This window comes from Lysobacter sp. M15, from assembly GCF_022662515.1.
Lineage (GTDB): Bacteria > Pseudomonadota > Gammaproteobacteria > Xanthomonadales > Xanthomonadaceae > JAKPBU01.
Window position 1 is genome coordinate 283825 of the sequence record NZ_JAKPBV010000014.1, and the last position, 56885, is coordinate 340709.

Annotated in this window: 54 protein-coding genes and 1 riboswitch (2 of these 55 only partly in view); of the genes, 14 read left to right on the forward strand and 40 right to left on the reverse strand. The window is 68.6% G+C overall.

The annotated features are described in order from the left end of the window. The 3 genes from MC380_RS15410 to rsmI all read right to left on the reverse strand — a co-directional run. Positions 1-48: the 5' portion of a xanthine dehydrogenase family protein subunit M gene (locus MC380_RS15410; RefSeq protein WP_242165787.1), read on the reverse strand. It extends 903 nt beyond the left edge of the window; 48 of the gene's 951 nt are visible here — the first part of the coding sequence; its start codon is at positions 46-48; the stop codon falls past the left edge of the window. After that, positions 45-695 carry an aldehyde dehydrogenase iron-sulfur subunit PaoA gene (gene paoA, locus MC380_RS15415; protein ID WP_242102770.1) on the reverse strand — a complete coding sequence of 217 codons (651 nt, stop codon included), beginning with the start codon at positions 693-695 and terminating at the stop codon, positions 45-47. Before paoA ends, MC380_RS15410 begins: the two co-directional genes overlap by 4 nt. Positions 696-1042: 347 nt before the next feature. Continuing rightward, positions 1043-1846 carry a 16S rRNA (cytidine(1402)-2'-O)-methyltransferase gene (gene rsmI, locus MC380_RS15420; protein WP_242165789.1) on the reverse strand — a complete coding sequence of 268 codons (804 nt, stop codon included), beginning with the start codon at positions 1844-1846 and terminating at the stop codon, positions 1043-1045. Positions 1847-2000: 154 nt separating this feature from the next. Here rsmI and MC380_RS15425 point away from each other — a divergent pair, with 154 nt between their 5' ends. Both MC380_RS15425 and MC380_RS15430 read left to right on the forward strand, forming a co-directional pair. Beyond that, a complete protein-coding gene (locus MC380_RS15425; protein WP_242102768.1) occupies positions 2001-3206 on the forward strand; it encodes a penicillin-binding protein activator in 1206 nt (401 codons plus the stop codon). Beyond that, the gene (locus tag MC380_RS15430) at positions 3203-3574 is read left to right on the forward strand and encodes a YraN family protein (protein WP_242102767.1); all 372 of its coding nucleotides are present in this window, start codon (positions 3203-3205) and stop codon (positions 3572-3574) included. The genes MC380_RS15425 and MC380_RS15430 overlap by 4 nt, the downstream gene beginning before the upstream one ends. Positions 3575-3799: 225 nt before the next feature. On the opposite strand, the gene MC380_RS15435 is transcribed toward MC380_RS15430, so the two are convergent. The 14 genes from MC380_RS15435 to MC380_RS15500 all read right to left on the reverse strand — a co-directional run bounded on the left by MC380_RS15435 (position 3800) and on the right by MC380_RS15500 (position 17588). Then, on the reverse strand, positions 3800-4198 hold the full coding sequence (locus tag MC380_RS15435) for a hypothetical protein (RefSeq protein WP_242102766.1): 399 nt from the start codon (positions 4196-4198) through the stop codon (positions 3800-3802). A gap of 79 nt (positions 4199-4277) precedes the next feature. Then, the gene (locus MC380_RS15440; RefSeq protein WP_242165790.1) at positions 4278-6347 is read right to left on the reverse strand and encodes a toll/interleukin-1 receptor domain-containing protein; all 2070 of its coding nucleotides are present in this window, start codon (positions 6345-6347) and stop codon (positions 4278-4280) included. 111 nt (positions 6348-6458) lie between these two features. Next, on the reverse strand, positions 6459-8156 hold the full coding sequence (locus tag MC380_RS15445; protein WP_242102764.1) for a hypothetical protein: 1698 nt from the start codon (positions 8154-8156) through the stop codon (positions 6459-6461). Between the two features lie 77 nt (positions 8157-8233). Further along, complete coding sequence (thiL, locus tag MC380_RS15450; RefSeq protein WP_242165792.1) at positions 8234-9199, reverse strand: thiamine-phosphate kinase; 966 nt, start codon at positions 9197-9199, stop codon at positions 8234-8236. Between the two features lie 82 nt (positions 9200-9281). Further along, positions 9282-9743 carry a transcription antitermination factor NusB gene (nusB, locus tag MC380_RS15455; protein ID WP_242102762.1) on the reverse strand — a complete coding sequence of 154 codons (462 nt, stop codon included), beginning with the start codon at positions 9741-9743 and terminating at the stop codon, positions 9282-9284. Continuing rightward, on the reverse strand, positions 9740-10207 hold the full coding sequence (ribH, locus tag MC380_RS15460; RefSeq protein ID WP_242102761.1) for a 6,7-dimethyl-8-ribityllumazine synthase: 468 nt from the start codon (positions 10205-10207) through the stop codon (positions 9740-9742). The genes nusB and ribH overlap by 4 nt, the downstream gene beginning before the upstream one ends. 146 nt (positions 10208-10353) lie before the next feature. Beyond that, on the reverse strand, positions 10354-11448 hold the full coding sequence (gene ribB, locus MC380_RS15465) for a 3,4-dihydroxy-2-butanone-4-phosphate synthase (protein WP_242102760.1): 1095 nt from the start codon (positions 11446-11448) through the stop codon (positions 10354-10356). Continuing rightward, the gene (locus MC380_RS15470) at positions 11445-12047 is read right to left on the reverse strand and encodes a riboflavin synthase (RefSeq protein WP_242102759.1); all 603 of its coding nucleotides are present in this window, start codon (positions 12045-12047) and stop codon (positions 11445-11447) included. The genes ribB and MC380_RS15470 overlap by 4 nt, the downstream gene beginning before the upstream one ends. A 74-nt stretch (positions 12048-12121) precedes the next feature. Further along, a riboswitch (FMN riboswitch) is annotated at positions 12122-12310 on the reverse strand. Between the two features lie 36 nt (positions 12311-12346). Further along, a complete protein-coding gene (locus MC380_RS15475; RefSeq protein ID WP_242102758.1) occupies positions 12347-13096 on the reverse strand; it encodes a class I SAM-dependent methyltransferase in 750 nt (249 codons plus the stop codon). After that, a complete protein-coding gene (gene ribD / locus MC380_RS15480; protein ID WP_343223599.1) occupies positions 13093-14199 on the reverse strand; it encodes a bifunctional diaminohydroxyphosphoribosylaminopyrimidine deaminase/5-amino-6-(5-phosphoribosylamino)uracil reductase RibD in 1107 nt (368 codons plus the stop codon). The genes MC380_RS15475 and ribD overlap by 4 nt, the downstream gene beginning before the upstream one ends. A 126-nt stretch (positions 14200-14325) precedes the next feature. Continuing rightward, positions 14326-14859, reverse strand: coding sequence for a transcriptional regulator NrdR (gene nrdR / locus MC380_RS15485; protein ID WP_242102756.1), 534 nt, complete (start codon positions 14857-14859; stop codon positions 14326-14328). A 3-nt stretch (positions 14860-14862) separates the two neighbouring features. Then, a complete protein-coding gene (locus MC380_RS15490; protein WP_242165795.1) occupies positions 14863-15582 on the reverse strand; it encodes a CTP synthase in 720 nt (239 codons plus the stop codon). A gap of 12 nt (positions 15583-15594) precedes the next feature. Then, entirely contained in the window at positions 15595-16863 is a 1269-nt protein-coding gene (glyA, locus tag MC380_RS15495) for a serine hydroxymethyltransferase (protein ID WP_242165796.1), read from the reverse strand. A gap of 218 nt (positions 16864-17081) precedes the next feature. Beyond that, a complete protein-coding gene (locus tag MC380_RS15500; protein ID WP_242165798.1) occupies positions 17082-17588 on the reverse strand; it encodes an RcnB family protein in 507 nt (168 codons plus the stop codon). A 203-nt stretch (positions 17589-17791) separates the two neighbouring features. Between MC380_RS15500 and ettA the strand changes: the two genes are divergently transcribed. Further along, positions 17792-19453: an energy-dependent translational throttle protein EttA gene (ettA, locus tag MC380_RS15505; RefSeq protein ID WP_242165944.1), complete on the forward strand. Its 1662-nt coding sequence runs from the start codon at positions 17792-17794 to the stop codon at positions 19451-19453. A gap of 56 nt (positions 19454-19509) precedes the next feature. Continuing rightward, on the forward strand, positions 19510-20343 hold the full coding sequence (gene pyrF, locus MC380_RS15510) for an orotidine-5'-phosphate decarboxylase (RefSeq protein ID WP_242102752.1): 834 nt from the start codon (positions 19510-19512) through the stop codon (positions 20341-20343). Between the two features lie 100 nt (positions 20344-20443). Here the strand turns inward: pyrF and MC380_RS15515 are convergent, their stop codons facing one another. From MC380_RS15515 to gspE, 14 genes are all read right to left on the reverse strand, one after another. Continuing rightward, positions 20444-21286, reverse strand: a complete 843-nt coding sequence (locus MC380_RS15515) for a glycosyltransferase family 2 protein (protein ID WP_242102751.1) — start codon at positions 21284-21286, stop codon at positions 20444-20446. Further along, positions 21283-22119 (reverse strand): glycosyltransferase, encoded by an 837-nt coding sequence (locus tag MC380_RS15520; protein ID WP_242165800.1) that lies wholly within the window; start codon positions 22117-22119, stop codon positions 21283-21285. The genes MC380_RS15515 and MC380_RS15520 overlap by 4 nt, the downstream gene beginning before the upstream one ends. 9 nt (positions 22120-22128) lie before the next feature. Beyond that, positions 22129-24351, reverse strand: a complete 2223-nt coding sequence (gspD, locus tag MC380_RS15525) for a type II secretion system secretin GspD (RefSeq protein WP_242102749.1) — start codon at positions 24349-24351, stop codon at positions 22129-22131. 10 nt (positions 24352-24361) lie between these two features. Continuing rightward, complete coding sequence (locus tag MC380_RS15530; RefSeq protein WP_242102748.1) at positions 24362-25189, reverse strand: general secretion pathway protein GspN; 828 nt, start codon at positions 25187-25189, stop codon at positions 24362-24364. Continuing rightward, a complete protein-coding gene (gspM, locus tag MC380_RS15535; RefSeq protein ID WP_242102747.1) occupies positions 25179-25814 on the reverse strand; it encodes a type II secretion system protein GspM in 636 nt (211 codons plus the stop codon). The genes MC380_RS15530 and gspM overlap by 11 nt, the downstream gene beginning before the upstream one ends. Next, the gene (locus MC380_RS15540; protein WP_242102746.1) at positions 25798-26964 is read right to left on the reverse strand and encodes a PilN domain-containing protein; all 1167 of its coding nucleotides are present in this window, start codon (positions 26962-26964) and stop codon (positions 25798-25800) included. The genes gspM and MC380_RS15540 overlap by 17 nt, the downstream gene beginning before the upstream one ends. Continuing rightward, complete coding sequence (locus MC380_RS15545; RefSeq protein WP_242102745.1) at positions 26961-27854, reverse strand: general secretion pathway protein GspK; 894 nt, start codon at positions 27852-27854, stop codon at positions 26961-26963. The genes MC380_RS15540 and MC380_RS15545 overlap by 4 nt, the downstream gene beginning before the upstream one ends. Before the next feature lie 44 nt (positions 27855-27898). Further along, a complete protein-coding gene (locus MC380_RS15550) occupies positions 27899-28561 on the reverse strand; it encodes a prepilin-type N-terminal cleavage/methylation domain-containing protein (protein ID WP_242102744.1) in 663 nt (220 codons plus the stop codon). Continuing rightward, complete coding sequence (locus MC380_RS15555) at positions 28558-28980, reverse strand: prepilin-type N-terminal cleavage/methylation domain-containing protein (protein ID WP_242102743.1); 423 nt, start codon at positions 28978-28980, stop codon at positions 28558-28560. Before MC380_RS15555 ends, MC380_RS15550 begins: the two co-directional genes overlap by 4 nt. Then, complete coding sequence (locus tag MC380_RS15560) at positions 28977-29453, reverse strand: GspH/FimT family pseudopilin (protein ID WP_242102742.1); 477 nt, start codon at positions 29451-29453, stop codon at positions 28977-28979. Before MC380_RS15560 ends, MC380_RS15555 begins: the two co-directional genes overlap by 4 nt. Positions 29454-29475: 22 nt before the next feature. Continuing rightward, a complete protein-coding gene (locus MC380_RS15565) occupies positions 29476-29808 on the reverse strand; it encodes an antibiotic biosynthesis monooxygenase (RefSeq protein WP_242102741.1) in 333 nt (110 codons plus the stop codon). 13 nt (positions 29809-29821) lie between these two features. Continuing rightward, on the reverse strand, positions 29822-30331 hold the full coding sequence (locus tag MC380_RS15570) for a type II secretion system protein GspG (protein ID WP_343223591.1): 510 nt from the start codon (positions 30329-30331) through the stop codon (positions 29822-29824). A 93-nt stretch (positions 30332-30424) separates the two neighbouring features. Continuing rightward, complete coding sequence (locus tag MC380_RS15575; RefSeq protein ID WP_242102740.1) at positions 30425-31642, reverse strand: type II secretion system F family protein; 1218 nt, start codon at positions 31640-31642, stop codon at positions 30425-30427. Positions 31643-31645: 3 nt separating this feature from the next. Next, positions 31646-33349: a type II secretion system ATPase GspE gene (gspE, locus tag MC380_RS15580; protein ID WP_242165946.1), complete on the reverse strand. Its 1704-nt coding sequence runs from the start codon at positions 33347-33349 to the stop codon at positions 31646-31648. 259 nt (positions 33350-33608) lie between these two features. Here gspE and MC380_RS15585 point away from each other — a divergent pair, with 259 nt between their 5' ends. Both MC380_RS15585 and MC380_RS15590 read left to right on the forward strand, forming a co-directional pair. Further along, positions 33609-36923: a M36 family metallopeptidase gene (locus MC380_RS15585; RefSeq protein ID WP_242165802.1), complete on the forward strand. Its 3315-nt coding sequence runs from the start codon at positions 33609-33611 to the stop codon at positions 36921-36923. Between the two features lie 115 nt (positions 36924-37038). After that, on the forward strand, positions 37039-37356 hold the full coding sequence (locus MC380_RS15590; protein WP_242165804.1) for a hypothetical protein: 318 nt from the start codon (positions 37039-37041) through the stop codon (positions 37354-37356). A 69-nt stretch (positions 37357-37425) separates the two neighbouring features. Here MC380_RS15590 and purL read toward each other — a convergent pair whose 3' ends face one another. The 3 genes from purL to xerD form a co-directional block, all read right to left on the reverse strand. After that, entirely contained in the window at positions 37426-41358 is a 3933-nt protein-coding gene (purL, locus tag MC380_RS15595; RefSeq protein ID WP_242165805.1) for a phosphoribosylformylglycinamidine synthase, read from the reverse strand. A gap of 88 nt (positions 41359-41446) precedes the next feature. Then, positions 41447-42298: a DsbC family protein gene (locus MC380_RS15600; protein WP_242102736.1), complete on the reverse strand. Its 852-nt coding sequence runs from the start codon at positions 42296-42298 to the stop codon at positions 41447-41449. Between the two features lie 204 nt (positions 42299-42502). After that, positions 42503-43450 carry a site-specific tyrosine recombinase XerD gene (xerD, locus tag MC380_RS15605; RefSeq protein ID WP_242165948.1) on the reverse strand — a complete coding sequence of 316 codons (948 nt, stop codon included), beginning with the start codon at positions 43448-43450 and terminating at the stop codon, positions 42503-42505. Between the two features lie 69 nt (positions 43451-43519). Between xerD and MC380_RS15610 the strand changes: the two genes are divergently transcribed. After that, the gene (locus tag MC380_RS15610) at positions 43520-43990 is read left to right on the forward strand and encodes an RDD family protein (protein ID WP_242165807.1); all 471 of its coding nucleotides are present in this window, start codon (positions 43520-43522) and stop codon (positions 43988-43990) included. Between the two features lie 56 nt (positions 43991-44046). Here the strand turns inward: MC380_RS15610 and lptG are convergent, their stop codons facing one another. Together lptG and lptF are read right to left on the reverse strand one after the other, a co-directional pair. After that, the gene (gene lptG, locus MC380_RS15615; protein ID WP_242165808.1) at positions 44047-45147 is read right to left on the reverse strand and encodes an LPS export ABC transporter permease LptG; all 1101 of its coding nucleotides are present in this window, start codon (positions 45145-45147) and stop codon (positions 44047-44049) included. Between the two features lie 13 nt (positions 45148-45160). Next, positions 45161-46252 carry an LPS export ABC transporter permease LptF gene (gene lptF, locus MC380_RS15620; RefSeq protein WP_242165809.1) on the reverse strand — a complete coding sequence of 364 codons (1092 nt, stop codon included), beginning with the start codon at positions 46250-46252 and terminating at the stop codon, positions 45161-45163. Positions 46253-46383: 131 nt separating this feature from the next. On the opposite strand from lptF, the gene MC380_RS15625 reads away from it, so the two are divergent. The 3 genes from MC380_RS15625 (at position 46384) to MC380_RS15635 (ending at position 51295) form a co-directional block, all read left to right on the forward strand. Beyond that, positions 46384-47862, forward strand: a complete 1479-nt coding sequence (locus MC380_RS15625; RefSeq protein WP_242165811.1) for a leucyl aminopeptidase — start codon at positions 46384-46386, stop codon at positions 47860-47862. Positions 47863-47986: 124 nt separating this feature from the next. After that, positions 47987-48409 carry a DNA polymerase III subunit chi gene (locus MC380_RS15630; protein WP_242165950.1) on the forward strand — a complete coding sequence of 141 codons (423 nt, stop codon included), beginning with the start codon at positions 47987-47989 and terminating at the stop codon, positions 48407-48409. Positions 48410-48499: 90 nt separating this feature from the next. After that, complete coding sequence (locus tag MC380_RS15635) at positions 48500-51295, forward strand: valine--tRNA ligase (protein ID WP_242165813.1); 2796 nt, start codon at positions 48500-48502, stop codon at positions 51293-51295. A gap of 45 nt (positions 51296-51340) precedes the next feature. Here the strand turns inward: MC380_RS15635 and rimI are convergent, their stop codons facing one another. The 3 genes from rimI to pssA are packed head-to-tail and all read right to left on the reverse strand — an operon-like array spanning position 51341 to position 52844. Then, entirely contained in the window at positions 51341-51826 is a 486-nt protein-coding gene (gene rimI, locus MC380_RS15640) for a ribosomal protein S18-alanine N-acetyltransferase (RefSeq protein WP_242102729.1), read from the reverse strand. Beyond that, complete coding sequence (locus MC380_RS15645; protein WP_242165817.1) at positions 51823-52080, reverse strand: hypothetical protein; 258 nt, start codon at positions 52078-52080, stop codon at positions 51823-51825. The genes rimI and MC380_RS15645 overlap by 4 nt, the downstream gene beginning before the upstream one ends. Further along, complete coding sequence (gene pssA, locus MC380_RS15650; protein ID WP_242102727.1) at positions 52077-52844, reverse strand: CDP-diacylglycerol--serine O-phosphatidyltransferase; 768 nt, start codon at positions 52842-52844, stop codon at positions 52077-52079. Before pssA ends, MC380_RS15645 begins: the two co-directional genes overlap by 4 nt. A 135-nt stretch (positions 52845-52979) precedes the next feature. On the opposite strand from pssA, the gene MC380_RS15655 reads away from it, so the two are divergent. From MC380_RS15655 to MC380_RS15670, 4 genes are all read left to right on the forward strand, one after another. Continuing rightward, positions 52980-53399, forward strand: a complete 420-nt coding sequence (locus MC380_RS15655; RefSeq protein WP_242102726.1) for a DUF4124 domain-containing protein — start codon at positions 52980-52982, stop codon at positions 53397-53399. Positions 53400-53419: 20 nt separating this feature from the next. Beyond that, positions 53420-53695 (forward strand): DUF4124 domain-containing protein, encoded by a 276-nt coding sequence (locus MC380_RS15660; protein ID WP_242102725.1) that lies wholly within the window; start codon positions 53420-53422, stop codon positions 53693-53695. A 71-nt stretch (positions 53696-53766) separates the two neighbouring features. Beyond that, positions 53767-55482 carry a proline--tRNA ligase gene (locus tag MC380_RS15665; RefSeq protein WP_242165819.1) on the forward strand — a complete coding sequence of 572 codons (1716 nt, stop codon included), beginning with the start codon at positions 53767-53769 and terminating at the stop codon, positions 55480-55482. Positions 55483-55660: 178 nt separating this feature from the next. Then, the gene (locus tag MC380_RS15670) at positions 55661-56035 is read left to right on the forward strand and encodes an H-NS histone family protein (RefSeq protein ID WP_242102723.1); all 375 of its coding nucleotides are present in this window, start codon (positions 55661-55663) and stop codon (positions 56033-56035) included. 69 nt (positions 56036-56104) lie between these two features. Here the strand turns inward: MC380_RS15670 and MC380_RS15675 are convergent, their stop codons facing one another. After that, on the reverse strand, positions 56105-56885 hold the 3' portion of the coding sequence (locus MC380_RS15675; protein WP_242102722.1) for a threonine/serine exporter family protein. 473 nt of this gene lie beyond the right edge of the window; only the last 781 of its 1254 coding nucleotides appear in the window; its start codon lies off the right edge, out of view; the stop codon is at positions 56105-56107.

Sequence of the window (56885 nt, forward strand, 5' to 3'; positions counted from 1 at the left end):
GACCGCCTCGGCCGGCGTGCGCACGCGCTCGTAGCTGAAGGCCTTCATCCGCGCCTCCCGGCGACCTCGGCGATCGCATCGACAATGTTGGAGTACGCGCCGCAGCGGCAGATGTTGCCGCTCATCCGCTCGCGGATCTCCTCGTCCGTGACGCGCGGCCGCGCACGCAGGTTGGCGCTGGCGTGGCTGGGAATGCCGGCCTTGATCTCGTCCAGCACCGCCACCGCCGAACAGATCTGCCCGGGCGTGCAGTAGCCGCACTGGTAGCCGTCGTGCTTGACGAAGGCGCGCTGCATCGGATGCAGATCGTCCGGCGTGCCCAGTCCCTCGATGGTGGTGATCGTGTCGCCTTCGTGCATCACCGCCAGACTCAGGCAGGCGTTGATGCGGCGGCCACCGGCGATGACTGTGCAGGCGCCGCACTGGCCGTGGTCGCAACCCTTCTTGGTTCCGGTCAGCTGCAGGTGCTCGCGCAGCGCGTCGAGCAGGGTCGTGCGTGTGTCGAGTTCGAGCGCCTGCGCCTTGCCGTTGACGGTGAAGGCCACCTTGGCCCTGACGGGGGCCTTGGCGTCCGGAACGGTAGAGGCTTTGCTCGCGGCGGCGGACGCGCTTGGCGCGACTCCCGCAGCGACGGTGGTGGCGCCGGCAAGAAGCACCTCGCGCCGGGTCATCCTGAAACCGTCGTGTTCCTGCATGTCCGCCCTATCCTTTCCCGGCCCAGGACCGGCGCATTCGACGAGAAACCCTGCAATGACCGGTCTGGTTGGCGTCGCAAAACGAAACGACAGCAACCGCATAGCCTGTTGGCGCACGACATGCCGGCCCGAGTGCGAATTACGTTTCGCCCAACGGCTAGTCGTACCAATTCAGTCGCTACCATTGCGTGAAAGATTCGTGGCCGGGCGCAGCCGCGCCGGCGAAGGCAATGCGCGGAGCGCCGGCGTTTCGAACTGCGCCTTGGGCGGCTGCGTCACGGCCCGGCGCGGACGGATGCGCGAACGGATTCACATTTCTCGCCAGATATCGCATCGGATCGATCGCGTCAGCCGCCATGCCCGTACAGGGCCTTCCTCGGCGCACCGCTGAGGTCGGCCGCGAGCTTGGCGGCCGCGGAAGGCGGCAGGTGTTCGCACAGTTTCGAATACAGACGCCGGCCCTCGATCAACTTCGCCTCGGCCTCGTCCCCCGCTCCCTGCACCAGCAGGACGAATTCGCCCCTGCGCTGGTTCGCGTCGGCTTCCACCTGCTCCCGGAGGCCGGCGAGCGGGCCGTCCAGCACGGTTTCGAACAGCTTGGTCAACTCACGCGCGATCACCGCGCGGCGCTGCGTACCGAACGTATCGACCGCGTCGGCAAGCGTCTGCGCGATTCGGTGCGCGGACTCGTAGAAGATCAGGGTGCGGGTTTCCGACGCGAGCTGGGCCAGGCGCTCGCGCCGCGCGGACGCCTTGACCGGCAGGAAGCCCTCGAACACGAAGCGGTCGCTGGGCAGTCCGGCCACAGACAGCGCCGCCACCAGGGCACTGGCGCCGGGCACCGGACTGACCCGGATGCCGGCCTCCCGTGCGGCACGCACCAGCCGGAATCCGGGGTCGCTGACCAATGGCGTGCCCGCATCGGACACCAGCGCGAGCGAATCGCCGGCCAGCAGGCGCGCGACCATGCGTTCGGACACTTCGGCTTCGTTGTGCTCGTGCAGCGCCAGCAGCGGACGCTCGAGCCCGAAATGCGCAAGCAGCTGGCGCGTGTGGCGCGTGTCTTCGGCGCAGATCGCCGCGACGCTCTTCAATGTGTCCAGCGCGCGCGGCGACAGATCGGCCAGGTTGCCGATCGGCGTTGCCACCACGAAGAGTGTTCCGGGAGCCGGCGTACCCGGGGCCGGCGTTCCCGCAGCCTGCTTTCCCACGGGATGTTGCGGTGTTGCAGGGGCCGCGGGCATGCCTCGTCTCCGGTCGTGCGCGGGTAGAATCCTAGCCGTTCCCGCAAACCGGCCGGATGCCATGCGCAGATTGAATCGTTCGACGCTCCCGACGCGGCTGCTTCCGCTCGCGCTGTTGCTGGCGCTGGTGAGCGGTTGCGCCACGGTCCGCGTGAGCCAGCCGACGGGGCCGGTCGAGGACACGCCGGCCGAGGGTCAGCAGCGTGCGGCACGCTGGCAGTTCGATGCGGGTGCCCGCCCTCCTGCCGAAAGCGACGGCTATCGTCCGCCGATCAAACTCGCGGTGCTGCTGCCGCTGTCGGGCGGCCTGGCCACGGCCGCCGCACCGGTGCGCGACGGGCTGCTGGCGGGTTACTACGGTGAACATCGGCGCCGCCCGGAGCTCGTGTTCTACGACACCAGCGGCACGGCCGCGGGCGCGGGTGCCGCCTACGCCCGTGCGGTCGCCGAGGGCGCGGATCAGGTGCTGGGGCCGCTGGGACGCGAAGAGATCGATGCGGTGTACCGCGGCGTGCAGGCCAGCGCGCCGGTGATCGCGCTCAATCGTGGCCCCTCCAATCCGCCGCCCAACAGCGCGAGCTTTTCGCTGGCGCCGGAAGACGATGGCATCGGCGCCGCCGACTATCTGGTGGCGCGCAACGCCAAACGCGTGCTGGTCCTCGCCGGCGACGGCGATTACGCCCGCCGCAGCGTGGCCGCCTTCGGCAAGCGCCTGCAGGAAAAGGAAGGCACGGTGCTGCAGACCTTGCCGGTGTATGGCGACAAGCCGGCCGACATGACCCCGGCGCTGCAGGCCGCTGCCCAGGCCGCGGGCGGCGTGGATGCGGTGTTCCTGGCGCTGCGTCGCGCGCAGGCCCGGGCGATCGCGCCGCAGCTTGCCGCGGCGGGGTTGACCGCCAAGCCGCGGGTGGCGACTTCGCAGCTGGTGTCCGGCAGCGGCAAGCCTGAAGACGACCGCGCGCTCGACGGTATCGCCTTCCCCACCGATGCCTGGAGCGTCACCGGCACGCGCGGCCTGCCCAGCGCCACGGTGACCGGCGCCTCCCTGCCCACCGCGCGCGGATCCGCCGCCAGGCTGTTCGCATTCGGCTACGACGCGTGGCTGCTGACCGCCTATCTCGAACACCTCGCGTTGAGCGACGAGGCGCGCGTGGAGGGCGCCACCGGCGTGCTGCGGATCGGCGCGGACGGCAACGTCGTGCGCGCCCCGGCCTGGTCCACCTTCAGCAACGGGGCCGTGATTCCACTGACGGGCGCCGGCGGTTGAGCGAACGCCGCCTGCGCGGCGCACAGGTCGAAGCCGCCGCCCGCGCGCACCTGCTGCGCGCAGGTTTGCGCGAGATCGCGGCGAACGCGAACTTCCGCCTGGGCGAACTCGATCTGGTGATGTTCGATCGGGACACCCTGGTGTTCGTGGAAGTGCGTTACCGCCGCCATTCCGGATTCGGCGGCGGCGCCATGTCGGTGGACGCGAACAAGCGGCGCAAGCTGGTGCGCGCCGCGCAGCAGTTCCTGCTCGGCCATCCGCGCTACGCCAACACCCCCTGCCGTTTCGACGTGGTCGAGGCCGATGGCGATCCCGACGCGCCGCGGCTGCACTGGATCCGCGACGCGTTCCGGGCTGACGATCTCTGAGCTAGACGCATGTCGCATGCGTCACCTGCCAGCAGGTGTCAGGCCCTCTCCTGGTCCTTGCGTACAATCCCCTCTCCTTCTGTGAGCGGTAGTGACGCGCAGCGCCGGGAGACGGGCCCTTCCCACAGTGACACCTATCGCACAAGTATCACCTTCATCCGCTCCGCCGGCTGTTTGTTGATAGCCGGCGGGTCGATGATCAGCAGCGCGCCGGTCTGTACACGCTTATTGCGGCTTGTTGGTGACTTGCGGGTCGCATGGGATGGTGCAGTTGCCGTTGCCGGTATCGGTCACCTGGATGCTGTACTCCGCGTTTTCGACCGCGTTGTTGGCGTCGATGATCGCGCCGGCGCGATTGCCATTGCCGCTCCAGCTGAGCTGGTTCTGGGGGTCGTCTTTGAACGTGTGGCCGCTGATCTGGTAACGCGGGTCGGCGATCAGCTGGATCGGTGCGGTATCCCGGCCTTGGTTGACCGTCTGGATCAGGCCACCGGCGCTGTCGTCGCCACCGGTGTAGCAATAGCCGTAGGTGGTTTGGTTGTCGGACGCCAGGACGTTGTGCCAGCCGGGATCGCTGGAACCGCCGATGCGGATGTCGAGGTTGATGTTGGGTGTGCTGGGCATGGTCGTCTCCTGCTGGGGAATGGCCTTGCGGCCGGGACACGGGCCAACGGCCCGGCGGTTCAAAGTGCGGTGAGGCCGTTCATTGCGTGGCGACCCGGGTGACCGTTGGAAAAGGCTGCAGCGGGACATAGCCGGCGGTGTCGAGGCGTTGCCGGTGCCTCGCGGCCTCGGTGGTGCGGCCGAGGAAATACATCGCGCGGATCAGCGTGTTCAGGCGCTCAAACGGTATTGGGCCGTCGGCATTGGCCCGCAGCAGTCGCTCGGCATCGGTCCAGGCTGCTCGCGCAGTCGCGTTGTTGCCCGCAAGCTGCGCCGCTTCCCCGTCCAATATCAGGGTATGGGCCAGGACGATACGCAGTGGCTCGGTCTGACGAACCTGCCATGCGGGAGTGAGCACCGCATGCGCTTGCGCCAGCCGATCGCGGCCCGCCTCAACGTCGCCGCGCGCCAGCGCCGCTTGCGCCTGCAGGTTGCGGGCCTTGCCGAGCCAACGCAGCGCACGATCGCTCTTGGGCTCGGCGGCGAGCGCGGTCGCGAAGATCGCTTCGGCCATCCGCAACTGATCGTCGTTCGTGGAGGGACTGGCAGATAACACCGCTTGCCACCAGCGGCACACCCCCAAGCCCACCTGCCATTCGGCGTTGCGCGGATCGTGGCGCACCAACGCAATCGCGAGCGGAAGCGCAGCCTCTATGCTTGTGCGCGCTTCGAGCAGACGCCCGCGAAGCGCCTGCGCCTCCGCGAGCAAGGTCGAGGAGTCGATCCGATATTCCTTCCACGTGGCGTTCTCCGGCTCGGAGGCCTGGTTACGGGCAATGTCCCGATCGGCTTCTACGAAAAACTTTTCGGCATCGGCCAATCGCCCTTGCCGCAATGCGAGGCTGCCAAGCCAAGAAGCGGTATCAGCGGCCTCAAACCGCAGCTGGAGATCCTGTGGGCGTTGCCGTAACCAGGTTCGGTGAAGCACCATTTTCCTGCGCATCGCGCGTTCGGCCTCGGCGTAGCGCCCGCGGCTTTCATCGAGTACGGCCAGGTTGTGATGCCCATAGGCCATCTCTTTTTGCCAATCGAAGTTGTTCGGATCCGTCGCCGCCAACTTGATCGCGCTGTCGCGATACTTGCGGAACCACACGCCGGTTTCGTCGTGCCTGCCCTGTTGCAGGGCCACGAAGCCGATCCAGTACTCGGCCTGCGCCAGATCGAACAGGCGCTGTCCGTTCTCCGGAGCGCGCTGGTACAACGCGGTGCTGCGTGCATGCGCTTCGCGGAACGCGGACATGGCGGCGTCGTGGTTGCCTTCGTCCAGCCGTACCTGGCCGATCCCGGTCAGCGAGCGCGCCTGCTCCTCCAGTGCCCGGTCGCTCATGTCGCGCGGGTCGAGCGTGGCGAAATAGCCGGTGGCCTTGTCGTCCACGGCGCGCATCAGGTCCAGGCGGCCGACCGTGGTCAGCTTCTTGCGTAGGTCGCCAAGCATGAAACCCAGGATGTCTTCGGCCTGCGCCTGCCGGCGCTGGGCATCGTTGCGCGCGAGATAGGCCGATGCCGCCAGGCCCGAGGTGACCGCCATGCCCGCCAGCGATGCCGCCGCGACGATCGCCAGCTTGCGATTGCGCCGCTGCGACTCGCGCCGCGCCAGCGCGTCATAGCCAATGCCGAGCAGCCCGGCAACCAGTTTCAGGAACGCGCGTTCGCGTCCGTCGCCTTCTGCGCGCGCATCGGCTGCCAGTGGTTCGCGCACCGCGCCCGCGGCATCGGTGAGCAGGGCCGGTGGGAAACATGAAAGCGCGGCATCACGGCTGCCGGGGTCACCCGCCACGACGAAACTGTAGATCCGATCGCCGCGGCCTGAGGCGCGAAACGCCTCGATTTCGGCATTCACCCAGCGCGACGCGGCGGCCGCCGGTGAACAGACCACGATCAGCGCTTGCGCATCGGCCAGCGCCACGTGGATGGTCGCGCCCAGGTCGCCCGAGCTCGGCAGCTCGTCGCGGTCGAGGAAGAACTTTCCCAGGCGCCGTTCGATGGGTGCAGGAGCCGAGGGCGTTCCGACCAGTCGCGAAGGCACCCGATAGGTTTCAAGCCGGCGCAACAGCCAACCGGCCGTGGCCGCGTCGGCGTGGCTGTAGCTGATGAAGGCGCGGAATTGCATGGGCACGCCGGGGGAGCGTATGCACGGGTAACGGGGGCATGCCGGGCAATGGGACAGCGCCGCGGCGCCAACGGCAGTACTTCCGACGAACGGTCGACGCCGGTCGGCGACTCAGATCCGGGAGTGTTGCACCGGCCGCTCACGGTGCATCAGGGTCCACGCGGCATGCTCGCTCAGCGCCGCCTCGCCCAGCGCGCGCAGCACCCGCCGCTTCTCCTGCACGTTGCGACTTTCATCGACGCGACGCCGGGCTGCCGAGAAGATCCGCTGCATGAACGCGTACTGCTTGATCAGCTCCTTGTCGGCCTTCTTGTGCATGTAGGCTTCGTGGACCGCAGCGGCGACCGAGAGGATGCCCATCACCGCCACCAGGTTGTGCTTGAGCTCGCCATCGAACCATCGTGCGAACAGCGCAAGCAGAACGCCGACGCCGACGCCTAAAACAATGCAGCACAGGCCGAACAATTCGGCCCGATGGTGCAGGCGCGCACGACGCTCTATCGCCCTGACGTAGTAGTGGAGCTGCCCCGCCTTCCCCGGTGCCCCGATCCAATCCGCGATCACGACATCGATCCGCGACTCGGGCTCCGGCGCGGACCCCAGTGCGGCCTCCAGTCCGGCTCCGCGCATCACATTGCGGATCCATTCCAAACCGGCGTCTTGCTTCTGCAGGAAGTTGTCATGCGCGAATGTCGCGCCGGGCCCGTCCGTCAACCCCGCCCACTGCCAGTACGCTTGCACCCGCAGGCCTTCCGCGAGCGCGCGGTAATCGAGGTACTTGCGCTGCCAGTCGCCGCGGCGGGCCACCCAAGTGACCGCCATGCCGGTGAGGAATACGGCGAGGAATCCGTAAATCACCAGATCCTCGCTGGCGACGTGGGTGTAGGAGAAGAATGCGGCGCCCATCAGGCCCGCAAGCAGATAGGTCGCCCGCAAGACCCGGTTGACCCGCCGCTGGTACAGCCGTGCAAGCCCGTCCGCAGCCTCGAACAGCGGCCATATACCACCAAGACCGACGGGCCGCGACGCGCCCGTCGAAGTTGCGGCATCGGCAAGATGGCGAGCGATATCGGCGTTGAATTCAGACTGCTTGCGCCATGCGTCGTCGAACGATTCCGGCAGGTGGGGACTGCCCGGATCGGCGACGCTGGTCAGCCAGGTCGGAACAGCGCCTGGTGCGTTGTGGCTTCCCGCCCGCGGCGCGCGGATGTGGCACACCAGGGTATCGTCCACCAGCCCAAGCAGGCTGGAGCCCTCGTGCCTGCGCTCGATCTGGCCAGGCACGTCCCCATGCAGGTGGAAGCGCACGATCTGCGCGGTGCCCCCCAGTTGCTCGGAGGGTTCGCCGTCCCACAGCGCCAGCAGGAAGTGGCAGTGGTTCGAGGTGAACGTGCCGGCGTCCGCGTATTGCTTGTCGCGTGCCGATCCTGGGGTCGAGATGCTGGCGACGCTGTTGCCGCGGCTGAGCGGCAGCACGTGCGCCTCCACTTGGTCGCACTGGCGCTCGAACTCGGCGCGAGCATCCTCGGAAGGAAAGTCGTCGCGATACAGCGCCACCGGCATCGGCAGCGGCGCGATCACCCGGATCCGCATCTCCAGGGCGATCCGCGCCACCAGCTGATCGCTGCCCGCCGCCAGCGGCGAGACCACCACCAGCGGCAGTCGCGGATAACGCTTTTGCAAGTCGCGCAACACATCGCGGACCTGATGTTCGAGGATCGGAATGTCGGAAGGGCGCAGGCTGCGATGGCCGGTGACTCCGACCACGAGCGCCGTCGACAGCAACGCGGATTTCGGTTCGGCGAGCATCGGGCCCCCGCGCACGGCGCGGATGCCGCTCCCAGCAGCAACGGCAACCTACGCGCGATTCGGCCAGCGTGGATCGATCAGGCGAAGTGGGCGTAGCCGCTGCGTGGCGGCGTCCACGTGCCGCCGTCCGCGCGGACGGCGGCGACGCCCGGCGTGTCGACGATCCGTCCGATCCGGGTCGCTGCAGTCCCAGTCGCTTTCGCCGCGGCGGCAATGGCCCCGGCCGCATCGGGCGGAGCGGTGAAGCACAGCTCGTAGTCGTCGCCGCCGCAGGCCTGTTCGCCGCGCAGGGTATCGCCGCTGCTGCGCGCCGCCAGGGCGGGCGATGCGGGCAGGCGGTCGACATCGACTTCGGCGCCGACGCCGCTGGCGCGACACACATGGCCCAGGTCCTGGAGCAGGCCGTCGGAGACGTCGATGCAGGCGTGCGCGAGCGGCGCCAGCGCTACGCCGAAGGCCACGCGCGGTTCGGGCAGGTCCAGGCGCGCGCGCAGCGCCGGGTCGGCAACGCCGCCGGCCTGCAGCTGGGCCAGTGCTGCTGCTGCATCGCCCAGCGTGCCGGTGACCCAGATGTCGTCGCCTTCGCGCGCGGCGTCGCGCCGCAGGCCGCCGCCGTGTTGCACCAGGCCATGCGCGGTCACGCATACCGACAGCGGACCGCGGGTGGTGTCGCCGCCGACCAGGGCCACCCCGTGCTGCGCCGCGAGCTGCAGGAAACCATCGACGAAGCCGTCGAGCCAGGCCTCGTCCGCATGCGGCAACGACAGCGACAGCGTGCACCAGGCCGGGCGCGCGCCCATCGCGGCCAGGTCGGACAGGTTCACCGCCAGCGCCTTCCAGCCGATGGCGGACGGGATGGTGTCGTGCGGGAAATGCACGCCGGCGTTGAGCGTGTCGGTGGCCACCGCGAGGTCGTGACCCTCGGGGACGCGCAGCAATGCGGCATCGTCGCCGATGCCGAGCAGCACGTCGGCGCGTGTGGATACCCGCACACGGATGCGTTCGATCAGCTCAAATTCCGCGCCGCGGCCGGATCCGGTCACGATGACCTCCAACGCGCCGCAGCGCGCAATGGAACGCCAGGCGTCGATGCCTTCGACGCCGGACAGCAAGGCGCAGTCGTCGTCAGCTGCGCGTGCCCTGCATTTCGACCGCGCGCCAGTCCGCCGCGGCCTTGTCCAGCACGCCGTTGACATAGGTGTGGCCGTGTTCGGAGCCGAAGCGCTTGGTGGTGCGCAGTGCCTCGTCGATGATCACCCGGTAAGGCACGTCGATGCGGTGTTGGAGTTCGTAGGCGGAGATCCGCAGCATCGCCCGTTCGATCGCATCGACTTCCTCGATGCCGCGATCCAGGTAAGGCTGCAGCGAACGGTCGAGTTCCGCGCGATGCGCGGCCACGCCTCGAACCAGATCCTCGAAATATTCCAGATCGGCTTCCTCGTGGATCTGCTCGTGCGCGAACTGGCCGACAATGTCGCGCACGTCCGCCCCCGACAGCTGCATGGCGTACACCGCCTGCAGCGCGCGCCGGCGCGCACGCGAACGCTTGACCGGATCGATGCCGTCGCTGCGGCGGGGGCGGCTCACGGCAGTTGCTCCAGCAGGTGCGCCATCTCGATCGCGACCAGCGCGGCCTCTTCGCCCTTGTTGCCATGGCTGCCGCCGGCGCGCTTTTCGGCGTCGACGAAGGCATCCACCGCCAGCACCCCGTTCGCCACCGGAACACGATAGTCCAGCGAGACGCGCATCAGCCCGTCGGAGCAGCCGTCGGCCACCTGCTCGAAGTGACGGGTGTCGCCGCGGACCACGCAGCCCAGCGCCACGATCGCCGCGTGCCCGCCGGCCCTGGCCACGCGCGCGGCGGCCAGCGGAATCTCCCATGCACCGGGAACGCGCACCACGTCGACCACGCCCTCGGCGACACCGTGGTCGGCGAAGGCCTTACGTGCGCCGGCCACCAGCGCATCGCTGATGCGCGGGTTCCAGCGGCTGGCGATGATCGCGAAGCGCGCACCTTCGGTGACGCGCAGATCGCCTTCGTAATGGGGCATGAGATCGGGGTCGTTGAAAGGATTGTCATTGTAGAGCCTGCCCCGGGCTCGATCCGGGAGCGGGCTCGATCCGCCGTTCGAGGGCGCGGACCGCAGGTCTCGAACCGCGGCTTCACCCAGTCACCGATGGCGGGTCAAGACCCGCGCTACAGTTCGACGTGTTCCACCACCTCGAGACCGAATCCGGCCAGGCCGACCTGGCGCCTGGGGGTTCCCAGCACGCGCAGCCGGCCCAGGCCCAGGTCGGCCAGGATCTGCGAGCCGGTTCCGGTCATCCGCCATTCCTGCAATGCGCCGTGGCGCGAACGCGGCTCGGACTGCTCGCGGATACGCGCAAGCACGGCTTCAGGACCGGATGCGTCGGCCAGCAGGACCAGGGCGCCCGTGCCCTCGGCGGCGATCCGGGCCAGCACATCGCCCGCATCGGGGCCGAAATCCGCGCGCCTCCAGCGCAGCGCATCGGCCAGCGGATTGACCGGCTGCACGCGCACCAGGGTGGGCGTCGCGGCATCGGCCTGCCCGCGCAGCAGGGCGAAATGCAGTCCGTGGCCGATGCGGTCGCGATACGTATGCAGGCGGAACGGGCCGTGCGCGGTGTCGATGTCGCGCACGTCGATGCGCTCGATCGTGTGCTCGGTATGCAGGCGATACCGGATCAGGTCCTCGATCGATCCCATCAGCAGATGGCGCTCGTGGGCGAAGGCTTCCAGCTCCGGGCGGCGGGCCATGCTGCCGTCCGGATTGAGGATCTCGACCAGGACGCCTGCCGGCTCCAGCCCGGCCAGCAGCGCCAGATCGCTGGCGGCTTCGGTGTGCCCGGCGCGGCTGAGCACCCCGCCCGGCTGCGCCTGCAGCGGAAAGATGTGGCCCGGCTGCGACAGGTCGGCCGGTTTCGCATCGGGCCGGACCGCCGTACGGATGGTGTGCGCGCGATCGTAGGCGCTGATGCCGGTGGTGACGCCCTCGGCAGCTTCGATGCTGACCGTGAAATTGGTGCCGTGCGACGAGGTGTTGTCGCGGACCATGGGCGGCAGGCCGAGCTGGCGGCAGCGCTCGCGCGTGAGCGACAGGCACACCAGCCCGCGCGCGTGGGTGACCATGAAATTGATGTCCGACGGCCTGACCAGCTCGGCCGCCATGATCAGGTCGCCTTCGTTCTCGCGATCCTCGTCGTCCACGATCACGACCATGCGACCCTGGCGCAGCTCTTCCAGCAGTTCCGGAACGGTGGAAAAGCTCATGCGCGTACCTCCGCGGACAGCAGCCGCTCGACGTAACGGGCCACCAGGTCCACTTCCAGGTTCACTGCATCGCCCAAAGCGGTGGTGGCGAACGCGGTATGCGAAATGGTGTGCGGAATCAGCGCCACCTCGAAACCCTCGCCGTCCACGGCGTTGACGGTCAGGCTGACCCCGTCAACGCAGATCGAGCCCTTGCGCGCGATGTACCTGAGCAGCGACGCGGGCGCGGTGAAGCGCCAGCGCTGGGCGCGGCCGTCGTCGGCGATCCGCTGCACCCGGCCCAGGCCGTCGACGTGGCCGCTGACCAGGTGGCCGCCGAGCCGGTCGCTGGGCCGCATCGCGCGTTCCAGGTTCACGGCCGCGCCCAGCGGCAGGGTGCCAAGGGTCGTCAGGGACAGGGTTTCGCTGGACGCGTCGACGCCGAAGGAAGCCGCATCGAACTCGACCACCGTCATGCAGGCGCCATTGATGGCGATGCTTTCGCCCGGCTGCACCTGCTCGAACGGCAGGCTGCCGACCTCAACGCGCAGGCGCACGTCGCCCCCCATGGGTTCGCGTGCGGCCAGACGGCCGACGCCTTCGATCAAACCGGTGAACATGTCGCGTTTCCCGTTCCGTAAAGGGGAAACGTCCACAGGGCACGGCACGACAACGCAGCCATGCGGCCGCGCATCGACGCCTTCTTTCATCCGGACTTTCCGGAAGCTGCCGCTTCCGACCGTCGGCCCCGGCATTGGACCGGGTCTGCTGACCTGACGGGCGAAAGACCGCTGCCCGTCAGCGCTCGCGGGCTCGCGCGGGCAACTGGATTGCCATCGCACCTACCGCCGGTGGGGAATCGCACCCCGCCCTGAAGACGTTCTGTGGCGCGATTCTACCAAGCTTGCGGGGCCGATCCTCAGGCCGACGGTTTGCGGCGCGCGTGCACGAACAGCGGCCAGCGCACGATCCGCGTCGCCTCGGGGTCACCCCAGGCGCGACGCCATTCGGAGGCATGCACGGTCAGCGGATCGATCCCGGTGCGCTCGCGATGGCGCTTGCTGGCCGAATAGCTGGAGAAGTAGGCCAGCAGCCGCGGCAGCGTCCATTCCGCCTGCAGCTCGAACGGCGGCGCGGCGAGCGGCTCGAACGGCCAGGCATAGCCGGCATAGGCGGCGTCGACGTCTGCGCGCTCTGACGGCCAATCGCTACGGATCAGCGCCTGAAACGCGTCGTTCACCGGCTGCAACGGCGCCGGCACTTCGATGTCCTGGTAGCCCCAGACGACCAGCGCGCCGCCCGGCCGCAGCACGCGCCCGCATTCGGCGAAGAACGCACTGCGATCGAACCAGTGCAGGGCCTGCGCCACGCAGGCCACGTCCGCGCTGGCATCGGCCAGGCTGCAGCGCTCGGCCGGCTCCACCGCAAAACGTACGTTGGCCGGCGCGCGCGCCTGCGCGATCTGGGCATCGCTGGGGTCGGTGGCGAAGACCTGGGCGAAACGCGCAGCCAGGTCGCGGCTGGCCTGGCCGCTACCGCAACCGGCTTCCCAGGCGAGTGTGCGCCCGGGCGCCACCGACGCGATCCAGTCGAACAGCGCCCGCGGATACTCCGGCCGCGCCTGGGCGTAGTCGCCGGAGACGGCGGAGAAATGGTCCTTGAAACTCAAGTCGCCACCGGCCGCGGCCGCAGCAGCACGCGCAAGTCGTGGCCGATGCGGCGCGTGTCGACGATCTCGAGGTGCAGCCGTTGGGTCATCTGGTCGATGCTGAGCCCGTCGAACAGCGGGCGCGCGCGGTCGCCGAGCAGCACCGGCGCCACGTACAGCAGCAGTTCGTCGACCAGACCAGCCGCGAGCAGCGCGCCGGCCAGGGTCGCCCCCGCCTCGACCTGCACCTCGTTGATGCCGCGCCCTGCCAGCAGGCCGAGCACGGCCGACAGATCCAGCTGTCCCCCGCGCTCGGGCACGGCGGCATGCTCGGCGAGCAGGCCCGCCGGCGGCTTGGCGTTGGCCGAATGCAGATAGAGGGTCGGCGCGTCGCCCTCGCGTACCCGGCCGCGGGCGACCGTGGCCAGCCCCGGGTCCAGCACCACGCGGACCGGCGCGACGAACGGGGTGTCGTCGTCGAAGCGCACGGTCAGCTGCGGATCGTCCGCCAGCACCGTACCCGAGCCGGTCAGGATCGCGCCGCTGCGCGCGCGCCAGCGGTGCACGTCCGCGCGCGCGGCCTCGCCGCTGATCCATTTCGATTCGCCCGACGCCAGTGCACTGCGTCCGTCGATGCTGGTCGCCAGCTTCACCCGCAGCCACGGACGTCCCTGCTCGATCCGCGACAGGAAGCCGCGATTGAGCACGCGGGCCTGCGCTTCCATCAGCCCGGTCTGCACCACGATCCCGGCTGTCTGCAGCTTCTCGAATCCCGCGCCGTCCACCTGCGGGAACGGATCGCGCATCGCCGCGACCACGCGCGACACACCGGCCGCGACCAGCGCATCCGCGCACGGCCCGGTGTTGCCGGTGTGGGCGCAGGGTTCGAGCGTCACGTACGCGGTCGCACCACGCGCCCGCGAGCCGGCCAGCTGCAGCGCGAGCACCTCCGCGTGCGGCCCGCCCTTGCGCTGATGCCAGCCTTCGCCGACGACCTCGTCGCCATGCGCGATCACGCAGCCGACCATCGGGTTGGGCTTGGTGGTGAACGCGCCGCGCTCGGCCAGACGCAGGGCGTGGGCCATCAGTGTGTGATCAGTGGCGGTGAAACCCGGTTCAGGGATTGGGGGCTGGGCGTTCGGCACACGCGCTCCGGTTATGGCTGAGCTATGAATGCTGCCCTTCCGCGGCGAAGATGGCGTTAGCGCGAGCAAGCGGTCCGGCGCAATGCGCCGCGCTCGACGCGAGGATCAACGCTTCTTGCCCTTCTCGGCATGCTTGTCGAAGGGCACCACATCGGCGCCAAGCAGTGGCAGCTGGCCTTCGCCGGGCAGGTCGCGTTCGAGTCGGTCGAGCTCCTCGCGGAAGTCGGCCACGTCCTCGAACGCGCGGTACACCGAAGCGAATCGCACGAACGCGACATGATCGAGCTTGCGCAGTTCGGCCATCACGAATTCGCCGACCCGGCGCGAAGGCAGCTCGCGCTCGGTGGTCATGCGCAGCTGATGCACGACCGAGCGCACCGCCGATTCGATCTGCTCCTCCGACACCGGCCGCTTGTGCAGCGCCCGGTCGAAGCCATGGCGCAGCTTGCGCGCATCGAAGTGCTCGCGCCGGCCGTCGGACTTGATGATCGCCGGCAGCTTGAGCTCCACGGTTTCCAGCGTCGAAAACCGTTCGCCGCAGGCTTCGCACTCGCGCCGGCGCCGGATCGTGGCGCCATCGTCGCTCACGCGCGAGTCGATCACGCGGGTGTCCTGGTGCTGGCAGAAGGGACAATGCATCGCTTACGCCGCTTCGCGTCCGGCCGTGGCGCCATCGGCCACCGCGCGCACGAAGGCGCAAACCAGCGGCGGCACTTCGCCGCGCAATGCGGCGCGCTCGGGCTGGAACAGGGTCGCCACGAAAAACGGATGGTCGCGCATCTCGATCGCACGGATGTCGTCCTGGCTATCGACCGCACCGATTCGCAGCGCGCCATCGCCAAATGCAACTTCGCGAAACACGGGACCCAGTCCGTAGCGGCAGTGATAGCCCTCCTCGATTCGCTCGACGCCATAGGCGGCGGCGATGCGGGTGTCGGGAGAAAAAATGACCGGCTCGGCCACCTCGACCAGCGAACAGGCCAGCGGCACGATCACCGCGCGCGCCGCGTCGGGCGAGGTTTCGGCGTGATCGGCGTCGGCCCAGCCCAGCACGGAGCGCGCGTACTCCACGACGGCGTGCTGGAAGCCTCCGCAGGTGCCGAGGAATGGGCGATGCTGCGCGCGCGCATGGCCAATCGCGCGCAGCGCGCCCGCCTCGCTGCGATACGGGCTCGCGGGCACGCACCAGAAGCCGTCATAGCCGGCCAGGTCGCGGTCGTCACGAATACCGTCGGTCGGCAGCCACCGTGCCTCCAACTCGACGCCGCAGGCCTGCGCGGCGAGAACCAGGGCGCGTGGAATCGCGCGATGCGCGGTCACCGCATCGTTACGATCTCCCACCAGTGCGATGACCTGCGGCACCGTCGGACGCCCTCAGCCGTAAACCGGAAACTGCTTGCACTGCCCGGTGACATTCTCGCGCACGCCAGCGATCACCTTTTCGTCCTTCGGATTATCCAGCACGTCGCAGATCCACTCGGCCAGCGCCACGCAGTCTGCTTCCTGGTAACCGCGCGTGGTGACTGCGGGCGTACCGATGCGCAGCCCGGAGGTGACGAAGGGCTTCTGCGGATCGTTGGGCACTGCGTTCTTGTTGACCGTGATGTGCGCCCTGCCGAGTGCTTCCTCGGCAGCCTTGCCGGTGATGTCCTTGCCGATCATGTCGACCAGCATCAGGTGGTTCTCGGTGCCGCCGGAGACAATCTTGTAGCCGCGCGCGCTGATGGTCTTCGCCATCGCCTGCGCGTTCTTCACTACCTGCTGCTGGTAGGCTTTGAACTCGGGCTCCAGCGCTTCCTTGAACGCGACCGCCTTGGCCGCGATCACATGCATCAGTGGGCCGCCCTGGATCCCCGGGAACACGATCGACTGCAGCTTCTTCTCGATCTCCTCGGCGCCCTCGCCCATGCCGGCGCGGCTGGCCACGATGATGCCGCCGCGCGGCCCGCGCAGGGTTTTGTGCGTGGTAGAGCTCACAACGTGCGCGTGCGGCACCGGATTGGGGTATACATCGGCGGCGATCAGCCCGGCGACGTGGGCCATGTCCACGAACAGGTACGCACCCACCTTGTCGGCGATCGCACGGAAGCGGGCCCAGTCCACCACCTGCGAATAGGCACTGAAGCCGGCCACCACCATCTTCGGCCGGTGTTCCAGCGCGAGGCGTTCGACCTCGTCGTAATCGATCAGGCCCTCGTCGTTCACGCCATACTGCACAGCGTCGAACAGCTTGCCGCTGATGTTGACCTTGGCGCCGTGGGTGAGGTGGCCGCCGTGGGCGAGCGACATGCCCAGGATCCGGTCGCCTGGACTGAGCAGGGCCAGGTACACCGCCTGATTGGCCTGCGACCCCGAATGCGGCTGCACGTTCGCGTAGTCGGCCCCGAACAACTGCTTGGCCCGGTCGATGGCCAGTCGCTCGGCCACATCAACGAACTCGCAGCCGCCGTAATACCGCTTGCCCGGATAGCCCTCGGCGTACTTGTTGGTGAGCTGGCTACCCTGCGCCTCCATGACCCGCGGGCTGCAGTAGTTTTCCGAGGCGATCAGTTCGACGTGATGTTCCTGGCGGTCGTTTTCGGACGCGATCGCCGCGGCCAGTTCGGGGTCGTAACCTTCGATGCGGGCGTCGCGGGGGAACATCGGTGCTCCGGGAAGCTTGGGGAGACGTGGATTCTAGCTCGCCACGCCGCGATCCACGATCCACCGCGCCGCAGCAACGGCGCTGGACACAGGCAAGGTCAGGAACCCCTGCCCCAGAAGCCTGTAGCCGGACTTCCACCGACTCAATTCCGCCCCGGCGCGGCCGAAAGAAAGAAGGCGCACCTCAGGCGCGCCTTCCAGGAACTTCCGGTTGGAATTTAATAGCCCGGCGACAGGATCTGGCTGATGATGCCGCTGGTCGCGGCGACCAGCAGGAAGTTGTTGCGGTCGTCGCGGACCCAGCGATAACCATAGTCCGGCCGGTACAGGCGATAGCGGCCGTAGTCGTTCACCGGCACGTAGTACACCTGGCGATAGCCGTAGCTTCGGTAATCGCGACCACGCGCCCACGGCGGCGGCCCGCGGCGGCCGTTGTCCCAATGACCGCTGACCGGATGGTAGCGACGGTCGCGATCATCCCAGCGACGGTCATCCCAGCGCCGATCGTCGCGCCGCCCATCCCGATAGCCTGCGTAATAAGCGCGACGATCGTCCCGATCCCAGCGCCGGTCGTCGTCGCGGTCGTCACGCCGGTCATAACGGCCGTCGTAATAGCCGTAACGGTCGTGCTTGTCGTGGCCCCGCCACTTGTCCTTGGCGGCCGCCGGAATGGCAACGGCGGCCAGCGCCAGCATCAGGGGGGCGAGTTTCAGAACCTGCTTCATGGCGTCCTCCGGTGAGTGCCCGCGCCTCGCGCTTGCATGGCCCGAACTATCCGGCGCCTGGGCTGAATGCATCCCGCATCCGCCACATCGTTGGCGGCGGCATTCAGCGCGCAGCAGGCCGGGCCGCACCGCTATAATTCCCGCATCCCTGTGACATCACGACGCCCGGCCCGCTCCGGAGCCGCGGCGTGCCCGGAGCCCCGATGCAGTACATCTACACCATGAACGGCGTGTCCAAAACGGTTCCGCCCAAGCGCCAGATCATCAAGGACATCTCGCTGTCGTTCTTCCCCGGGGCCAAGATCGGCCTGCTCGGCCTGAACGGCGCGGGAAAGTCCACGGTGCTGAAGATCATGGCCGGCGTCGACCATGACTTCAGCGGCGAGGCGCGCCCGCAGCCGGGCATCAAGGTCGGCTACCTGGCGCAGGAACCCGAGCTTGACCCGAACAAGACCGTGCGCGAAGCGGTGGAGGAAGGCGTGGGCGAGATCCTCAGCGCCCAGGCCGAGCTGGACAAGGTCTACGCCGCTTACGGCGAACCCGATGCCGATTTCGACAAGCTCGCCGCCGAGCAGCAGCGGCTGGAGGCGATCCTGGCCGCGGGCGATGCGCATACGCTGGAAAACCAGCTGGAAGTCGCGGCCGATGCGCTGCGCCTGCCGCCATGGGATGCCGTGATCGGCAAGCTCTCGGGCGGAGAGAAGCGCCGCGTGGCGCTGTGCCGGCTGCTGCTGCAGAAGCCGGACATGCTGCTGCTGGACGAGCCCACCAACCACCTGGATGCCGAATCGGTGGAATGGCTGGAGCAGTTCCTCGCCCGTTACACCGGCACCGTGGTCGCGGTGACCCACGATCGCTACTTCCTCGATAACGCCGCCGAGTGGATCCTGGAGCTGGACCGCGGTCGCGGCATTCCGTGGAAGGGCAACTACACCGAGTGGCTGGTGCAGAAGGACGCGCGCCTCAAGCAGGAAGACAGCCAGGAAAAGGCGCGCCAGAAGGCGATCCAGAAGGAGCTGGAGTGGGCCCGGCAGAATGCCAAGGGCGGCCGTTCCAAGGGCAAGGCGCGCCTGGCCCGGATCGAGGAGCTGCAGTCGGTCGACTACCAGCGCCGCAACGAGACCAACGAGATCTTCATTCCGCCGGGCGAGCGCCTGGGCCAGAAGGTCATCGAATTCAAGAATGTGTCCAAACGCTTCGGCGACCGGCTGCTGATCGACGACCTGAGCTTCAGCGTGCCCCCTGGCGCGATCGTCGGCATCATCGGTCCCAACGGCGCCGGCAAATCCACGCTGTTTCGCATGATCACCGGCCAGGAAAAACCCGACAGCGGCAGCATCGAAATCGGGCCGACGGTCAAGCTGGCCTACGTCGACCAGAGCCGCGACGCGCTGACCGGCAACCACAACGTGTTCCAGGAAGTCTCCGGCGGACTGGACATCCTCAACATCAATGGCGTGGAGATCCAGTCGCGCGCCTACATCGGCCGTTTCAACTTCAAGGGCCAGGACCAGCAGAAACTGGTCGGAACGCTCTCGGGCGGCGAACGCGGCCGCCTGCACATGGCCAAGACCCTGCTGCAGGGCGGCAACGTACTGCTACTCGACGAGCCGTCCAACGACCTGGACATCGAGACCCTGCGCGCGCTGGAAGATGCGCTGCTGGAGTTCCCCGGCAACACCTTCGTCATCTCGCACGACCGCTGGTTCCTGGACCGCATCGCCACGCACATCCTCGCCTTCGAGGGCGACTCGCACGTGGAGTTCTTCCAGGGCAACTACCGCGAGTACGAGGAAGACAAGAAGCGGCGCCTGGGCGAGGCCGGGGCACAGCCGCACCGGTTGCGGTTCAAGGCGTTGAAGTGACAGCGGGACGCCCACGGCAACGTGGGCGTCTTCGTATACAGGCATAGGAGGATGGCATGGGCTTCGTCGAACGATTGCGCGCACGCTGGAAGACCGCCGACTCGCTGCTGTGCGTGGGTCTGGACCCGGATCCGGCCAGGTTTCCGGACGCCTTCGCCAGCGACGAGCATATGGATAACGGCGAGGCGCTGTTCGGGTTCTGCCGCGACATCGTCGATGCGACCGCCGGGTACGCCTGCGCATTCAAACCCCAGATCGCCTATTTCGCCGCGCACAACGATGGCGAGCTGGCGCTGCAACGGCTCATCGCCCATATCAACGCCGTCCATGCGGACATTCCAGTGATCCTGGACGCCAAGCGCGGCGACATCGGCAGTACGGCCGAGCAGTACGCAGTGGAAGCTTTCGACCGTTATGGCGCGGACGCCGTGACCCTGAACCCCTACATGGGTCGCGATTCTGCGCAGCCGTTCCTGGCCCGCAACGACCGCGGCTGCGTGTTCCTGTGCCACACCTCCAATCCCGGTGCGCGCGATTTTCAGGAACTGCTGGTGGACGGCGAACCGCTTTACCAGCGCATCGCCCGCACCATCGCCGGCGAGTGGAATGCCGACGGCAACTGCGCGCTGGTGGTCGGTGCCACTTTTCCTGAGGAGCTGAAGACGATCCGCGGCATCGTCGGCGACATGCCGCTGCTGATCCCCGGGATCGGCGCGCAGGGCGGCGATGTCGAGGCCACGGTGCGCAACGGCCGGACTGCGGACGGCATGGGGCTCATGATCAACTCATCGCGCGGGATCCTGTACGCCTCTTCAGGTGCCGATTACGCCGAAGCGGCGGCCGAAGCCGCGCGCGCGCTGCGCGACGAGATCAACCATTACCGCAAGTGATAGAGCGCGGGAAGCAGCGCTGTGGCGCGCGCTTGCGCCGTTTCTGATGCGGACGGCCTGGTGGGAAGTGGCCCACTTTTCCCGTCGCCGCGGGCTCCCGCTAGGCGCGCAGGTGCGCGCGTAACACCGCGAACGGAAACCGCAACCAGATCAGCGCCCGCACGGCCCAGCGTGTGAGCGGGCCGCGGCGCGGTGCCTCGTAACGATCGAAGTAGCGCATCAGGCCGCGGTGCTTGTGCCATTCCACGAACCAGGGCCTGCTGCGGCTGGATACGCCGCGCAGATGCACGACGCGCACATCGTTGGCCACCGCCACCACCGCACCGGCGTCGCGCGCGCGCCGGCACAGGTCGAGGTCCTCGGCATGCAGGCGGTAGCATTCGTCGAAGCCGCCGATCCGGGTGAACAGCGCACGCGACATGAACATCAGCGCGCCCGAAGTGGCATCGACGCGCTGCAGCGTCCGGGTGCGGTCGTAGGGCGCGTCCAGCTGCGATGTCGAAACCGCGCGCAGCATATGCCCGAAGTCCGGATCGTGGCGACGCGCGGCGGCGTCGCGTTCGCCGGTCTCGTCCACCAGGTCCGCGCCCAGCAACGCCTCGCCGCCAATCGCGACGGCGTGCGCCTGCAGTCGCTCCAGGCTGTCCTCGGCGACGAAGCAGTCCGGATTCACGAACGCCAGCCAGGGCGCATCGCAATCCGCCGCACCCTGGTTGCAGGCCACGCCGAACCCCGGATTGTCGGGATTGGCGATGAAGTGCAGGCGTGGGTCGGCGGCCGCATGGCGCTGCACGATCGCGAGCGTTTCGTCGGCCGATCCGTTGTCGACCACGCGGATCTGCACCACGCCGTCGGCATCGCGCAGCCGGCGCAGGCAGCTGTCGATGGTTTCGTTGCTCTGGTAGGTCACCACGACCGCGGCGATGCCGTCCGGCGCGTTCAATTGAACAGCTCCGCCTGCTGCTGCGGCGCGCCGACCTGCAGCAAACATGCCGCAAGTTGTTCGCGCCTGGCGTGCAGCGGATCGTCCATCAGGAAGTGCGCCAGCCGCGCGTGCCACTCAGGCCAGCGTGCAGCCAGCGCTTCCATATCGCCCTCGGCCGGACCACCCTCGCCGCCGCGGGCGACGAACGCGGTTTCGCACAGGACGTTGCGCCAGCCCAGTCCAGACAGCCGCAGCGAGAGATCGATCAGCGCCGCGTAGCTCGAGCTGTAGCTGGCCGCGTCCAGGCCGCCGGCGCGCTGGCGGGCGCTGCCGCGCAGGGCGAAGGCGTGATCCACCGCGGCGGGCAGTTCGGGATGCAGGGGCGGCATCATGACGCAGGCCTGGGCCAGGCGCGCCGGGTCGTCCGGGATCGGATTGATCTCTCCGACCCGGGGCCAGGCCGCGGTCTCGCCGGCACTGCACCAGGCCGTCGCGGTGGCGATCGAAGGATCACGCGCGAGGCAGGCCTGCAGCTGCACGGCCCAGCCAGGAGTGGGCATGGCGTCCGGCGCGAGCACGATCACGTCACTGTCGCCGCAGGCCTGCAGCATCTGGTCGAGATGCGCGACCTCGCCGAGCGCGCGTTGTCGTCGCGTGTAGTCCGCACGCAGCGGCGTGCACTGCAGCCAGCGTTCGATGATCGCCAGTGCGCGCGGCCCGGCCTGCGCATCGTCCGCAAGCCACACGCGCGCGGCGGCCGGCGTGCTGGCGTCGAGCGCCGCCAGGCAGGCGTCGAGCGCGTCGTCGTCGACGCCGACCGGCAACAGCACGATCGGGAGCGCGTGGCCCACCACCTGCACTCAGTTCCCCGAAGGCGTGCTGCGCAATGGCTCCATGGCGCGGAAGCGGCGGGTGTATTCGTCGGTCAGGTCGCGGGCTTCGCGCGGATCGCGCACGATGGTCGGGGTGATCAGGACGATTACCTCGGTGCGCGACTTGTTGCTGGACTGACGGCCGAACAGGCCGCCGAGGACCGGTATCCGGCTCAGGCCGGGGAATCCGGTCGATCCGCGTACCGTCCCATCCTGGATGAGTCCGGCGATGAGCGTGGTATCCCCGCTCTGCAGGATCGCATTCGTCTTGACCTTGCGGCTGGAAATCCGGACGTTGCCGTTCTGGTCCGGTTCGCCCTGCGGCGCGCTCACTTCCGACACGATGTCCAGAAACACCGTGCCATCCTTGGTCAGGCGTGGCCTGATCTTGAGGATCGTGCCCGTGTCCAGGTACTGCACCTGGCTGTAGGTGTTGTCGCCGACGATCGGGTTGACCGTGACCGAAGCGATCGGGATCCGCGTGCCATCGTTGAGCGTGGCCTCCTCGTTGTTGCGCACCATCAGCGACGGCGACTGCAACATGCGCACGTCCGAGACCTCATCGAGCGCACTGATGATGGCTGCGGCGTTGCGGCCCAGGAACGTCCATGCCATGCCAGCGGCGGTGCCGCCAAGAGGCGTGCCCGATACGTTGCCCGCCAGTCCGCTCCACGTCGTACGTCCCACCGCGCTGGGCAGGCCGGCGTCGGTCACAGCGCGTTCGAAGAACCAGTTCACGCCGTAGCTCAGGTCGCCGGTCAGCGTGACCTCGGCCACCTGGGCCTCGATATGGACCTGCATCGGCATTACGTCGAGCTTCTCGATCACTTCCTTGATCGAGCGCCAGGCCTGGGGGCTGCTGCGCACCAGGATGGAATTGGTTTCGTCCACGGCCGACACGCCGACCTGGCTGCCGTCCACCTCGAAGCTGACCGCAGTGTCCCCGCCTTCGCGACGGCCCAGTGTCATCGATTGGCCACCGGTGCCGCCCGGCCCGGAGCCAGTATCACCGCTGTAGCCGTCGTTGCCGGTGTCGCCGATGGTCGCGCTGCTGCCGTTCTTGCCGTCGATGCCACCGTCTTCGATGGACGTGGATTCCAGTCCCGGCATCAGCGAGACGTTGCCATCGCCGGAATCCCCTCCGCGGCGGGCCGCTCCGTAGACCTCGGCCAGGCGTTCCGCCAGATCCTTGGCGGTGATGTACTTGAGTTCATACGAATACAGGCGCACTGCGTCGCCGGCGCCGTCGATGCGCTCCAGCCATTGCTGGATGTCGTCGAGGTAATCCGGCTGCGGCGTGATCACCAGCACGGCGTTGGCGCCTTCCAGCGGCATGAAGCGGAACATGCCGGCGACGGGCGACTTGCCCTGTTCGCCGAACACCTTCTCCAGGTCCGCCACGACCTTGCTGGCCTTGCCCGACTGCAGCGGAAACACGCCGACGGACATGCTGCTCATCCAGTCGACGTCGAAGATCGCGATCGTGCGCAGGTAATTCTCCAGCTCGGCCCGGGTGCCGGCCAGGGTGATCACGTTGCGGCCCGGATCGGCGTTGACGATCGCGTTCGGCCGCGCGTAGGGCTCGAGCACCTTCTTCATCTCGGCCGCCGAGATGTAGCGCAGCGGCACCACGCGCGATTCGAAGCCGCGCGCGTTCGACGCCGGACCGATCCGCGGCGCGACGCTGCCGGCCAGCGGTGCGTCGGCCGGAACGATGCTGTAGCGCCCGTCGCTATAGACCATGCGCGCGTTATTCCAGCCCAGGATCATCTCCAGCACGCTCATCGCCTCGGCCGCGCTCACCGGCTTGGGCGTGCCATAGGTGACGGTGCCCTGCACGCCCGGCGCGATCAGGTAGTTCTGGCCGAGCATGTCGCCCAGGATCGCCTTGACCACCGCATGCAGCGATTCGCCCTCGAAGTTGAACGTGGCCTGCCCGGTGCTCCCGCCCAGGTTGGGCGGCGGCGCGCTGGCCGCCTCGCGATTGATGGTCTGCCCGGTGCCGCGGCGGATGACCGGGCGCGGGTCGACGTCCGGAGACTCCAGCGGCTGCCGGCTCACCGCGTCCTCGTCTGCGGACGATGTACCCGGAGGCGGCGCGACCCCGAGGGCGGCATCCCGACGCATGGTCGGCGCGGGATTGCTGGCGCACGCGGCCAGCAGGGTGGCGAGCAGCGCCACGAGCATCGGACGGATCTGGGAAAGGCTCATCGTTGCCACTCTAGTCGGTGTTGGGCGGCGGCGGCGGCTGTTGCGCCTCGCGCCGGAGCTGTTCGCGCCGGGCCTGGATGCGTTTGCGGATCGCCTCGATCTGGGCATCGGGGGTGGCGACGGCAGGTTCGGCCGCACTCGAGGTGGCGTCGGTCACCGCCTCGGGCGGCTTGGCGGACGCAGGTGGCGCGACGGCGGCCGCCGCCGCCGCGGCATTCGCGGCTGCATCGGCGCTCGCGGCATCGGCATTGCTGCGCACGACCGGACGGATCGCAGGGGCGCCGCTGCGGGCGACCGGCTGGCTGGCGGGCGTGGCCGGTTCGCCGCCGGTGCCGTCGTAGGCGCGCAGTTCGATGGTGCGCTGGCCGTCCGGTCCCTCGAACACCGCCTGTCGCGGCTCGAGCGAGACTAGGCGCCAGGCGGCGGCCTGCTCCGCCGATTCGCCCAGCTTGACCCGGATCGGCGCCCCGCCCTGGGCATCGCCCGCGGGCTGCAGGATGGCCAGCTTCAGGCCGGGAGTCAGCAGCACGCTGGTCAATACGTAGTCGAACGCATTGGTCTGTTCGCCCTCGCCTTCGCCGCGCAGCGAGAATGGCTTGGGACGCCGGTCTTCGGAGAACAGCGGCCGCGACGCGAGTTCTCCGTACTGCGTGTACGGCCCCAGGCGCTCGGGCGCAGACGGTTGCAGCTGCGGCAGCCGCTGCACCAGCGAAGGATCCTCGGCCAGCGGCGCGACCCGTCCGCCCAGGCCGGCGAGAGACAGGATCCAGGCCAACAGCGCCCAGGCCGCCAATGCGCCAAGCAGCCAGGTACGCGGTGCGATGTCCTCAGCGCGCACCGTCGCCCCCTGACCGTGACGGAGACGTCGGCTGGCCCGGGCGCGGACGCAGGTAGCCGTAGAGGTCGAAGCTGACGTCGAGCCCTCCGCTCTGCGATACCTGGTCGGCCATGGCGAAGTAACGCTGGGCGAGGATGTTGAGGTTGTCCACGAACAGGCGCGGAGTGCCGCTTTCCAGCGCGTGCAGCACCGCGCCGGTTTCCGGTACGCCACAACGCAGGCGCACCTGCACGGCGACGCGGGCATAGCGATCGGCACTGGGTTCGCTCAGTGGCGAGCGGTTGGTGATCGCGCAGGCGCGGTTGCCGGGGCTCGCCTGGCCGACCACGGTTTCCAGGCGCTTGATCAGGCCGGCGGTCGCCAGTTCGGCGCTGCTCTCGGGCAGGAAGCCGGGGGTACGCGCTTGCTGGGCGCGGGCTCGCGCCAGCGCCTGGCGCACCTGCAGGGCCTGTCCCAGCTGCATGCGCGCGCGCAACTCGCGCTGCTGGAGCGCGGCGATGCGCTGGCCTTCGGCCAGCATGGGCACCGTCCACCAGGGATGCACCAGCACCAGGTAGGCCAGGGCAAGCGCGCCGCCGAGCAGGCCGAGCGCCAGCCAACGGTCGCGATTACTGACCGGATGCACGTCGGGGCTCCTGCGGCGCGGTCGCCAGGTCGGCGGTCAGGGTGAAGATGTCGCGCCCCGTGCGGGGGTCGGGTTGCAGTGCGCCCGCAAGTGCAGGGGCGCGCCATAGCCTGGAGCCTTCGAGCCGGCCCAGCAGGGCCGAGGCTTCGTTGCTGCGCCCGATCAGGGTGATGCGCCCGCCTTCGATCGCGAGTTTTTCGAGGTAGGTGCTGTCGGGCAGGCGCTTGCTCAGGTCTTCGAGCACCTCGACCGCGGTCGGACGCCCGGCCCGGGTGCGATCGAGGAAGGCCTGGCCGTCGACGATGTCCAGCAACTGCTGACGTTCCAGGGCGACGCCGCGCGCCGCGCCGGCACGTTCGCTGGCGACCTGCTCGAACGCGTCCGCAGCAGCGCGCCGGTTGTACAGGGTCTGCCACAGCATCGCCGCGGTGGCGACCACGACCACCGTCGCCAGGACCAGGTTCCAGGGCCGCAGCGGGTCGGCCTGCTGCCGGCGCTGGGCGGGATCCAGCAGGTTGATCCCCAGGGTCGCGCCGTCGGCGCCGAGCACGTCGATTCCGGCGAGGTTGCCGGCCAGATCGCCCAGCGCGGCTTCGGCCGCCTGCAAAGCGGTGCGCGGCACGGCGATCAGCTCGGCGTCGATCTGCGCATCGCCATCGCGGCGCGCGACCAGGCGTGCGTCGAATGCGACGGCATCCGCAGCAAAGGGCGTCTGCCGCTCGATCTCGAACCCGACCACGTCGCGCAGGCGCTCGCTCGCCGCGGCGGGCAGCAGCATGCGCCGGCGCAGCGCGACCGACGCGGGCAGCAGCAGCCAGCGCGGCAGGTCCTGGCTTGCCGGGGCGAGCAACCGCAACAGCGTGTCGGTGGCCGAGACCTCCGGCTCGAGATCCGGCAGACGGGCAAGATCGCGAAGGCCTTCTCCATCCTCCAAACGCAGCTGCACGCCACCGCCGCCGGGCTGCAACAGCAGCCGCCCGCGATCCATGCCCAACGCCAGGCGCCAGCGACGCGGCAGCCACGCCATCAGCGCGCGTCCCCACCAGGCCACGAATCCGCGCAAGCCGCCGGAAGCGGCCACGGCGCCGCGCATGCGCAGTCGGTCGCGCAGCGTGCGTCGCGCAGTCGCGCCTGCCTGGGGCGTGGTCATCGCAGCGATGTGCCTTCCTCCCATTGCAGCGGCAGATACGCCATGCCCGGCAGGCCTGTGCCGCCGGAGCGCACCACCACGCGCAGCAACGACTCGCGACCATCGCGGAGCCTTGCACGGCTCCAGATACTATACGTGCCGCTATTTGTCCCCACGAGCGAGACGCCGCCGCCGAGCAGCGGGGGCGGCTGCCCCGAGGCAGGATCCCAGCGTTCGCGCTGCTGCACGATGGTCTCGCCATCCAGCCCCATCGCCGCCAGCACCACCGCAGAAGCAAACGCGGGTTCGGGCGAATCGCGGCCGCTGAACACGGTCAGATGCGGTGCCGCGCGCGCGTAGACCTGCGGACTCACGCCCAGGACCTGGAGCAGCTCGGCCTGCGTGTCGAACGGCGCGTCCTTGGCACCGTAAGGCAGGCCAGCGGCTTCGTAATCGGCATCCTCGCCGCCTCCGGCGGGCTGCGACAACGTATCCGGGTCGCGCCAGTCCACGATCGCGCCGGCCAGGCGCTCGGCCTCCGGCGGTTCGAGACCCAGTACCCGGAACAGGCCGGCCAGCAAGGCCGGTTGCGCGGTGTTGAGGTCGATCTTGCCCTGTTCGTCGATGATCCGCACCTGCACTTGGGCCCCGCCGAAACGCCAGCGGTAACTGCGTCCATCCGGCTGCCAGCGGCGTCGCGGATCTTCGTCCACGACGCGCACCAGTGCGTATTCGACGCCCGCACGGGCGGCCTCTTCGGCCACCACGCCGCGACTGAGCACCTGCCCCTGCAGATGTTCGATGCGCGCCGACATGGCGAAGCCCCCGATCAACGCGGCCAGCAGCGCGATCAGCCAGAGCACGAGCAACAGTGCGGCGCCCGTCTGCCGGCCGCGGCGATCCGGGAGCATGCCGCCCCGCTTCGCACCGCGCGTTGCCTGCGGATACAATCGGCTCACTGCCCCATCCCCGCCATCGCGGTGTAACTGCTCGCCAGCGGCAGGCTCACGATTAGGGCCGGCCAATCGCGCCCGTCGCGGTCGCGCAGCAGCACCTGCACCTGCAGCGGCATGCGTTCGACGTCTTCCCAGGTGTCCTGCCATTCACCGAGCCGGTTGTCGGCAGTCATGGCGCGATAGCGGAAGCGGATTTCGTCCATGTCTTCCACCAACGCCTCCGGGGGTCGCGGCGGGCGTTCGGGCACCAGCGTCCCGGCCTGGACCATGGTCAGCGCGACGGTCAACCGCACGCCTTCGCCCTGGTCCTCGACCGCCAATTCGTGCAGGTGCGGGCCGCCGCGACCCAGATAGTCGGGGGTGTCCGCGACAAAGCGCATGTGCGCCTCATCGCCGATGAAACGCTCCTGCAGCCCGCTGTCGAGGTTGGTGCCGAACAGGATCGGGCGCGCGCCGGCGATGCGCCGGCGCAGGAACCCCTCGACCGCGCGCATGCGTTCGCTGCGCTGGGCCAGGCTCTCGCCGCGCTGGGTCGTGCCGGTCGCCGCACGCAGGCTGGCAAACGCCAGCGCGAGGCCTGCCGCCAACAGCACCGTGGCCAGCAGCACTTCGATCAGGCTGAAGCCGCCCTGCCTGCTGGAAGCGGTCTGGCAAGCCCTCATGGCAGCGCCACGCCCGCGGCGGCATCCGGTGCCACCAGCCTTAGCGACTGCACCTGCAGGCGCTCGCGGGCGCCCTCGCCCCATTGCACCGTCAGTGCCAGCTGCATGAGCTGCGGCGCGGCGAGCTCGACGGGTGCGGCCGCTGGTGCAGTTGGATCGCGATACGGTTGCACATCGAGCACCCAGCGATAGCGGCCCTGCTCGAACTCGCCGTCGCGCCGGCCCGGCTGCAGCACCTCGCCTACGCCGACCTGGTCCAGCAGCGATTGGGCGTGCAGGGCTGCACGACCGGCATCGTCCGCATTGCGCACCTGCCGGGTCGCACCGGACAGGGTCCCCAGCAGCAGGGTCAGGCCGAGGGCAAGCACGCCGAAGGCGACGATCACCTCGATCAGGGTGTAGCCGCGCTGCGCCCTCACCGCCCCACCTCGCCACGGCGCACGGTCACCTCGCCGGTGAGCCATTTGACGTCCACGTTCCAGGCCGCGCGCTTCGCGTTGAGCTGGACACGGCCGCCGGTGGAGGCGCCGTCGGCGAAGAACACGATCGCACCGACGCCCCGCGCCGGCTGTGTTTCGCGCGCACCGGTAAAGACGATGCCCAGGCTTTCGTGGATGCGTCCGCTGCGCTGTTTCGGCGCGGTCCAGGCATGTGCGCGCGGGTCGATGATGAAACGCTGCGGACGACCGGTCGCGATCGCCTGCGCGCGGGTGAAACGCAGCTGCGCGGCCACCTGCTTCGCGGCGGCGCGCAGGCGGATGCCGTCCATGCCCCCGGTCAGCGCGGTCGCGGTCAGCACGCCGACGGCGGCAATCAGCGCCACCACCAGCAGCATCTCCAGCAGCGAAAACCCACGTGGGCCGCGCTGCGCGAAGCGGGAAACCTGGCGCATCCCGTGGCGTCCGGACGCGGCTTCAGGCCGCGCGACGCTGGTTCGGCGTGATGTGCGCGAATGCGGCATCGCCGTACGAGCGGATCACCTGCGACACCACGATGTGGTAGCCCGCGTACCAGCGCGCGTACTGGCGCTTGGCTTCCTGGTGCACGGGATGGGTCGAGAACGCTTTCAGGGTCTCGAGATCATCCCAGTAATAGGTGGCATTACGCCGGGTCGCATCCGGCGCCTGCCACGACTCGACGCCGAGGAATCCCGGCAGCGAACGGGCGACTTCCTCGATCAGCGCGTTGAGCCGATGGAATTCGGCGTCGTAGGTTCCCGGTTCCCAGATGAAGGCTGCGCTGTACATGTGGCGGCCGCCCTTATTCGAGACGGATGTCGGCCGCCACGCTCTCGCCGCCGGCCCTGCGGTCGGCGCCCAGGCTGACGATATCGAACGGGCGACCTTCGCCGGGCATGCGGTATTCCAGCGCGGTGCCCCAGGGATCCTTGAGTTCGGATTCCTTCGCATACGGTCCCAGCCAGCCGGCGCCGGACGAGGACACCAGTTCCTCGAGCGAGTTGGGCAGCCCACCGGTATCCATTTCGAACTGCTGCACCTTCTCGCTCAGCGTCTGCACCTGGGCCCTGGCCAGGTTAACCTTGGCACGATCGCCGCCGCCGAGGATGCGGGTCGCGGCGAAGGCCACGATGCCGCCGATCAGCACCACCACCAGGATGATCTCGATCAGGCTGAAGCCGCCCTGCGAATAACGTCCCGCTGCGACGCGAATTGTGCCGGCGCCACGGCCGACAGGAGTGAATCGGCGACGGTCGTTGCTTTTCAGCGGCTCGGGCCTGGATTCTCGATTCAGGGAACGGGTGCGACGCATGGACAAATCCTTCTGGGTTTTGTGGTCATCTGCTGCTTATTGTGATCGATGGCGGCGACATGAGTTCCTTCAGGCATCGGCGACCCGGCTTCCTCATCCGATGACATTGGTCAGATCGTAGATCGGGGTCAGCACCGCCAGGATGACGACGCCGACGATCATCGCCAGCAACAGCGTCACCACCGGCACCAGCGCCGCCAGCATCCGGTCCAGGGCCAAGCCGGTTTCGGTGTCGAAGGTGTCCGCCGTCTTGAGCAGCATGCTGTCGAGCGCGCCGGATTCCTCGCCGACCTGGATCATCTGCAGCGCCAGGCGCGGGAACACCTTGCTCCTGCCCAGGGCGGTGGACAGGCCGATACCGTTCTTGACCTCGTCCCCGGCCGCCTCGACCGCGTCGGCGAGCACCCGGTTGCCCAGCACGTTGCGGCCGATGCCCAGCGCGGTCAGCAGCGGCACCCCGTTGCGCAGCAGGGTGCCCAGGGTGCGGGCCAGGCGCGCGGTTTCGATCTTGGCCACCAGCGGGCCGGCGAACTTCTGTCGCAGCAGCCATGCGTCCAGGCGCGCGCGGAAGGCGGGATCGCGCCGCTTGCGGTCGAACCACCACAGCGCCAGCGCCGGCAGCACCACCAGCAGGATCCACCAGTCGCGCACGAACAGGCCCAGGTTCACCACGATCTTCGAGAACAGCGGCAGTTCCGCGTCCAAGCTGTCGTACATGGCGGCGAACTGCGGCACCACGAAACCCAGCAGGAACAGCAGCGACAGGCCCACCATCGCCAGCAGGATCACCGGGTAGATCAGCGCATTGATCACCCGCCCGCGCATGGCGCGGCTGCGCTCGAGGTAATCGGCCAGGCGCGCCAGGGTCTCGTGCAGGCTGCCCCCGGCCTCGCCGGCGCGCACCATGTTGATGTAGAGCTTGCTGAAGGTGCCGTGCTGCCGCTCCAGCGCGGTCGACAACGCTGCGCCGCCGCGCACCGCGTCGCGGATGTCGGTGATGGTGCGACGGGCGATCTCGTCTTCCGGCAACTCGAGCAGGATGGTCAGCGCGCGATCCAGCGGTTGTCCTGCACCGAGCAGGGTCGCCAGCTGCTGGGTGAATTGCACCAGGCGCTGGCCCGCGAACGGCTTGGGCTTGAACAGCGCACGCCATGCCGACTCACCGCCCCCCTCGCTCGCCAGCCTGGCTTCGACCGGCAAATGGCCCTGTTCCTGCAGGCGTAGCACCACCTCGCCGTCGCTGCCGGCCTCCATCTGGCCGTCGAGCATCTCGCCGCGTGAGTTCAGCGCCTTGTAGCGGTAGAGGGGCATCGATCAGGCGTCCTCAGTGACCCGCAGCACTTCCTCGATCGTGGTTTCGCCGCGCAGCGCCTTGACGATGCCATCCTCGTACATGGTGCGCATGCCGGCCTTGCGCGCCAGCTGTTCGAGTTCGCCCATGCCCGCGTGGCGCATCACCGCACGCCGCAGTTCGTCGTCCATCACCAGGAATTCGACGATGGTGGTGCGCCCCAGGTAGCCGGTCGGCGACAGCGGCGACGGCCCGGGGCGGTAGAGGTATATCTCGCCCTGCGGCTGGAACCGGCGCAATTCGAACTTTTCGATTTCCTCGGGCGAAGCGGCGTAACGCTGCGCGTGCGTCTGCTCGAGCCGCCGCACCAGGCGCTGCGCCAGGATGCCGTTGACCGTGGAGGTGAGCAGGTAGTCCTCCACGCCCATGTCGAGCATGCGGGTGATGCCGCCGGCGGCGTTGTTGGTGTGCAGGGTGCTTAGCACGAGATGTCCGGTCAGCGCGGACTGGATCGCGATGCGCGCGGTTTCCAGGTCGCGCATCTCGCCGATCATGATGATGTCCGGGTCCTGGCGCACGATGCTGCGCAGCGCATTGGCGAAATCCAGGCCGATCTGCGGCTTGGCCTGGATCTGGTTGATGCCCTCGATCTGGTATTCGACCGGATCCTCGACCGTGATGATCTTGACGCTGGGCGTGTTGAGCTTGCTCAGAGCGGTGTACAGCGTGGTGGTCTTGCCCGAACCGGTCGGCCCGGTCACCAGCAGGATGCCGTGCGGCTGCGCCAGCACGTGCTGGAACTGCGGCAAAAACTCGTCGGTGAAGCCGAGCCTGTGGAAGTCGAACACCACGGTCTCGCGATCGAGCAGGCGCATCACCACCGATTCGCCGTGCGCGGTCGGCACCGTGCTCACGCGCAGGTCGAGCTCCTTGCCCTGCACCCGCAGCATGATCCGGCCGTCCTGCGGCAGACGGCGCTCGGCGATATTGAGCTTGGCCATGATCTTGATGCGGCTGATCACTGCGGCGGTGAGGTTGACCGGCGGGCTCTCGCCCTCCTCCAGCACGCCGTCGATGCGGAAGCGCACCTTCAGCCGGTTCTCGAACGGCTCGATGTGGATGTCCGAGGCGCGCAGTTCCACCGCCCGCTGGATGACCAGGTTGACCAGGCGGATGACCGGAGCTTCCGAGGCCAGGTCGCGCAGATGCTCGACGTCGTCCAGGTCGCCGCCGCCCTCGCCGTCGGCGGTTTCCACGATCGCGCCCATGGCGCTGCGGCCCTGGCCGTACCAGCGTTCGATCAGGTCGTCGATCTCGCTGCGCAGCGCCACCGCGACCTTGGGTGTGCGCTGCGCCGCCAGCTGCACGGCGTCCAGGGCATAGGCATCGTGCGGATCGGCCATCAGCACGCCGACCTCGTGCTCGGTCCATTCGATCGGACACAGGTGGAACTGCTTCAGGAACTTGACCGACAGCGCCACACCTTCGGGCGGCAGGTCGGGTGCGTCCTTGGCGCTGACCAGCGGCAGTTCCAGCACCGCGGCACTGGTTTCGGCATGGTCGCGCTCGGACACCAGTCCCAGGCGCCCGAGCAGGCTCAGCAGGCTGCCGCCGGTTTCCTCCTGCAGGCGACGCGCGCGCTGCAGGTCCGCGTCCTTGAGCCGGCCTTTTTCGAGCAGGGCGGCCACGATGCGCGCGTCGGCGCTGGAATCGATTTCGGCTGGCATGCCGGTGCTGGGCACGACGACTGCGTTCACGCGCCACCTCCGCTGCGGAACGCTGACTTTAACAGGTCGCCCCGGCGCATTCGCCAGCCAAACGCAAACCGCAGCGGGGGCAGGACGGCGCCGCCATGTTGCGGTTTTCGAAACGTGATTCCGGTTGCGCTTCGCGATTACCGATCAGACCGCGTGGCCGCACCATGCTGACGCGTTCGTTTCGCTGGTGTGCAGGGGAGCACGACGAATCGACAAGGGAGATGTTCTGGTGATAACCCGCAACCACGCGCCCCGCAAAGGGGTCACGAATCCGGATGCACGCAAGCGTGCCGGACTCGGCGCCGCCGGCGCCGTATTGATGGCCTCCGGCCTGCTGCTTACCGGCACGGCGTTGACCGCCGGCATCGGACCGGGCGCCCTTAACAAGCGGCCGCTTGCCGCGGCGACGGCCGGCTTCGTGCAGCAGCAGTGGCACTCGATCTTCAACCGCGAGGGGCGGTTCCTGACCAAGCCGTCGGGCCGCACGCCCGAGGCAATCGCATTCGACTACATCCGGCGCAACGCCGCAGCCTTTGCTTTGGCGCCCAACGACGTGCGCACCCTGGTGGTGGAGAGGCACTACACCTCGCCTACAAGTGGCGCGCATTACCTGCGCATCGGGCAACGGATCGAAGGCTTGCGCGTGCACAACGCGTTGATCAACGCGACCATCGATGCCGAAGGCCGCCTGGCGATCATCGGCGGTCGCACCGGCAGCCTGCGCACCAGTGGTCAACCGCGGCTGACCGCGGCCGACGCGCTGCAGCGCGCGGCCGCACTCGGCGGCGCGCGCCTGTCGCTACCGTCGGCCGCGCGTACGCTCGCCAAGGGTACGCATCGCTTCGAAAATACCGCCGCCAAGGGACTGCGCAAGCCGACGCCGCTGGGCGCCGAACTGGTGTGGTTCATCGAGCGCGACCGCAGCCTGCGCCTGGCCTGGCGGACCGACGTCGAGCTCAGCGGCCAGTCCTGGCACGAGACCCTGATCGACGCCGAGAGCGGCGCCACGCTGTCGCGCCAGAGCAACTACGATCATGCGCAGGAGGGCCGGGTCTTCACCGGCCAGCATCCGGACGCCGATCCCACGCGCGAGCTGTCCAGCTTCGCGGGCTGGCTGACCATCGTGCCCGGCGCGACCACGACTTCGGGCAACAACGTCAACGCCTATCAGGACCGCGCCGACAACGACAGCGTGAACTACCAGCCGATCTCGCCCGACGACGAGACCTTCGACTTCGGCTTCACCGACGCCTGGCGCGGGCTGCCCGACGGCACCGACTTCGAGGACATCCCGCAGGCGACCTGGGACGCGGCGATCGCAGCCGACCGCGACGCCACCATCACCCAGCTGTTCCACTACACCAACGACATGCACGATTGGCTGTACGGCTTCGGCTTCGACGAGGCCTCGGGCAACTTCCAGGTCGACAACTTCGGCCTGGGCGGCGCCGACGGCGATCCGGTGCTGGCCGAGGCGCACGATGGCATCGACTTCGGCTGCGTCGACGACGACGTCAATCCACCGGTGGCGATCCGCTGCGCCAACAACGCCAACTTCGGCACCAACGCTGACGGCAGCACCGCGCGCATGCAGATGTACCTGTGGATCCGGCCGAATCGTCCATACCGCGACGGAAGCTTCGACGGCGACGTGATCGCCCACGAGTACGGCCACGGCGTTTCCAACCGCCTGGTGGCGGGCACGCTCAGTGGCGGCACCAACCAGGCCGGCTCGCTCGGCGAGGGCTGGAGCGACACGCTGTCGCTGCTGCGCTGGGGCGACACCACGGTGGGCGAGTACGTCACCGGCAACGCCAACCGCGGCATCCGCAGTTCCGCCTACGACACCCACCCCGACACCTACGGCGACTACAGCACCGGAGTGAACTCGCCGCACCGCAACGGCGAGATCTGGGCGGCGGCGATGTATCTGATCCGCACCCGGCTGGGCCTGAACACCACCACGCAACTGGTGCTCGATGGCATGCGCAGCACCGTCAACGGGCCGACGCCGACGTTCCTCGACGCGCGCAACGGCATCCTCGCCGCGGACATGGTCAACAACGGCAGCGCCAACTTCTGCGCGCTGTGGGCCAGCTTCGCGCAGCGCGGCATGGGCGAGGACGCGGTGTCCAATGGCCTGCATGCGGTGCCGACCGAGGACTTCACCGCGCCGGCGGTGTGCAGTCCGGTGGCCAGCGCCGGCGGACCGTACACCACCGACGAAGGCAGCGACGTGCAGCTGTCGGCGGCCGGCACCACGGCCGGTTCGCATGCCAGCGCCAGCGGCAGCTTCAGCTACGCCTGGGACCTGGACAACGATGGCCAGTACGACGACGCCACCGGCGTCACCGCGGACTTCAGCACCGTCGGGCAGGACGGCATGTTCACCGTCGGCGTGCAGGTCACGGACGAGTTCGGCCTGACCGACACCGCCACCACCACAGTCACCGTGGACAACGTGCTGCCCACGGTCTCGATCGACGCGATCTCACCGATCGACGAGCACGGCACCGTCACCATCTCCGGGACGATCACCGACCCGGGCTGGCTGGAGCCGCTGGCCGCGACCATCGATTTCGACGATGGCGCCGGCGCTGCGGCGCTGACCGGTTCGCTGGAGAACAACCGGCCCGATGCGGTGTTCAGCTTCGAAGTGCAGAAGCAGTACGGCGACAACGGCACCTACGACGTGCAGGTCTGCGGACAGGACCTTGTCGGCGGCGCACCCAATGCGCAGGACGTCTGCTATACCGCGCAGGCGCAGGTGAACAATGTCGATCCGGCCGTGGCGATCCAGACCGGCGCCATGCAGGACTACAACGGCAAGCAGGCCTTCGTGCTTGAGCTCGGCGAATCGCTGGAAGTACCGGGCACGGCGACCGACCCGGGCAGCGACGACCTGACGTTCACCTGGTCCTGGGACGACGGTACGCCGGACGACGTGCAGGTCTCCCTGGTCAACCCGCCGGCGAACGATCCGGCCAAGAGCCCGAGCGTGCAGCCGAGGGACGTCAGCCTGGCGCAGTCGCACCTGTATGCGGACGCCTGCTTGTACCAGATCGGCCTGGGCGTCGCCGACGACGATGGCGGATCGGCCAGCGACGAAGCGGCCGTGGTGGTGACCGGCAACGCCGACCTGTCGATGGGCAGCGGCTGGTGGTTGAACCAGTACCGGCCGAAGCCGCCGAACGACTTCAGCGACGCGCAACTGCAGTGCTACCTGGACATCGTCACGTTCTTCAGCGCGGTATTCGATACGCCGCTGACGCGCGCCGACGCGGCGCAGATCCTGCATGCGCCAGCGAAGGCACCGATCCTGACCGTGTTGCGAGAACAGCTGCTGGCGGCATGGCTGAACTTCGCCAACGGCGCGGTGACGTTCGACACGCCGGTCGACACCGATGGCGACGGCGTGGCCGACACCACCTGGGCAGCGGCGATCCTGACGGCGGAGATGGTGGCCAACAATCCGGCCTCGACCAATGCGCAGGTCAAGGCGCAAAAGGACATCGTCGAAAGGATCGTGCTGCGTGACGAGTAGCGGCACGATGGCGGCGGCGACGGCCTGGATGCTGTCGCTGGCCGCCTGCGCGCCAACCTCTCCACCCGGCGGCCCTCGGGCCGCCGGGACCAATCAGGACAGTGAGGAAACGACGATGCCCACGCCGTCCGCGCCCGGACGCGCCACCGCCGCCTCGCGCCCGCTGCCTGCCGGCCGTTTCGTCACGCGCGCCGACGACGGCCGTGTACTCACGATGCGGGTCGGCGAAACTCGCGAACTGCGCACGCGCGATGCCCTTGCACCCGAGCCAACAGTCGATGGCGAGGCGGTTGAGGCGATCGGGATCGACAACGTCCAGGCCGGAAGCGGTCGCGGCTGGGAACTGCGCGCGGTGCGGCCAGGCCGCAGCCGCATCGCCGTCGCCGGGGCGGAGCCGTTCGCAGTGACGATCGAGGTGTCGCCGGTGCGTTGACGTCAGCATGAAAAAGGGGCCGGCGGACCGGCCCCATCAAGGCCGATCACCGCATTGCACGGCCCGGATTCAGCCCACGAACGCCCGCGCGTTGCGGAACATCCGCATCCAGGGCGAATCCTCGGGCCAGTCCGCCGGATGCCAGCTCAGGTTGGCGCTGCGCGGGGTGCGCTCGGGATGCGGCATGAGGATGCTGACGCGGCCGTCTTCGCTGGCAAGCCCCGCAATGGCATCGGTGGAACCATTGGGGTTGGCCGGATACGAAACCGCCGGCGCGCCATCGCCCTGTACGTAGCGCAGCGCGACGCGGGCGGCGGCGGCATCGGCCGGCGACGCGAACACCGCACGGCCCTCACCGTGCGCGATCGCGACCGGAATCCGCGAGCCGGCCATGCCCTGGAAGAACAGCGACGGGGAATCCACGACTTCCAGCATGCCGAAGCGCGCCTCGAACTGTTCGCTGGCATTGCGCAGGAAATCCGGAAAGTGGTCCGCGCCTGGAATGATGTCCTTCAACTGCGACAGCATCTGGCAGCCGTTGCACACGCCCAGCGCAAAACTCTCGCCGCGGGCGAAGAATTCGGCGAAGGCGTCGCGCAGGGCGCTGCGTTCCAGGATCGAGGTCGCCCAGCCGCGGCCCGCGCCGAGCACGTCGCCATAGCTGAAGCCGCCGCAGGCGGCGAAGCCGGCGAAATCCTTGAGCTGCACGCGCCCGCCGATCAGATCGCTCATGTGCACGTCGAAGGCATCGAAGCCTGCGCGGTCGAAGGCCGAGGCCATCTCGATCTGCCCGTTGACGCCCTGCTCGCGCAGGATCGCGACCCGGGGCCGTGCGCCGCGGGCGATGAACGGCGCGGCGATGTCCGCGGCCGGGTCGAACGTCAGCTTCGGCTTCAGCCCCGGCGCATCGAAGCGCCGCGCGGCTGCGCGCTCGGCATCCGCGCTGTCCGGATTGTCGCGCAGCCGCTGCATCGCATGTGTCACCGACCACCAAGCGTCGAACAGCTCTTCCCAGCGCCACTCGACGATCGGCTCGCCCTCGTTGAGCACGCGGATCGCCGGCGCGGTGGTCGGGCGCGCGATGCGCTGCGCGCATTCCACCAGGCCATGGCGCGAGACCAGGTCGGCGAATTCGGCACGATCCTCGGCCGCGATCTGCACGATCGCACCGAGTTCTTCGTTGAACAGCGCGCGGAATGCATCCTCGCCGCCGTCGTCGCCCCAGCCTTCCAGGCCGATGTCCAGGCCCACGCGCGAGGTGAACGCCATCTCGCACAGCGCGGCAAAGGCGCCGCCGTCGGAACGGTCGTGGTAGGCGCGCAGGATGCCGGCTTCGCGGGCATCGCGGATCAGCTCGAAGAAGGCCCGCAGCCGCTGCGGATCGTCCAGGTCGGGCACGTCGGACACGTCGTGCGGCGGCCGCTGCACCCCGAAGCCGCCGTAGCACTGGGTCAGGATCGATCCGCCCATGCGTCGGCGCCCTGCGCCCAGACCGATCAGCCACAGCTCGCTGTCTTCCTCGCGAGCAAGCAATGGCGTGAGCTGGGCGCGCGTGTCGGCGACGGGTGCGAACGCGGAGACGATCAGCGAAACAGGAGACACGCTTTTCTGCGCGACCCCGTCGGCCTGCCACTGCGCCTGCATCGACAGCGAGTCCTTGCCCACCGGGATGCTGAGCTCGAGCTCGGGACACAGCTCCATGCCCACGGCCTTCACGGCGTCGAAGAGCCGGGCATCCTCGCCCGGGTGCGATGCGGCGGCCATCCAGTTGGCCGAAAGCTTGATCGTGTCCAGCGCACCGAGCGGCGCGGCGCACAGGTTGGTGATGGCCTCGCCCACAGCCATGCGCGCGGCGGCCGCGGAGTCGATCAGCGCCAGCGGCGTGCGCTCGCCGATGGCCATGGCCTCGCCCGCATAGCCGTCGAATCCGCTGAGCGTGATCGCGCAATCGGCCACCGGCATCTGCCACGGACCCACCATCTGGTCGCGCGCGGTCAGTCCGCCCACGCTGCGATCGCCGATGGTGACCAGGAAGGATTTCGCCGCAACGGTGGGATGCGCGAGCACCCTGAGCCCGGCTTCGTGCAGCGACAGCGCGGCCGTGTCGATGTCGGGCCAGCGATGCGCCGGCAGGGGCTGGGTGTCGCGGTGCATCTTCGGCGGCTTGCCGAACAGCACGTCCATTGGCAGGTCGATCGCATAACGCACGCCCTCCCCCGCCTGGGAATGGGGAACCGCGCCATAGCCGACCACCAGCCGCTCTTCCGCCGTTGCCGTGCCGACGACCGCGAACGGGCAGCGTTCGCGCATGCAGATCGCTTCGAACTCCGCCAGCCGCCCCTGCGGGACACCCAGCACGTAGCGCTCCTGCGACTCGTTGCACCACAATTGCATCGGCGACAGCGAAGGATCGTCGCTGGGCACGCGGTCCAGGTCGATTACGCCGCCGACGCCGGAATCGTGCAGCAGTTCGGGAATCGCGTTCGACAATCCACCGGCGCCGACGTCGTGCACGCTCATGATCGGGTTGTCCAGCCCCAGGGCCACGCAGCGGTCGATCACTTCCTGGCAACGCCGCTCCATTTCCGGGTTGTCGCGCTGCACGCTGGCGAAGTCCAGGTCTTCGGCGCTGTCGCCGGATGCCACCGAGCTGGCGGCGCCGCCGCCCAGCCCGATCAGCATCGCCGGGCCGCCGAGCACGATCACCGCGTCGCCCGGCGCCAGCTTGCGCTTGTCCACCTGGATGCGATCCACCGCGCCCAGGCCACCGGCCAGCATAATCGGCTTGTCGTAGGCGCGGGCCAGTCCGTCGCCCTCGGCGAGTTCGAAACTCCGGAAGTAACCGTTGAGGTTGGGGCGCCCGAACTCGTTGTTGAACGCGGCCGCACCGATCGGGCCGTCGAGCATGATCTCCAGCGCAGGCGCCATGCGCGGATTCAACACACGCTCGCCTTCCCATGGCTGGGGAAGTGTGGGGATACGCAGATGCGAGACGGAGAATCCGCACAGGCCGGCCTTGGGCTTGCCGCCGCGGCCGGTCGCGCCCTCGTCGCGGATCTCGCCGCCCGCACCGGTGGATGCGCCCGGAAACGGCGCGATCGCGGTCGGGTGGTTGTGGGTCTCGACCTTGATGCAGAACGCCGAAGGCGTCTCGCCTTCGGCGCGATAGCGCAATGTCGCCGGATCCGAGCGGAAGCGGCGTGCGGGCAGGCCTTCCACCACCGCCGCGTTGTCGCTGTACGCCGAGAGCGTGTGCTGCGGGGTGCGCGCGTGGGTGTGCTTGATCATCCGGAACAGCGATTGCGACCCGCCGCTGTGGAGCATGTCGCGGCCGTCGATGGTCCAACTGGCGTTGAAGATCTTGTGCCGGCAGTGCTCGGAATTGGCCTGCGCGAACATCATCAGCTCGACGTCGTGCGGGTCGCGCCCGAGCTCGGTATAGCGCGCGCGCAGGTATTCGATCTCGTCGTCGGCCAGCGCCAGGCCCAGTCGGACATTGGCCTGTTCGAGCGTTGCCAGCGGGATGACTTCCAGCGCACCGCGTCGCGGGGTCTGGAACAGCGCAGCCGCGGCCTCGCGGCTGTCGAGCAGCGACTGGGTCATCGGATCGTGCAGCAGGCGCGCCAGCGCCCCTGAAAGTGCCGCATCCGGAGCGTCAGGCCAGCCGAGCAGGTCGACGCGCGTCCCGCGTTCCACCCGCCGCACCGGCAGGCCGGCCCCGTGCAACAGCTCGGTGGCCTTGCTCGCCCAGGGCGAGATGGTGCCCAGGCGGGGAACGACGAAGCGCGAGACGGCACCCCCGGCGGCGGCCTCCACGGCCGTGCCGGCCTGGAGGATCCGCGCGAGGGCGTCGAGGTCCACCTGCGCACCCGGCTCGGGTTCGACCCAGTAGGTGAACCGCGTTTCGGCGATGCGCAGGGCGGGATGGATCTGCCGGAGGCGGGCTTCAAGCCGTTCACGGCGGAACGGCGACAGGGCCGGCTGGCCCTCGAGGACGATCATGTCCGAAGGGGAACCACGAAACACGGGGATGCAATTGTAGCGAAGCCGCCCGCGGGCGGCTTCGTTCCGGCGGGGTCCCCGGGCAGGATCAGCTGCCGGTGGCGGCGGTCTTCGGCGCGGAATCGGCCGCGTGCGCGTCCAGGGCCGCACGCAGGTCTGCGGCGGGAATGTAGCCGCCCAGCTGGGTGCCGTCTTCGGCCAGGATCATCGGGGTGCCGGTCAGGCCGGCGCGCTGGCCCAGGTTGTACTGCATGGCGACGGGGTTCTTGCAGCTGGCCTTGGCCACCTTGCGGTCGTTCTTGGCGTCGGTCAGTGCCTTGTTGCGGTCCTTGGCGCACCACACCGCCTCCATCTTCCTGAAGTCGTCGCTGGCCAGCCCCATGCGCGGGAATGCGACGTATTCCACGGCGATACCCTGCTTGTTGTACTGCGCGATCTCGCTGTGCAGCTTGCGGCAGTAGCCGCATTCCACGTCGGTGAACACGACCACGCTGTACTTGGGGTTCGGCGGCGCGAACACGATGCGGTCGGCCGCCGGGATCGTCCTGATCAGGTCGCGGCGCAGCGTCGCCATGGCCTCCTCGCCCAGGTTCTTCTTCGCCTCGATGTCGTACAGGGTGCCCTGCAGCAGGTACTTGCCGTCATTGCTGACGTAGACGACCTGGCCGGCGACGATCGCCTGCTGGAAACCCGGCACCGGCGCATCCGTGATCTGCTCCGGGGCGATGTCCTGGTTCACGCGCTTGAGCGCCTGCAGGGCACGGGCGGCAGGGGTGCCGGCGGCGATCTTGAGCTCGGGGGCGGCCGGCGCGTTCACCCGCGGCTGATCGGTGGCGGTCTTGGCGGATTGCGCCTGACTTCCGGCCGGCAGGGTCGATTGGGCGCAGGCGGACAGGCTGGCGCCGGTCAGCAGCAGAGACAACAACAGTCTGTAGGTCATGCGGATTCCGTGGCTCGGCGGCAGGGGCGGTTCGACCCGGTCGCCTGTCGAAGGTTCCACGATTCTCGCATGCGCGTTGTGACGCACCGGCTCGCAATGGCTGAACGGCGGAACCGGGCCGGCAAGCGGCAGTGCCGGATCGGATTCAGGGCAGCGGCCCGACGGCTGATGAGCAGCTGTCGCTCGCCGCGGGCGGCGAACCGCTCAACCACGTGGATGGTGCTTTGCGTGGAGTCGTTTCAATTGTTCGCGAGCGACCAGGGTATAGATCTGGGTCGTCGACAGCGAGGCATGGCCGAGCAGCATCTGCAGCGCGCGCAGGTCGGCGCCATGGTTGAGCAGATGGGTGGCGAAGCTGTGCCGCAGTCCATGCGGACTGATCCGCCTGGGATCGATCCCGGCCACGGCGGCGTAGCGCTTGACCAGATGCCAGAACAGTTGCCGCGTCGGCGCCATACCTTGCCGTGTGAGGAACAGCGCCGCCGGGCTGCGCTTGGCGGCCAGCTGCGGGCGCGCCTGGTCCAGATAGCGCTGCAGCCAGTGCTGAGCTTCCTCCCCCAGCGGCACCAGCCGCTCCTTGCCGCCCTTGCCCTGCACGCGCAGAACCCCCTGGCGAAGGTTGAGCCCGGTCGCCGGCACTTCGACCAGTTCGCTCACGCGCAGGCCGGCGGCATACATCAGCTCAAGCATCGCCCGGTCGCGCAGGCCTTCGGCCGAAGCGATGTCGGGCGCGCCCAGCACGCCCTCGATCTCGCTTTCCGACAGCGCCTTGGGCAGCGAGCGCGGCAGCTTGGGCGGCTCCAGCAGTGCGGTGGGATCGTCCGGCCGCTCGCCGCGGCGCACGCGCAGCCCATAGAACGCGCGCAGGGCCGACAGCAGGCGTGCATTGCTGCGCGGCGAATAGCCGTGCCGGGTGCGCCAGGCGAGGTAGTCGAACAGGCCTGCGCGGTCGGCTGCACCGACGCCGCCGCCGGCGCCGTCGCGCCATCGCGCCAACCCTTCCAGGTCGCGCCGGTAGCTGGCCAGGGTCTGCTTGGCCGCGCCGTGCTCGGCCCAGTAGGCATCAAGGAATTGCTCGATCGCGCGCGCGTCCGCATCGCGCAGCGGCGGCAACTGCATCGCAAGCTGACGGCGTTCGGCTGGGCTGGGCATGACGGAACAATAGTGCACGCCGCTTTCGCCGTAACCGACATCGCCGCGCACAGCTCTATCCTAGTGCGGATGGACACCGTCGCCGCCAACATTCCCCGACCCCGCGCACTCGTCGGCTGGCGCCTGCTCGCCCTGGTCTACGACGCCCTGCCCGTGCTCGCCCTGTGGCTACTGGTGGGCGCGGCGTTCACGCTCGGGTACGTCGTATCCGGGCACCCGCCACGCGAGAACATCGCGCCGCTCAGCGCACTGCAATGGCTGGCCTGGTTGTGCTGCTGGATCGTGACCGGCGCATACGCGGTACTGAGCTGGCGGCGCGGCGGCCAGACCCTGGGCATGCGGCCCTGGCGGCTGCGGGTGACCGATGCGCAAGGCAACCCCGCCTCCACGCGTGCGCTGGTGCAGCGCTATGCGCTGGGCACGGTCTCGCTGCTGGCGGCCGGAGCGGGCTTCTGGTGGGCCTGGTTCGACCGTGACCGGCTGACGCTGCACGATCGCGTCAGCGCCACGCGCATGATCCGGATGCCGAAGCAGGCATAGCGCGCTGCGCACGTTGTCATCCCAGTTGCGTGCGCGTCCCGTGCGCGCGATGCAGGCTAACCGCTGCGCCTGCGGAACAGATAGGCCGAAATTCCCAGCATCAGCGCCGGCGGGATCATGTAGGCCACGCGGAAGTCGAACTTGTACACCGCCGCGAGCTTCACGAACTGGGTCTGCAGCAGCCAGAACGCGAGCGAGAACACGATGCCGACGAACAGGCGCTTGCCCAGGCCGCCGCTGCGCAGCGTGCCGAACGCGAACGGGATCGCCGCCAGGCACAGGGCGAGCACGTTGACCGGGTAGAACCAGCGACCCCAGTAGTGCTCCTCGTACTCGGCCGCATCCAGGCCGTTGCGCATGCGGTAGTCGATGCTGCTCTTCAGGGCCATGGCGGTCAGGTAGCGCGGACGCGCCACGCTGGCCGCCAACGCCGCCGGATCGAGCTTGGATTCCCAGCGCTCCTCGGCCACGTCGGTCTGGTTGACCGCCCTGGCCTCGAAATAGGTGCGCCTGACGTCGCGCAGCAGCCATCCGCCGGGGCGGTGTTCGGCGACGCCTGCGCGGGCGATCGACTCCAGGCGCCCGGCATCGTCGAACTCGTACAGGCGCACATCGCGCAGTTCCAGCCATCGCTGGTCGCCGTCGCTCTTCTCCTGTCCGGTCTGGGCATTGAGGAAGGTATCGCCCTCGCGCGCCCACAGCCCCGAATACTGGGCCACGATCATGTCCTTCGACTTGGCCGAGGCCTTGATGCCGTCGGCGCGCTTCTGCGCCCATGGCGCCAGGGTTTCGCCGTTGACCACCATCAGTACGGTCAACAGCGCCAGCGTCGCCGCCACCGCAATGCTCAGACGGCGCCGGGACAGCCCCAGCGCGCGCAGCGCGGTGAGTTCGGAAGTGGCCGCCAGCTGGCCCAGCCCCATCAGCGATCCGATCACTGCCGCAGTGGGAAACAGCATGTATGCACGCCGTGGCAGGGTGTAGACCACGTTGGTCAGTGCAGTGGCGAAGTCGTAATTGCCTTTGCCGATGTCGCTGAATTCGGTCACCAGCGCCATCAGCGCATCCAGGCCGATCAGCACCGACCAGGTGAGCAGCACCGTGCCGAGCATCACCCGGCCCACGTACAGGTCGTGGATCTTGGGGAATGGTTTCATGAGAGCGAGGCCTTCATCGGCGCGCCTTCGCCAGGCGCGGGCGCCGCATCTGCCCGTCCTTGAAATACAGCCACAGCGCGGTGCCCAACAGCGGCAACACCAGCCACCACAGCCCCAGCGCCAGCGGGACCTTGCCTTCGGCGAGCCAGTCGGTGCCCAGCAGCATCAGGTTCATGCCGAAGATGTAGGCCAGGAAGCCGACCAGGATGCGGCCGTAGCGCGCCTGCCGTGGCGAGCTGCGCGCCAGCGGAATCGCCAGCAGCGCGAAGGCCAGAGCCAGCAGCGGCGGCGCGATCCGGCGATGGATCTGCGCGGTCGCCTCGGGACGCACATCGCCCAGCAGCGAGAGCGTCGGCAGCGCCTCGGGGTCGTCCTCTTCGCGCTCCTCTTCGCCTTCCGGCAGGCGCAGGTCGTTGCTCGCGTAGCGCATCAGGCGGAAGTCGCGCCCCTCGTCCATCGGCCCTTCGACCCGGAAGCCGTTGTCGAGGGTGAGGTAGCGCTCGCTGCTGCTCTCGAAGCTCATGTGCCCGCTGTTGGCGGTGGTGACATCGAGCCGGTCGCCATCCTGGCGGTACACGAAGATCCTGCTCAGGCGGGTGCCATCGTTGGACATCGAGCCGACGTAGACCACGCCGTCGCCCCCGGGCAGTTCGGTAAACCGCCCAGGCTCCAGTCCTGCGACCATCAGGGTGCGGTTGGCCGCGACGATCATCGCGTCGGAGGTCCGCTGCGCCCAGGGCCCCAGCCACAGCGAGCAGGCGCCGATCACCAGCACCACCGGCAGGACCAGCAGCAGCAGGGGCTTGAGCATCCGACCGGGACCGACCCCGATCGAGGTCAGCACCGGCATCTCCGAATCCCGGTACAGGCGCCCCATCGCCAGCAGCAGCCCCAGCATCATGCCCAGCGGCAGGATCAGCGGCAGGTAGCGGATCACCTGCAATCCGAGCTGGGACAGCATCATCGCCGCGGGCACCCGGCCACGGGCGATGTCGCCGAGCACGTCGGCGAACACGCCGCCCAGGCTGACCATGAGCAGCACCACCAGCGCCGCGAACGTCGCCTGGGCGAATTCGCGGAACAGGTATCGGTCAAGCTGCTGCATCGTGGCTCGGCAAGGTGGGACCGGTGAGCGGCTGCGGATCGGGGGACTAGCGGGTGCTTTAGACTTGCAGATCGCGTCGACGGCGCTGCGAGGCGCCGTCGTCTGACCCAACAGTGTACGGAATCTGGTCGATGGCCCTCGAATTCACCCTGAACCAAGGCAACCCGGCACAGGCGCTGCTCGATTGCGTGGTGGTCGGCATCCATGCCGACAAGACGCTCACGCCCGGCGCCAAGGCCATCGACGCGGCCAGCGGCGGGAAGCTGTCCGCACTGCTCGAGCGCGGCGACATCGGCGGCAAGACCGGCGTCACCACGCTGCTGCACGACCTGCCGGGCGTGACCGCGCCGCGGGTGCTCGTCGTCGGCCTGGGCGAAGCGGGCAAGTTTGGCGTACCGCAGTACCTCAAGGCGGTGGGCGACGCCGCGCGCGCGCTCAGGAACGGTCCGGTCTCCACCGCCCTGTTCACCCTGAGCGAACTGGCGGTCGAAGGCCGCGATGCCGCATGGAACATCCGCAGCGCCGCCGTCGCCGCCGATCACGCCTGCTACCGCTACCTGGCCACGCTGGGCGAGAAGAACAAGAAGCGCAGCGAAACCGGGCTGAAGGCGTTCGCGATCCAGGGCGACGACGCCAGCGCGCTCGCCCAGGGCAAGTCGATTGCTGCCGGCGTGCAGTTCGCGCGCGAACTGGGCAACCTGCCGCCGAACGTCTGCAACCCCGCCTACCTCGCGCAGCAGGCGCAGGAATTCGCCGCACGCTTCGCCAAGGCCGAATGCGAGGTGCTCGAGCGCGACGACATGGCCCAGCTGGGCATGGGATCGCTGCTGGCGGTCGCGCAAGGGTCGGCGAACCCGCCCAAGCTGATCGTCCTGAAGTGGAACAACGGCGGCGACGCCAAGCCCTACGTGCTGGTCGGCAAGGGCATCACCTTCGATACCGGCGGCATCAACCTCAAGACCCAGGGCGGGATCGAGGAGATGAAGTACGACATGTGCGGCGCCGCCAACGTGATGGGCGCGTTCGTCGCCGCCGTGGGCATGCAGCTGCCGATCAACCTGGTGGTGATCGCAGCCGCGGTCGAAAACATGCCCGACGGCAACAGCTACCGCCCCAGCGACGTGATCACCAGCATGTCGGGCAAGACCATCGAGGTCGGCAACACCGATGCCGAGGGCCGGCTGATCCTGTGCGACGCGCTGACCTACGCGCAGCGCTTCGAGCCGCAGGCGCTGCTGGACGTGGCGACGCTGACCGGCGCCTGCGTCATCGCGCTGGGCAAGTTCGCGACCGGCGTGATGAGCAAGCACCAGGATCTGGCAGCCGAACTCATCGCCGCCGGCGAAACCACCTTCGACCGCGGCTGGCAGCTGCCGCTGTGGGACGAATACCAGAGCCTGCTCAATTCGAACTTCGCCGATGTCTACAACATCGGCGGCCGCTGGGCTGGCGCGATCACCGCCGGCTGCTTCCTGTCGCGGTTCACCGAAGGCCAGCGCTGGGCGCATCTGGACATTGCCGGAGTCGCCAACGGCGACGGCAAGATGGGCATGGCGACCGGCCGCCCGGTCGGCCTGCTGGCGCAGTGGCTGATGGATCGGGCCGCCTGATGACCCTTCGACTTCGCGCCTGCGGCGCTACGCTCAGGGCGAACGGAACACCAATCTTCCCGATCGTGCCGAGCGCAGCGCTGCGTGACGCGCAGCGCGAAGTCGAGGCACAACCCCGTTGACCATGTCTCGCGCCGACTTCTACCTGATCGCCAAGCCCCGCTTCCGCAGCGAACCGCTGCGGCTGGTGTGCGAGCTGGCGAAGAAGGCCTACGAGGCGAACCTGCCGCTGCTGGTGCTTGCGCGCGACACGGCGCAGGCCGAGGCGCTGGACGACCTGCTCTGGGACATGGGCGACGATGTCTATCTCCCGCACCAGATCGCCGGCGGCGAAGAGGACGACGAGGCACTCGTGCTGATCGCGCCGCCCGAGGCCGACGCTCCGCTCAGGCCGCTGGTGATCAACCTGCGCGACGCCGCGGTGGAAGGCGCCTTCGAGCGCGTGCTCGAAGTGGTGCCGGCCGACGACGACGCGCGCGAGCCCCTGCGCGAACGCTGGAAGCAGTACAAGGCGCGCGGGATGGAAGTGAACAAACACGACATGTAGCAGCGCCGCTTGGGCGCGACCGCCGCGCTACCGGTTGCGCCGAAGCGGCGCTCCTACGAATTCCCCAATCAGACTCCGCAACGCAACCCGATGTCCAACCTCGCCCCCAGCTACGACCCGAGTTCCTTCGAAGCCCGCCTCTACACCGAGTGGGAAGGCGCCGGCGTGTTCGCGCCGCGGGGCGACGGGCCGACCTACACCATCCTGCTGCCCCCGCCCAACGTGACCGGCACGCTGCACATGGGCCACGCGTTCCAGCACACCCTGCAGGATGCGCTGATCCGCTATCACCGCATGCGCGGCGATCGCACCCTGTGGCAGATGGGGACCGACCACGCGGGCATCGCCACCGAGATGGTGGTCGGCCGCAACCTGGCGATCGAGGGCAAGGGCGAAACGCGCGACTCGCTGGGCCGCGAGAAATTCATCGGGAAAGTGTGGGAGTGGAAACAGCAGTCCGGCGACACCATCGAGCGCCAGATGCGCCGCCTCGGCGCCAGCGGCGACTGGTCGCGCAGCATGTTCACCATGGATCCGATGGCCTCGCAGGCCGTCGCCGAAGCGTTCGTGCGACTGTACGAGCAGGGCCTGATCTATCGCGGCCAACGGCTGGTCAACTGGGATCCGGTGCTCCAGACCGCGATCTCCGACCTGGAAGTGGTGAGCGAGGAAGAGGACGGCGTCCTGTGGTCGATTGCGTATCCGCTCAGCGACGGCAGCGGCTCGCTCACCGTGGCGACGACGCGTCCGGAAACCATGCTCGGCGACACCGCGGTGATGGTGCATCCGCATGACGAGCGCTACGCGCACCTGATCGGCAAGACCATCACCCTGCCGCTGACCGGCCGCACGATCCCGGTGATCGCGGACGACTACGTCGATCGGGAATTCGGCACCGGCGTGGTCAAGGTCACTCCCGCGCACGATTTCAACGACTACGCGGTGGGTCAGCGCCACCGGCTGCCGCTGATCAACCTGTTCAACGACGACGCCACGATCAACGACAACGCGCCGGAACGCTACCGCGGCCTGGACCGGTTCGAGGCGCGCAAGACGGTGCTGGCCGACCTCGAGGCGCAGGGCCTGCTGGTCGAGGCCAGGCCGCACAAACTGCAGGTGCCGCGTGGCGACCGCACTGGCCAGGTGATCGAACCGTATCTGACCGATCAGTGGTTCGTGAAGATGGACGGACTGGCCAGGCGCGGCCTGGAACTGGTCCAGGGCGTCGACGGCGTGGCGGGCCAGGTGCGCTTCGTCCCGCCGAACTGGCTCAGCACCTACCGCCACTGGATGGAGAACATCCAGGACTGGTGCATCAGCCGCCAGCTGTGGTGGGGACACCGGATTCCCGCATGGTTCGACGACGCCGGCAATGCCTACGTCGCGCGCAGCGAGGACGAAGCACGGCAGCAGGCAGTGGCCCGCGGCCACGGCGGCTCCGCCCTGCGCCAGGACGCGGATGTGCTCGAAACCTGGTTCTCGTCGGCGCTGTTCCCGTTCTCGACCATGGGCTGGCCCGATCCGCAGGCGATGGCCGAACGCGGTTTCGAGCATTTCCTGCCGACCAGCGTGCTGGTCACCGGTTTCGACATCATCTTCTTCTGGGTCGCGCGGATGATCGTGATGACCGATGCGCTGGTCGGCAAGGTGCCGTTCAAGGACGTGTACATCACCGGCCTGGTGCGCGACAAGGACGGCCAGAAGATGTCCAAGTCCAAGGGCAACATCCTCGACCCGCTGGACATCATCGACGGCATCAGCGCCGACGCCCTGGTGGCCAAGCGCACGACCGGACTGATGCAGCCGAAGATGGCCGGCAAGATCGAGAAGGCCACGCGCAAGGAGTTCCCCGACGGCATCGCCGCACATGGCGCCGATCCGCTGCGCTTCACCATGGCTGCGCTTGCCGGCCCGGGGCGCGACATCAAGTTCGACCTCGGTCGCGCCGAGGGCTACAAGAATTTCTGCAACAAGCTGTGGAACGCAACCCGGTTCGTGCTGATGAACACCGAGGGCTACAACGCCACCGGCATGCCCGAGCCGAAGACCGATGCGGAGAAATGGATCCTGGCGCGCCTGGCGAAGGCTGCGACCGAGGCCGAAACCCATTTCGCCGCGTATCGCTTCGACCTGCTGGCCCAGTCGCTGTACGAGTTTGCGTGGAACGAGTTCTGCGACTGGTTCGTCGAACTCGCCAAGCCCGCGCTCGCCGGCGACGACACCGCAGCCGCCGACAGCACCCGCCACACCCTGCTGTACGTGCTCGAGGCGCTGCTGCGCCTGTTGCACCCGCTGATCCCCTTCGTCACCGAGGAACTGTGGCGGCAGGTCGCGCCCAGGCTGGGCATCGCCGGCGACACGATCTCGCTGCAGCCCTATCCGCAGGCGCTGGACATCAGCACGCGTGACTACCTGCGCGCGGAAGCCGACGTCGAGTGGCTCAAGACCATGGTCACCGCCGTGCGCCGCATCCGCAGCGAACTGGGCGTGTCGCCTTCGAAGCAGGTGCCGCTACTGGTGCAAGGTGGCAGCGGTGACGACGCCGCACGCCTCGAACGCTTCGCTTCGCAGCTGCAGTCGGTCAACCGCCTGGCCTCGATCGACACCCTGCAGGGCGAACCGCCGCCGGCCGCGGCCGGCCTGGTCGGCGAGCTGAAGCTGTTCGTGCCGCTCGAAGGCCTGGTCGACCTGGATGCGGAGCGCGCCCGCCTGGACAAGGAGCTCAAGCGGGTCGAGGCGGAACGGACCAAGTCGCGCAACAAGCTGGCCAGCGAGACCTTCGTGCAGAACGCGCCGGGGCCGGTGGTGGAACAGGAGCGCCAACGCCTGGCCGACTGGACCGCACAGAGCGAGGCGCTCGCCGCGCAGCGTACGCGGCTGGGCTGAGGTTCCGCCGCACGACCCATCCTGTCCGTCGCGCGGACGCCGCGCCTATGGGTGCGGCGGCAATTCCATCGCCATCACGATCGCGTCTTCGCGCCCGTGGTGCGCGGGGTAGTAACGCGGGCGGCGGCCGATCTCGCTGAAGCCCTCACCCATATACAGCGCCACCGCCTGCGGATTCGAAGGGCGGACTTCCAGGAACAATCGCTGCGCGCCGCGGCTCCGTGCCTGCTGCAACAGGGCGCGCAGCAGCCGGCGGCCATGACCATGGCCCTGCCGGTGCGGTGCGGTGCACAGGTTGAGGATGTGCGCCTCGTCCGCGGCCACGCTCAACACCCCATAGCCGATGATGTCCTCGTCGTCCTCGAGCACCCAGGACGGATACCCGGCGCGCAGGCAATCGCGGAAGATGCCGCGCGACCATGGGAAGGGATAGGCACGCAGTTCGATCGCCATGACCGCGTCGAGGTCGTCCTCGCGCATCACCCGCAGCCGCGCGGGCTGCTGGCGTTCGTTTGCCGCCACCGCGCTCATCGCGTTGCCGTGCGCATCCGCCGCAGCCGCGGCCAAAGCGCACGCTTGGCCGCGCTGGCGGGCAGCGCGTCCAGCCCTGGCAACGCGGCGACGGCGTCGACAGTGCTCCCGGCCGCGCGCGCGAGCGCTTCAAGCAGGGCCGGAGAGACGGAAGCCGCTGTCCCTCGTGCGGGCGCCAGCACATAGGGGTGCAGGCCCAGTTCCGCCATCACTTCGCGCCGGAACTCATCCAGAATGAAACCGTCCCAGCTCATGCCGGCTCCACTGGATGGCGGCGCCGCCGGAACCAGAGCAACGGCCCCGACAGCGCATAGAGGGCGGCGGCAGCCAGCAGCACCCGCGGCGGATCGATCACCAGCGCCACCAGTATCGCCACGACCACGAGCAGGGCCACGAACGGGACCCGGTCGGACTTCGGCCCGATGCCGCCCTTGAAGCTGTTGTAGCGGATCCGGCTGACCATCAGCAGCGCCGCGAACACGGTCACGCCGAGCGCGAGATAGCGATAGTCGGCTCCGGCCAGACCGAAGTCGTGCATGGTCCAGACGAAGCTGGCGATCAGCCCCGCCGCCGCCGGGCTGGCCAGGCCGATGAACCAGCGCTTGTCCACCTGTCCGACCTGGCTGTTGAAACGCGCCAGTCGCAGCGCCGCGCAGGCCGCATAGAGAAATGCCACCAGCCAGCCGATCTTGCCGGGCGTCGGCCCGTCGAGTTTGAGCGACAGCAGCGCCCAGTGGTACATCACCAGCGCCGGCGCCATGCCGAAGCTGACCAGGTCGGCCAGCGAGTCGTACTGCACGCCGAACTCGCTCTGGGTGTTGGTCAGGCGCGCGACCCTGCCGTCGACGCCGTCGAGGATCGCGGCCACGAAAATCGCCACGCACGCGGCTTCGAACCGACCTTGTGAGGCGGCGATGATGGCGAAGAACCCGCCGAACAATCCGCCCGTGGTGAACAGGTTCGGCAGCAGGTAGATACCGCGCCCGCGGGGGCGCTGGACGCTGTCGTCTTGGCTCATGCTAGGGCCCGTTGGGGGCCCTAAGTGTAGCCGCAGCGCCAACGGCCTGAACGCGCCGATCCACGGCGTTCACCGCGCTTGCGCGCCGCGCCCGCGGGTGCTGCAATCGTTCCACGACCCGTCCAGGACACGCCCATGCGCCAGCTCGCCGCTCCCGCCCTCGCGGCTTTCGCCGTGGCCCTCGTCTTCACGGCGTCTCCGGCTGCGGCCCAGCAGGTGTACAAGTGGAAGGACGCGCGCGGCGTCACCCATTATTCGGAGAAGCCGCCGGCCTCCGGGCAGTACACCACGCAGGACGCCGTGCGCGATCCGGCGACGGCTGCGCCAGCGTCCGCCAGTGCCACGGACAACGCACCATCGGCCGTGGACTCACGCTGCACGACGGCACGCCGCAACCTGGCCAACCTGCAGAGCGGCCAGCCGGTGCAGATGGACAGCGATGGTGATGGCAAGCCAGACCAGCCCCTGACTGACACCGAACGCAGCAACCAGATGGAGCTGGCCCGTTCCACCCTCAAGGCCTACAACTGCACCGAAACCGCTGCGGCGGGTTGACCGGAGCCACGAGCGTGCGCGTGGCCTGGCCCTGGGCGATTGCCGGCGGCCTGCTGCTGGGCGGTGTCGCGGGCTGGTGGTCGTTGCGCGAATCGCCCGAACAGCAACAGGCCAAGCAGGTCCGCGCCACACGCGCCGCCGCGGCCGAAGCCGAGGACGCACGTCCGGTGCTGTATCGCTGGGAAGACGAGCGCGGCACCGTCCACTACAGCGACCAGGCTCCGCGAGGCCGCAAGTACCAGCGCATCGAGCGCGAACCCGAAGACGGCATCGAGGTCCACGGCGACCGCCAGTAGGGCCTGTCCGGCCGCCCGACCCGGGGGTTGCTGCATGGCACAATGGCGATCCGTTTGCCATTACACCGCCGATGCGCCTGTCGCGATTCCATCTCCACACCATCAAGGAAACCCCGGCCGACGCCGAGATCGTCAGCCACCAGCTGATGCTGCGCAGCGGGATGATCCGGCGCTTGGCCGCCGGCCTGTACACCTGGTCGCCGCTGGGCCTGCGCGTCCTGCGCAAGGTGGAAGCCGTCGTACGTGAGGAAATGGATCGCGCCGGTGCGATCGAGCTATTGATGCCCACCGTCCAGCCCGCGGAGCTGTGGCAGGAAACCGGGCGCTGGCAGAAGTTCGGCGGCCAGCTGCTGAAGATCCGCGACCGCAAGGAGGCCGACTACTGCTACGGCCCCACCGCCGAGGAAGTGATCACCGACTTCGCGCGCAACGAGCTGGCCAGCTACAAGCAGCTGCCGGTGAACTTCTACAACATCCAGACCAAGTTCCGCGACGAGATCCGCCCGCGCTTCGGGGTGATGCGCGCGCGCGAGTTCCTGATGAAGGACGCGTACTCTTTCCATATCGACGACGACTCGCTCGCCGCCGAATACCGCAATATGTACGACACCTATGCGCGCATCTTCACCCGCCTGGGTCTCACCTTCCGCGCCGTGGCCGCCGATACCGGTGCGATCGGCGGCAGCGCTTCGCACGAGTTCCACGTGATCGCCGATTCGGGTGAGGATTCGATCGCCTATTCCGACGCATCCGACTACGCCGCCAATGTCGAGCTCGCCGAGGCGGTGGCGCCGGGTGAACGGGGCGCGCCGAGCGAGCCCCTGCGCAAGATCGACACCCCCAGCCAGAAGACCTGCGAGGCTGTCGCTGCATTGCTGGAGATCCCGCTGCAGCGCACCGCCAAGTCGGTGGCGGCGATCGGCAGCGACGACGAAGGCAGTGATCAGTTCGTCCTGGCGCTGGTGCGCGGCGACCACGTGGTCAACGAGATCAAGCTGGGCAAGCTGTCCGGCATGGCCGACTACCGCCTGGCGACCGAGGCCGAGATCCTGGAGCATCTGGGCAGCGAACCGGGCTTCCTCGGCCCGATCGGCACGCGCAAGCCGGTCCGGGTGATCGCCGATCGCAGCGTGGCGGCCATGCACGACTTCGTGGTTGGCGCCAACGAGCCAGGATTCCATCTGGCCGGGGCCAACTGGGGACGCGACCTTCCCGAGCCGGAAGTGGCCGATATCCGCAACGCCGTTGCCGGCGATCCTTCGCCCGACGGCAAGGGCACACTGGGCATCGCCCGCGGCATCGAGGTCGGGCACGTGTTCGCGCTCGGACGCAAGTATTCCGAGGCCATGGCCTGCACCGTGCTCGATGCCAACGGCAGAAACGTGCATCCGGCCATGGGCTGCTACGGCATCGGCGTGTCGCGCATCGTCGCGGCTGCGATCGAACAGAACCACGACGCCGCGGGCATCCTCTGGCCCGAAGCGATGGCGCCGTGGCGGGTGGCGGTGTGCCTGATCAACCCCAAGAACGATGCCGCGGTGGCCGACGCCGCAGCAGCGCTGTACCGGGAACTGAATGACGCCGGCATCGAAACCGTGCTCGACGATCGTGGCCTGCGTCCGGGCGCGATGTTCGCCGACATCGAACTGATCGGAATTCCGCACCGGGTGGTGGTGTCCGAACGCGGGCTCGCCGCAGGTACGTTCGAATACCGCGCCCGCAGCGCCGCGGAATCAGAACAGCTCGACCTGGCCGCGCTGCACGCGAAGCTCGGCATTTCACGTTGAGGTGATGGCTCCGTGATTCCATTCGCAACGAAGCGGATGGAGGTATGGAATCGCCGATTGCATTCGCGATCGACATCGCTGCAAAGCGGCGCAACAGGTTTGCGGACGTATTTTCGCAGGTTACTATCGGTAGCACGCCAGACACATGGCGAGTTCCGTTCCCCCATCTGGAGTACGCATGGCTTTCGATCTGGACAATTTCTCGGCGAAGGACCTGGATTCGCTGATCAAGCAGGCCAACCAGCGCAAGACCGCGCTGACCCGGCGCACACCGGCCGCGCAGGTACGCAAGAAACTCACCGCCATGGCCAAGGCCGAGGGCTATTCCATCGCCGAACTGTTCGGCGGTGCAGGTGCAGCCAAAGCCGCGAAAGCATCGAAAACCGCGGGCCGCAAGAGCGCCAAGGCGCGCAAGACCGGCAAGGTCGCGCCGAAGTACCGCAATCCGGCCGATGCCAAGGACACCTGGACCGGCCGTGGCCTGCCGCCGCGCTGGATGGCGGATCTGATCAAGAAAGGCAAGAAACGCGAGGATTTCCTGATCAGGAAATAAAGCCGGACACTTCTCCTGCGCGAAACGCCGGCCCGATGCCGGCGTTTTGTTTTGCGGTGATCCGCCGGGTTACAGGTTGCGGCGCGTCGGCAGCAGCAGGTTGCCGAACAGCAACCCGGCGATCAGCGCCAGCAGGATATTGAGCACGCCGACGATCGCATCCTGCCCCGCCGCGAGCTCCTGCTGCTGGAACAGGCTGATCACGCCGCGCAGGCTGGCGCTGCCGGGCACCAGCATGATGATGCCGGGCATCCGCACTACCGCGCCCGGCCGGTTCCACCAGCGTGCATAGCCGTTGCCCGCGGCCGTCATCACCAGCGCCGAGAGGAACACGCCGACCGGGCTGCCCCATGCATCGCCCGCCAGCCGCGAAATCAGGTAGCCGGTGATCGCCGCCAGCATCACGATGCCGTAATCACGGCGCGCGGTGCGAAAGAGGACCGCGAAGGCATAGGCCGCCAGCAGCAGCGCGGCGCCTTCCACCCAGTCCGGCTGCGGCCGCCATGCGCGCACCTGCGCATCGATTCCCAGCAGCGCCAGCAACGTCACCGCGATCATCGTGCCGACGGTGAGTTTGAGCAGCGTGGTGACCGCCCCGGCGAAGCGTGCGGTGCCCGAGACCAGATGCTGGCTGGTCAGTTCGTTGACCGCATTGGTCAGGCCCATGCCGGGCAACAGCACGATCAGCGAGGCGATGATGACCGTATTGAGGTTGATCGGCGCCACGAACGCGGCAACCAGGATCGCGATCGTGCCGGCGAGGATGCCCGCGATCGCATCACCGGCCTCCCTGAGCCGGGGACGGTCGCGGGTCGCCAGTTCCAGCAAGCCCAGTAGCAGCCCGGTGGTG

Bases quoted from the DNA above. Each gene is read 5' to 3' on its own strand.
- paoA (WP_242102770.1), bottom strand. From the start codon at position 695: ATGCAGGAACACGACGGTTTCAGGATGACCCGGCGCGAGGTGCTTCTT.
- MC380_RS15425 (WP_242102768.1), top strand. From the start codon at position 2,001: ATGCGCAGATTGAATCGTTCGACGCTCCCGACGCGGCTGCTTCCGCTC.
- MC380_RS15435 (WP_242102766.1), bottom strand. From the start codon at position 4,198: ATGCCCAGCACACCCAACATCAACCTCGACATCCGCATCGGCGGTTCC.
- MC380_RS15440 (WP_242165790.1), bottom strand. From the start codon at position 6,347: ATGCAATTCCGCGCCTTCATCAGCTACAGCCACGCCGACGCGGCCACG.
- MC380_RS15445 (WP_242102764.1), bottom strand. From the start codon at position 8,156: ATGCTCGCCGAACCGAAATCCGCGTTGCTGTCGACGGCGCTCGTGGTC.
- ribH (WP_242102761.1), bottom strand. From the start codon at position 10,207: ATGCCCCATTACGAAGGCGATCTGCGCGTCACCGAAGGTGCGCGCTTC.
- ribB (WP_242102760.1), bottom strand. From the start codon at position 11,448: ATGAGCTTTTCCACCGTTCCGGAACTGCTGGAAGAGCTGCGCCAGGGT.
- MC380_RS15470 (WP_242102759.1), bottom strand. From the start codon at position 12,047: ATGTTCACCGGTTTGATCGAAGGCGTCGGCCGTCTGGCCGCACGCGAA.
- nrdR (WP_242102756.1), bottom strand. From the start codon at position 14,859: ATGCATTGTCCCTTCTGCCAGCACCAGGACACCCGCGTGATCGACTCG.
- glyA (WP_242165796.1), bottom strand. From the start codon at position 16,863: ATGTTCCCCCGCGACGCCCGCATCGAAGGTTACGACCCCGAACTGGCC.
- MC380_RS15500 (WP_242165798.1), bottom strand. From the start codon at position 17,588: ATGAAGCAGGTTCTGAAACTCGCCCCCCTGATGCTGGCGCTGGCCGCC.
- ettA (WP_242165944.1), top strand. From the start codon at position 17,792: ATGCAGTACATCTACACCATGAACGGCGTGTCCAAAACGGTTCCGCCC.
- pyrF (WP_242102752.1), top strand. From the start codon at position 19,510: ATGGGCTTCGTCGAACGATTGCGCGCACGCTGGAAGACCGCCGACTCG.
- gspD (WP_242102749.1), bottom strand. From the start codon at position 24,351: ATGAGCCTTTCCCAGATCCGTCCGATGCTCGTGGCGCTGCTCGCCACC.
- MC380_RS15540 (WP_242102746.1), bottom strand. From the start codon at position 26,964: ATGACCACGCCCCAGGCAGGCGCGACTGCGCGACGCACGCTGCGCGAC.
- MC380_RS15545 (WP_242102745.1), bottom strand. From the start codon at position 27,854: ATGCTCCCGGATCGCCGCGGCCGGCAGACGGGCGCCGCACTGTTGCTC.
- MC380_RS15550 (WP_242102744.1), bottom strand. From the start codon at position 28,561: ATGAGGGCTTGCCAGACCGCTTCCAGCAGGCAGGGCGGCTTCAGCCTG.
- MC380_RS15560 (WP_242102742.1), bottom strand. From the start codon at position 29,453: ATGCGCCAGGTTTCCCGCTTCGCGCAGCGCGGCCCACGTGGGTTTTCG.
- MC380_RS15565 (WP_242102741.1), bottom strand. From the start codon at position 29,808: ATGTACAGCGCAGCCTTCATCTGGGAACCGGGAACCTACGACGCCGAA.
- MC380_RS15570 (WP_343223591.1), bottom strand. From the start codon at position 30,331: ATGCGTCGCACCCGTTCCCTGAATCGAGAATCCAGGCCCGAGCCGCTG.
- MC380_RS15575 (WP_242102740.1), bottom strand. From the start codon at position 31,642: ATGCCCCTCTACCGCTACAAGGCGCTGAACTCACGCGGCGAGATGCTC.
- gspE (WP_242165946.1), bottom strand. From the start codon at position 33,349: ATGCCAGCCGAAATCGATTCCAGCGCCGACGCGCGCATCGTGGCCGCC.
- MC380_RS15590 (WP_242165804.1), top strand. From the start codon at position 37,039: ATGCCCACGCCGTCCGCGCCCGGACGCGCCACCGCCGCCTCGCGCCCG.
- purL (WP_242165805.1), bottom strand. From the start codon at position 41,358: ATGATCGTCCTCGAGGGCCAGCCGGCCCTGTCGCCGTTCCGCCGTGAA.
- MC380_RS15600 (WP_242102736.1), bottom strand. From the start codon at position 42,298: ATGACCTACAGACTGTTGTTGTCTCTGCTGCTGACCGGCGCCAGCCTG.
- xerD (WP_242165948.1), bottom strand. From the start codon at position 43,450: ATGCCCAGCCCAGCCGAACGCCGTCAGCTTGCGATGCAGTTGCCGCCG.
- MC380_RS15610 (WP_242165807.1), top strand. From the start codon at position 43,520: ATGGACACCGTCGCCGCCAACATTCCCCGACCCCGCGCACTCGTCGGC.
- lptG (WP_242165808.1), bottom strand. From the start codon at position 45,147: ATGAAACCATTCCCCAAGATCCACGACCTGTACGTGGGCCGGGTGATG.
- lptF (WP_242165809.1), bottom strand. From the start codon at position 46,252: ATGCAGCAGCTTGACCGATACCTGTTCCGCGAATTCGCCCAGGCGACG.
- MC380_RS15625 (WP_242165811.1), top strand. From the start codon at position 46,384: ATGGCCCTCGAATTCACCCTGAACCAAGGCAACCCGGCACAGGCGCTG.
- MC380_RS15630 (WP_242165950.1), top strand. From the start codon at position 47,987: ATGTCTCGCGCCGACTTCTACCTGATCGCCAAGCCCCGCTTCCGCAGC.
- MC380_RS15635 (WP_242165813.1), top strand. From the start codon at position 48,500: ATGTCCAACCTCGCCCCCAGCTACGACCCGAGTTCCTTCGAAGCCCGC.
- rimI (WP_242102729.1), bottom strand. From the start codon at position 51,826: ATGAGCGCGGTGGCGGCAAACGAACGCCAGCAGCCCGCGCGGCTGCGG.
- MC380_RS15645 (WP_242165817.1), bottom strand. From the start codon at position 52,080: ATGAGCTGGGACGGTTTCATTCTGGATGAGTTCCGGCGCGAAGTGATG.
- pssA (WP_242102727.1), bottom strand. From the start codon at position 52,844: ATGAGCCAAGACGACAGCGTCCAGCGCCCCCGCGGGCGCGGTATCTAC.
- MC380_RS15655 (WP_242102726.1), top strand. From the start codon at position 52,980: ATGCGCCAGCTCGCCGCTCCCGCCCTCGCGGCTTTCGCCGTGGCCCTC.
- MC380_RS15665 (WP_242165819.1), top strand. From the start codon at position 53,767: ATGCGCCTGTCGCGATTCCATCTCCACACCATCAAGGAAACCCCGGCC.
- MC380_RS15670 (WP_242102723.1), top strand. From the start codon at position 55,661: ATGGCTTTCGATCTGGACAATTTCTCGGCGAAGGACCTGGATTCGCTG.